The organism is Salinispora pacifica DSM 45544 (genome assembly GCF_000378845.1).
Taxonomy (GTDB): domain Bacteria; phylum Actinomycetota; class Actinomycetes; order Mycobacteriales; family Micromonosporaceae; genus Micromonospora; species Micromonospora pacifica.
This window is the reverse complement of sequence record NZ_KB905359.1, coordinates 3,651,086-3,707,572: the sequence shown is the minus strand read 5'-3', so window position 1 is coordinate 3,707,572 and position 56,487 is coordinate 3,651,086. Positions and strand designations below refer to the sequence as shown.

Here is a 56,487-nt window from a genome sequence, read left to right as displayed (position 1 = left end):
ATCGAGAAGCGCGGATACATTAGGGCTGCGGGGCGCCGACCTGCGGGGATCCGATGGGACATGGAGGGACTGGGCTGGATTCGGCCGGGAAGATTTCCTAATAGAGTAAAGATTAAAGGGGACTAATTCCACTCCGGACTACGGATCAGAAGGTTAGGGGTTCGAATCCCTTCGGGCGCGCAAGATCGTAAGGCGCTTGACCTGTAAGAACAGTGTCAGGCGCCTTTGCTTGTCGTCCCTAGTGGACGGATGGGTGCTCGGTGGGTGCTCGCGCGACGCACACCCCCTCCGTCCCGCTCCGTCCCGGTGGTAGCCAGTCCTGTATCAGTGGGTTTTGATCATGGGTCCCCCTCACTTTACGAGCCCAGAACGAGACGGCGAGGTGGGCCCGCACCCTGGTCGGATGTCGCGGCGCTGGCGGTACGTCTCCGTCAATCTCTCCGGCTCGCGGGCGCCGGCACGGCGGCGGTGACCAGCTCCCACACGTCGGCCTCGGCACAGTCCACGGTGGTCAGCGCCTCGGCCACCGACGGCGGGTCCAGCACCTCCTGCACGGGCCAGCCGCCGCGGACCCGGTACACGGCGCGCAGGATCTCGTGCCGGGTCACGACATCCGCCCGGCGCAGCGCGGCCACGTCGAGCTGACCGCGCACCCGGATCGCGATCGGGATGATGTACCGCGGGCCGGTGCCAATGCGCTGGTCGTGCAGCCAGACGTTGAGCTGCCCGTCGAAGACGATCGACTGGGAGCCGTGCGGGTAGGGGCGCAATTCGGGGCGAGTGGAGCCACCCGTCATCAGGCGCGCTCCTGCCAGACATACGTCATGTCGGGCTCGTTCTCCTCGTTGCGGCTGCCGTCGGTCTCGTCGACCTGACGGAAGCCGTGCCGCTCGTCGAAGGCCCGGGCGTCGGTGCTGCGGGTGAAGACCCGCAGGGTGAGGCCGGTCGGGCTGGCCTTGCGCACCTGCTCCAGCAGCTGCGTGCCGATGCCCTGCCGCCGGGCGTCGGGGCTCAGGTAGAGGTGTTCGAGCATGGCGCCCTCGAGGGCGGCGAAGCCGAGGATCTCGCCGGTCTCCGGGGACTCGACCACCCAGGTCTTGCACTGGGGCAGGACCACGTGGGTGATGAAGGCCCGGGTCTGCTCGTCGTCGTAGAGCCGCGGCAGGTAGGCATGGCCGCCGCCCGTGATGCCAGGAACGAGCACCTTGCCGCACTCTCGGACTCGCGTCCGGCATCCTCATGGGCGCAGGACCACCTTTCCGAAGACCTCACCCCGGGCGAGCGCCCGCAGTGCGTGGGCCGCATCCGCCAGGTCTAGGTGACGATCGATCGTCGGACGAACACCGGTCTCGGCGCAGAACCGGACCAGCCGGACTAGCTGCTCCCGCGTGCCCATGGTTGACCCGACCACCGACAATTGGCGATAGAAGAGACGGCCCAGGTCGAGTTGGATCGCCGTGCCGGTGGTCGCACCGGACACGACCACCCTGCCCCCCGGCCGCAGCGCCCGCAGCGAGTGCTCCCACGTCGCCGCACCGACGGTCTCCATGACCGCGTCGACCCGATCAGGCAGCCGGGCACCCGGCGGGTACACCCGGTCGGCACCGAGTGCCGCCGCTCGATCCCGCCGCCGCGCGTCGCGGCTGGTGACCCAAACCCGGTAACCGGCCGCCGCGCCGAGCGTGACCAACGCCGACGCCACCCCACCACCGGCACCCTGGACCAGCACCGTGGCCCCGGCCCGCAGCCCGGCCTTCTCAAACAGCATCCGGTACGCGGTCAGCCACGCCCCCGGCAGGCAGGCGGCCTCCTCCCAGCTCAACTCGGGAGGTTTGGGCACGAGACACTCCCGCGGCACCGCCACCCATTCGGCGAACGTGCCGTCGTGGTCGACCGACAGGTACCGACAGGCCGGATCTAGTGTCTCATCACCGAAGGTCGGGGTCCCGATCACCGGGTACACGAGCACCTCCCGGCCCTCGTCATCGATTCCTGCTGCCTCCGCACCGAGCACAACGGGCAACTGCTCGTGCGCGATGCCGATGCCGCGCAAGGTCCACAGGTCGTGGTGGTTGACCCCGGCCGCCCGCACCCGGACGGTCGTCCAGCCAGACGGCGGCTCGGGATCGGGCCAGTTCCCGACGCGCAGGCCCGACAGGACCGAGTCGAGGCCGGCGGACGGATCTGTCGTGGCACGCATCGCCGCAACCGCGCGCATCACTTCTCCTGATCCTATCGACGGAGGTCACTGCTGGCGCAGGACTATCGAACCCCAGAGGAAGCCGGCTCCGATCCCGGCGACGACGAGCAAATCGTCGCGGCGCACGCGCCTGGCCTGCATGGCCTCGTCGAGCACGGTGTAGACGGTGGCTGCACCGGTGTTGCCCAGCCGGTCGACGGTGATGCCGGCGCGTTCCAACGGCACATCGAGCGCCCGCATCACCTCGACGATGATGTTGCGGTTCGCCTGGTGCAGGAAGAAGTGTCGGATGTCGGCAACATCGACGCCGGCGGCCTCCGCCGCCCGCTGGATCGTCAGCGGCAGGGCGGCGGTGGCCTCACGCCACACCACTCGCCCGTCCATCTTGAGGTACTGCTGGCCCGCGGCCAGCGTGAAGTGGTCGTGCGGCAGTTGGCTGCCGCCGGCCGGCACCTGCACGCTGTCGGAGAGCAACGAGCCGCTGTCCCAGGCGAGCACGCCGTACCCTGCCTCCGTTGGGCCCAGCACCGCGGCGCCGGCGGCGTCACCGAAGAAGACTCGGGTAGTCCGGTCCTGCGGATCGGTCAGCCGCGATAGCGCCTCCGCGCCGATCGTCAGGACGGCTCGGGTGGTCCTGCTCTGCAGCAGGTGCGCGCCGAGCAGCATGGCGTAGACACCGCCCGCGCATGCTGCCTGGTTGAGGTCGATCGACAGGGCGTTGTGCGCCCCAAGACGTTCCTTCACGATCAGCGCCGTGGACGGCAACGGCTGGTCCGGGGTGATTGTGGACAAAATGATGGCGTCGATGTCCTCGGCACGTAGGCCGCTGCGGGCCAGCGCCCGCTCGGCAGCCTCCACACAAATGTCCGAGGTGGATCGGCCTATCTCAAGGAATCGACGCTGCTCGATTCCGGTCCGAGACACGATCCACTCGTCCGTAGTATCCAACGTTCGAGCGAGCTCCTCGTTGGTGACGACCCGCTCGGGAACGGCGATGCCGGTGCCGAGGACGCCGACCGGCCCTCGCAACGGCGGTTTTGCGGAAACTGGCGCTGGCTTCATCACGTCAAGCCGGCCGGATGCCATGGGCTGCCCTCCAGACTGGATGTATCGGGCTTCAGTGTCGTCACTGCCTGGGCACTTCGGAACCTAGTCGGTTGCCCTAGCCGGTCAGCACCCCGTCGGGATAGCCATCCGAACCGCTCAATAGAGGGGCTTCGCCGCGCCCTGCCGCCAACGGAAGAATTTGCCGCGTGGACCAGACACCTATCGCGGTTGCCGCACCGGACGCGGCGGGTTTCCGGCGCGCCATGGGCCTGTTCCCGACCGGTGTCTCCATCGTCACGACCGGCAGCGGGGACTCGACATCGGCCCTGACCATCAACGCCGTCACCGCCGTCTCCCTGGACCCGCTGCTGGTGCTGGTGAGCATCGGCGCCACCGGGCGCATGCGGTTCCGCATTGAGGCAGAGAGTGTGTTCGGGCTCAGCATGCTCACCGACCGGCAGGCGGGACTGTGCCGCACCTTCGCCCGGTCCGATCGTCCCGAGGGCACCGCCGCGACCCATCTGCTCGGGGCGACGGGTCCCGTCAGCGGAGTCACCCTCGTCGAGGACGCGCTGACGGCGTTGGAGTGCCGGGTCCACGACCGCGTGGACGGAGGCGACCACGTCCTGTTCCTCGGAAGGGTTGTCGCCATTCACGACGGCGAAAACAGTGCCCGGCCACTGGTGTTCCACCGCGGGCGGTACGTGCGAATCGGCCTTCCACTACGGACGGACCAATGACCCCTCCCAGACAACTGCTCAGATCGCTTTCGGAGAGGACCCTGCCATGACCAGCAGCACCGCCGCCCGCCACGGCCCGTCCAGGTTCGGTGCCGGCATCCGCGCCGTGGGCCGCGCCCTACCCGACCGCGTCGTTACCAACGCCGAGCTCGAGGAACGTCTCGACACCACTGACCAGTGGATTCGGGAAAACATCGGGGTGCAGACCCGGCGGGTCAGTGCTCCGAAGGAGGGCAGCGGCGATCTCGGTGCCCGGGCACTGCTCGACGCCTGCGAGCAGGCCGACGTCGACCTAGCCACGGTGGACCTGGTGATCTGTGGCACATACACGCCGGACAACATGATCCCGGCGAACTCCGTCTCGATCATGCGCAAGGCCGGCTTGACCGGGGCGACCGGTTTCGACGTCAACAGCGGCGGCTGCCCCGGCGGCGTGTTCGCCTTGGACGTCGGCGCGAAGTACGTCGCGTCCGGCGAGTACCAGCGGGTCGCCGTCGTGCTCGCCGACGTCAACAGCAAGGCGTTCGACCCGACCGACCGTACTGTAGGGGTGATCTTCGGCGACGGTGCCGCCTGCTACCTGTTGGAACGTACGCTGCCCGGCACCGGTATCGGTGCCACGATACTGCGCACGGACCCCGAGCGCTACCACATCGCCTACGTCTCGCGGGAACCACGAACGGCTGCGGACGGTACGCCGGTCAAGTCCCACTTCGGTGACAACTTCGCGGTGATGGTCGGGCGGGAGGTTCGCGACTTCGCGATGGAAGTCATGCCCGCGTTCGTCGCCGAGTTGGTGCAGAAGGAGGGCGCTACGCCGGACGACATCGACCTTTATCTGTTACACCAGGCCAACCTGCACATCATCCACGCCATCCTGGACCGACTGGGTCAGCCGGTGAGTAAAACCGTGACCAACGTGCAGCGCAATGGGAACACCTCCGGGGCCGGGCTGGCGCTGGCCATGCGCGACGCGCTGGACGAGGGACGCCTGCGGCCCGGGGACCGGGTCGTGCTGGCGGCATTCGGCGCTGGCATGAGTTACGGCGGCACAATCATCCGCTGGTGTGGCCCGGACGACTTCCAGGGGACGTTGTGAGCGGCCGTCGAGGCATAGTCGCGGTCGTGGGTACCGGCGTGATGGGTGCCGGGATCGCCCAGGTCGCGGCTATGGCGAGACACGAGGTGATTGTCTGCACGCGGTCAGCCCGCTCGGCCGGGCGGGCCCGGCAGGCTCTCGACGCCGCGCTGCGCCGCGCGGCGGACCGGGGCTTTTTGAAGGAGGACCCGGAGCGGGTACTGGCGCGGGTCAGCTGGCACAACGATCTGTCTGCCGCGGGCCCGGCGGCCATCGTCGTCGAGTCCGCGCCAGAGGACCTGGCCCTCAAGCAGGAGATCTTCGAGACCCTCGGCCGGGTGTGCTCGCCGACGGCGGTGCTGGCGTCCAATACCTCGCAGTTGCCGATCACGCAGATCGCCGCCGTGACCGCGGGCTCGGAACGGGTGGTGGGCACCCACTTCTTCTCGCCGGTGCCGGCGCGCCCGCTATGTGAGGTGGTACGCGGTGAGAAGACCAGCGCATCCACGGTCGAACGGGCGCGGGACTTCGTGGCCGGACTCGGCAAGACGTGCATCGTCATCGAACGCGACACGCCCGGCTTCGTCACGACCCGGCTGATGGCCGTGCTCGTGATGGAGGCTGCGCGCCTGGCAGACTCCGGGATCGCTTCGGCACGGGATATCGATCTGGCGTGCCGCCTTGGCTTCGGCCATCGGATGGGGCCGCTGGAGACCGCGGACCTGGCCGGCGTCGACACAATGGTCGACGTCGCGGACGGGCTCTACACCCACCATGGCGAGGCGGTCTTCATGGTGCCCGACGCCGTACGCGCTATGGTCGCCGCCGGGCGTCGCGGGCGTAAGTCCGGTGCCGGTTTTCACGACTACGGGGACGGCACGCGATGAGTGACCCGATCCGAGTCCGCAGGTTCGACGGTGTCACGCATCTGGAGCTGCACAGGCCGTGGCGGCGCAACACGATCGACCTGGGGCTGGCCCGGGAGATGCTCCGGGTGGCCCTCGACCCAGCCACCCGGTCGAGCAGTGCGCTGCTGCTCACCGGCGCGGGGGAGCACTTCTGCGCTGGGGGTGACCTCAAGAGCTTCCAGGTGCAGCGGGCATTGCCGGAGCATCTTTTGGCGGTCACCGCCGACTTGCACACAGCGATGCTACGGCTTCGCGAGCTCGACGCGCCGTTAGTGGTGGCCGCGCGGGGCAACGTGGCGGGTGCGGGCCTGGGTCTGGCCTGCTTCGGCGACGTGCTACTGACTACGCCCGAGTCGACCTTCCGATCGGGCTACACGGCGTTGGGGCTGACGCCGGACGCGGGAACCAGCCACGCCGTCACCCGGCTGATCGGTCCTCGCCGGGCCGAACGGCTACTGCTGCTCGGCGAGGTGGTGTCAGGTCGGCTGGCGCTGGACTGGGGGCTGTGCACCGCCCTCGTCACGGACGCCGACCTTGACCGACATGCGGTCGAGGTAGCCCGTACGCTGGCTGCCAACCCGCCGTTCGCGGTCGGTGAGACCCGACGGTTGATCGGCGCGGCGGCCACCCGGTCGTTGGCCGAGCACCTGGACGACGAGGCCCGCACGCTGGCCCGCGCCGCCGGACGGCCGGCGGCAGCGGCCCAGGTCGCGGCGTTCGGGGCCCGGCGGCGTCAACCCCAGGCGACTGGACCTTGACATTAGTGTCAAGGTTGTACAGTCCCGCCGTGGAGACACTCATGCGCATCGGCGAACTGGCGTCCCGCACCGGAGCCAGTGCGCGGTCCCTGCGCTACTACGAGCAGCACGATCTGCTGCACACGTTCCGCGAACCCAACGGCTACCGCGGCTATCCGGAGTCAGCCGTGCAGCGAGTTCGCAACATCCAGACGATGCTGTCGGTCGGGTTCGGCGTCGAGGAGATCCGGGACTTCACCGACTGCCTCGACCACGACATGCGGAGCAAGCCCATCTCGCCACTGGCCCTGCGGATCCTCGAGGAACGCGTGCGCGTTCTCGACGAGCGCATCGGCCAGATGGCCAGCCTCCGGGACCGCATCCAGGAGCAGCTATACCAGCTCCGCCATCACATGGAATCCGACATCCGGCAGTTCGCCGGACACGAGGAGGCAGTCTGACATGGGCCCGTGGTTGGTACCTTTGGTCCTCGCCATGTTCGCCTTCGGTACGGGCGACTTCATTGTCGCCGGCATCCTGCGGGAGCTAGCCGCCGAGTTCAGTGTCAGCGAGGCGCTGGCCGGCCAGTTGGTAACGGTCTACTCCGTGGTCTACGCGGTGACCGCACCGGTGGCCGCGGTGGTGGCGGCCCGCTGGTCGCGTCGCGTTCTGATGATCGGTGCGATGTCGCTCTTCGCGCTCAGCAACGTGGTCGCGGCGATGAGCGAGTCCTACTCCATCCTCATGGGTACGCGTGTGACGAGCGCGATCGCGGCGGCGGCCGTCACACCGCTGTGCTTCAGCGCAGCCGGCACCATCCCACCCGAGGACAAGCGCGGCAAGGCGCTGGGCTTCATCGGCGGTGGCCTCATGCTCGCCATGGTCCTCGGTGTGCCGCTCGGCACCTGGGTCGGAGGCCAGTACGGCTGGCGGGCTGCGTTCTGGTTCGTCGCCGCGAGCGGACTGCTGGTGCTCGTCGGCATGGTAACCATGCTGCCGGCGCTGCCGGTCAGTGCCGGAGGCACGCTGCGCGAGCGGCTCACGCCGCTGGCCAACGGGTCGATCGTCCGCGGGCTGGCCTGCATGCTGATCGTTTCGGCGGGGGGCATGATGATGCTCACGTACATCGCTCCTGTCATGTTCGCCGCCGGTGGTGTCACCACGGACGGAATCGCCGTGCTGTTCCTCGCTGCAGGTCTGGCGGGGGTGGTGGCCACCGTGATTGGCGGTGCCGGTGCCGACCGCCTCGGCCCCCCGCGGATGATCACCCTCGGTGCGACGCTGCTGGCGGCCTCGATGCTCACGCTCAGCGCTATGATCGGCTGGGGTGACACCCCGTTGGCCCTGCTGGTGCTACTCGCGGTGGTGTGGTCGCTGGCCATCGGCACCCTCAACCCGCCGTTGCAGGTCTGGCTGATCAGCCGCTCAGGCCCGTCGGCCAACGAGGTTATGGCGCTCAACAGCAGCGCCATCTACCTCGGTACCTCCGCTGGCGGGCTACTCGGCGGCCTACTCCTCGCCCAGTGGGGGCCGATCCTCCTGCCCCTGGTCGCCGCCGCCGAAGTCGTGCTCGTGGTCATTCTCCTCATGACGGCGTCGGACCGACACGTGGCCTCGTCCAACGAGAAGCCCGCCACGGAGACGGCAACGAGCCCCGCCTAGATTCCGTCGCAGGTACGGATCCGTCCGCAGCCGCATGGCGGGGTGCGGTCCGGTCATCCGGAGGCGGCGGGGACACACACTGGCCAGCAACGCCCTGCGGTGTGCTCCCCGCCGCCTCCGTCTGTACCTAATCAAACAGACTCGTCTGACCCAGTTCCTGCGCACGCTGCAGGTTGCGGCGATCCCGAAGCTGCGGCAGGGCTCATACTTCCCGGACTGGCTGCTGATGCACCGCCGGTGGGCCGAACAAGCCCTCGTCTCGGTGGTGGGCACGTCCTATCTGCTCGGGGTGTCGACCCGAGCGGCTACGAAGAAGGGCGGCAAGGTCCGCCGGCTCGGGATCCCCACCGTTGCCGACCGGGTGGTGCAGATGGCGCTCAAGCTCATGCTGGAACCGATCTTCGAGCCGGACCAGTACCGATCCAGCTACGCCTACCGACCAGGACGCCGTGCGCAGGACGCGGCAGCCGAGATAGTGCACTACATCAACAACGGCTACGCGTGGGTGGTCGAGGGCGACATCGAAGGCTGCTTCGACTGTGAGACTTTGAGGCGCCGTCAGGCGGCCTGACTCTTGCTTACGACTGACCCCGCGGTTTGGGTGTCCTTGCTGTTGATCTGTCGTCCGCCTGGCGGTGCAGCACCCAGTGGTGCTGGCCGGGCGGGCAGTGACCTCATAGGAGCCTGATCGCAGCAGGTCCCGTCACAGTCCCGTCCACCCGGCCGGCCAGCGTCACGAACCCCTGTCGCCCTGGTCTGAGCTGGAGCCCGCGATGTCAAGCATGAGCCCCGACCCGCGTCGACGTCGAGTCGTCATCGGCGTCGACACCCACAAGCACGTCCACGTCGCCGTCGCCCCGGGACGACATCGGTGGTCGCCTCGACGCCCGCTCTTTCCCCGCCGACAGGGGCGGCTATGAGCAGCTGCTCGACTGGGCCGCCGGCTTCGGCACCAAGAGGTTGATCTTCGCGATCGAGGGCACCGGCTCCTACGGAGCTGGACTGACCTCCGCCGTCCGCCGGCGGGGTCTCGGGGTGATTGAGGTCCTGCGCACTGACCGCCGGGATCGGCGGCTGCGCGGCAAGAGTGACACCCTCGACGCCGAGAACGCCGCCCGCTCGGTGCTGGCCGGCAACTCCACCAGCGTCCCGAAAACCAACGACGGCATCGTAGAGATGATCCGCCAGATCAAGGTCGCCAAAGACGTCGCGGTCAAGGCACGCACCGCCGCGATGATCACCCTCAAAGCGGTGCTGGTCACCACCAGCCCCGAGCTGCGTGAACCTCTGCAGCCCTTGTCGAAGATAGCCCTGACCGAACGGTGCGCCGGCCTGCGTCCCGGTCCGGTCACCAGCGTTCTCGCCGCGACGAAGCACACCCTGCGCTCGATCGCCCGCCGGTGGCAGCAGCTCAACGACGAGATTAAGACCCACGAGGCGCTGCTCACTGAGCTGACCGGCCAGCTCGTGCCGCAGCTGGTCGCCGCGTTCGGCGTCGGCGCCGACACGGCTGCGGAGATGCTCATCGTCGCCGGCGACAACATCGACCGAGTCCGCTCAGAACCAGCCTGGGCCCGGCTCTGCGGAGTCGCAGCGATTCCCGCCTCCTCCGGCATGACCAACCGGCACAGGCTCAACCGCGGCGGGCACCGCCAGGCCAACGCCGCGCTCTACCGCGCCGTCATCGTTCGCATCCAGCACCACGAACCCACCCGCGCCTACGTCGCCCGCCGCACCGCCGACGGCAAGACCAAAGCCGAAATCATCCGCTGTCTGAAGCGCCTGCTCGCCCGCGAGATCTGGGCTCTGCTCCGCCCTCTCTGCACGATCGCGATCGCTACTTGACAGCTATAGGAGCGTCAACATCCGGCTCAACGCCGTGATCGAACGCATCCGTCGACGCGTCACCGATCGTAGAGTGATCAACCTGTGCAAGGTGGTCCTCAACCGGCTCAACCTAATCCTGTTGGAGATCCTGGAGGCCAGCAATCCGATCCTGTCGGGTGTGGCCTACTACTTCCGGCACGCTGCGGTGAAGCGGACGCCGCACTACCTCACCTGGTTTCCCGGTTGCGGGTGATCCGGTGGATCCGCGCGAAACATCCCAAGACGAACTGGACATGGCTCAGGAGACGCTACTTCGGCAAGGATCGGACCAGCCAAACAGGCGTGACCTTCTACCGCCCCGACTCGGTGCCGGTCATCCGGTACCGATACCGCGGGTCGAAGATCCCCACGCCGTGTGACACGGCAACTGCAACGGTGTAGCACGCCCATCCGTACACCTGCGGAGAGCCCGGTGCCGGGACAACCGGCACGCCGGTTTGGGGAGCGGCCCGGAGAAACAGACCGCCTGAAGAGGTGGCGCTGCGCCCCGGTCCGACTCCATCCAGCCGTGCTCCTACGGCTTCCGCGTGAACCGGGTGGGCATGGCGTGGTTGCGCAGACCCTTCACCTCACCTCCCAACCCGCACAACTACAAATGGGTGGTGGAGGGCGACATCACCGCCTGCTTCGATGAGGTCGACCGCACGGCCTTGATGGACCGTTGAACAAAAAGATCCGCCGCCGCACCGACGCCGTCGGGATCTTCCCCAACCGGCCCGCGGTCATCCGCCTCGCCGGCGCGGTCCTGGCCGAGCAAACCGACGAGTGGCCCCAAGGACGCCGCTACATGAGCTTGGAACTGCTCGCCAAAGCATGAGCACGACCGAAACTGACCAAACACGACGCCGACCAGGACCAGCCCACCGATTGCCGCATAACATCAAACCGGATCTCGCAATGGCCGTCTCCTACACCACCAACGCGGACATGACCCACTCGCCACCTCCTGCCTCACATGCTGCCCCCGCCACACGCCTCCCCACGCCGGTGCTGTCCCGGCCCGCCTAACCCCACCGACGGACTGCTGGGTAGGGGCACGACGTCGTTGGCACACCGATGCTCCGCGGCCGGCTCCACCCGGCACTGCCGCACACTGGGTAGCCAAGGCCGGCGGCATGTGGGAGGAGTGGTGATGAGTGCCAGGGACGAGTGGTGGCGTTCCTGGTCGGACGTCATCATCAGGCCGACCGGACGAATCCGTGGTCCGTACCGAATCTACCCACGACCTGACCGGACCTGCCAGCCGCGTACACACGGGCACCAGACCTCCGTCCGCACCGCACCCACGGATCCAACCGCGCCACCACACCCGGTCATCCTCGTCCACCGGCCTGGACCGGAACCACCTCCCGGGCGTCGGGGGCGGCGATCGCGGTCGCGGGCGCGCGCCGCCTCGGTGCCAGCACCCGCATCATCGGCAGCTCCACGCTCCGGTGTAGCAACCAGGCGGCCAACACGCAGACGACGAGGTAAACGAAGAACAAAGCGGCATTGAGCCACCAGGCCACACCGGACGTCGGGGAGTCCGTCAGACCCGCATGCCACAGCCAGTCCCGCAGGTAGGTACCGGTCGCGACGATAACGAGAAGTTGGATAGCGTAGAGCGCGAAGGAAACCTCCCCAAGGAACTGCCACCGCCGCGACCGCATCGGCGACCAGGCGTAGGTGAGGTCCGCCGTCGCGAGCGCGGTGATCAGCAGCAGGAACGGGATAAACATTCCTGCCTCGCGCTGAAGGTGCCCGGGTAGGTGGAGATTTACCACGAATCCGGCAGCGACGATACACAGGGCCGCTGGTACCCCGGGGCCGATCCATCGGCCCCGCCGCAGCAATACCGCGGCCGCCACGCCGGCGACGAACTCTGCCAACCGGGTCACTGGGAAGACATAGGTGAACCAGTAGAGGAACGAGCCACCGGCTTCCGCGGTGTCAACCACCTCGGTCGTCGGTCCCCGCAACTGGAACGCCCGGCTGGCCAACCAGGGCACGACCGCGGTGTACACAACGCAACCGATGACCACGGCCCGTAGGATCCGGGTCCGGGCCCCCAGGAGGATCGCCAGGACCGTGGGGAAACACAGGTAGAAGAACGCCTCGGCGCTCAGCGACCAGGTGACCGGATTGAGTCCGAAGGAGTATGCCTGGTCCGGCACCCACGCCTGCAGCAGTACGGACTGCACCAAAAGAAGGTCCAGAGCCGGCGGGTTGCCGGAGGCCGTCAAGAGCAGTACCGCCAGGAAGGTCGTCATCGCGAAAACCGGATAGATCTTGGCGAAGCGGCGCCGCCAGAAAGCGGTGGCGCGGTCACCAGGCCGGGCGGACCAGGCCAGGACGAAGCCACTCAGGATGAAGAAGCAGCTGACGCCGATGTAGCCCGTACCGAAAAGCGTCGTCAGAATCCGGTCGGACCAGGAGAGTTCCGTCGTTCCCGCGCCGAGGTCCGAGCCCAGACGCATTGCCCGGTAGTGCTCGCCGAATACCAACAGCGCCGCCCACCAGCGCAATCCGGTCAGTGACGGCAGCCGACAAGAGGTGCCGTTGACGGGCACGACGCCGCCGGCTCGTGGCTGTGACATGTCTCCCCTCACCAGGTCACCGGCATGGCTTCCAGACCCCGCACGATCAGGCCGTTCTTCCACCGCAGCTCATCCTCCGGCACAGCCAGCCGCAAGCCGGTGAAGCGGGTCAGCAGCGAGCTGAGTGCGATCTCGAGCTCGACCACGGCCAACGGTGCGCCGAGACAGTGGTGCGGACCGTTACCGAAAGCAACGTGGGGGTTACTACCCCGGGTTATGTCCAGCCGGTCCGGGTCCGCGAAAGCCCGCTCGTCGTGGTTGGCCGAACCCATCGAGGGCAACACGGCGTCACCCTTGCGGATCAGCACACCCTGCAGTTGCAGATCCTCCGTGGCCACCCGGGGCATCCCGTCGACCGCGCCGATAGGAACGAACCGCAGCAGTTCCTGTACCGCGTCGGGGATAAGCGCTGGCTCCCCGCGCAGCTTCTCCAGCGCCTCTGGATGCCGCAGCAGTGTGTAGACGAAGTTCGGGATGTGGCTGGCCGTCGTCTCGTGCCCGGCAATGAGGATGCTCTCGCCCAGCCGCAGCAGCTCGGATTCGCTGAGGACGTCCTCGTCCTGGTTGCTGGCCAACTGGCCGAGCAGGTTGTCGCCCGGCTTGGCCCGGTGCCGCGCCACCAGCTCGCCGAGGTACGTGTGTAGCTCCGCCTGATACCGCGCAGCCTGCTCCGGTGTGAAGGCCGTGGTCGACAGCACCGCGTTGGACCACACCCGGAAGCGGTCCCGGTCCTCGGTGGGCACGCCCAGGAGTTCACAAATCACCGTCACCGACAGCGGGATGGAGAAATCCTCGACCAGGTCCACCACCGGGTGCCGCCGTTCCATCTCCGCCAGCAGTTCGTCGGTGATCTGCTGCACGCGGGGACGCAGCTGCTCCATCCGCTTGGGACCGAACGCTTTGCCGACCAGCCGACGTAGCCGGGTGTGGTCCGGCGGGTCCATGCTGAGGATCGCGTCCGGCGGGGGCTGCTGGGAAAAGAATCGGGGTGCGCCTTCGGCCACCGCCGCGGCTCGCGAGAACCGCCGGTCGGCGAAGACCGTACGGACGTCCTTATACCTCGTCGCCAGCCACGCCTCTCCACCGAACGGGAGCGTCACCCGCGACACCGGCTCGTGCTCGCGCAGGCGCGCCCAGTGCGGGTCGGGCTCCAACTTGTCTGGCGGGCCGAACGGGTAGGCGGGGGCCCCGGAAGGCGCAGGAGCCGCCTCCGGCCGGGTCTCCGGAGTCGGCGGCTCGGGTGCCAGCACCGCCTGCAGCGCGGTGACGGCCTTCGGCACCAATACGCCACGCTGCTGCGTCACCCACCGTCGGCTGTCCTCGATCCGGCGCAGCGAGCCCCGGAAGTGGGGCACGACCTCGGAGGCGAGCAGCTCGAAGCTGTTGCGCACCTGCTGCGGCCCAGCCCAGTCCTGCACCGTGACCAGCAGCGTGCCGAATCCGCCCGTCACCTCCTGGAGACGCTCGATGGCTTCGATGCAGTCGCGAGGGCTGCCCACAATGGCACCGCCCGACTCGACCATCGCCTCGAGTTCCTCGCCCGGCTCCACGCCTTCAGGGGTGACGGGCAGGCCGATCAGGTCACCGAAGTAGCCCTGTAACCAGTGGCGGTGACCGGAACGCACCTCGGCGTACGCCTGCTCGGTAGTAGGTGCCACGTGCACCGACACGACCAGTCGCCAGTCGTCGCGGGACACGACACGGCCGGCCCCGGTGGCGGTCTCCTCCGCGTGTGCCCACTGCCGGGGCAGGTTCGCCACCCCGACGCCGGGCAGCCCGGCGCTGAAGGAGAGCGGGCTGAGACCATGGCGGCCGGCGAGCCGCATGCTGAAGGGTGAGGCGGCACTGGAGATGGCCACCTCGAGATCGTGTTGGTACGGCCGGAGCTGCAGGCGGGCGTCGCGCAGGTCGAACCAGTCGGTGCTCATGGTCAGTGGTTCGTCGCTCCGCAGCAGGTGCAGGACGGCGTCCAGCGCCTCGGCGGTCCGTGGCCGCTGCTGGCCGGGCTCCACCCCGATCATGTGGGCGTCCGAGGGCAGGGAGCCCGCGCCCACCCCGAGCATGACCCGGCCGCGCGTCATGTGGTCGAGCTGGACGATGCGGGACGCGACCATGAATGGGTTATGGTACGGCAGGCTGACCACGCCGGTACCAAGCCGCAGGTGCCGGGTCCGCTCGGCCGCCGCGGCGAGGAATACCTCGGGCGAGCTGACGATGCCCCAGCCGCCCGAGTGGTGCTCCCCGATCCAAAACTCGTCGAACCCGAGCCGGTCGACGTGCTCGACGAGCGCTAGGTCGTTGGCGATCAGCCAGGTGGGGTCGCTTCCCGGCGGGTGCAGGGGGGACAGGAAGGCGCCGAAACGCAGGTCCCTGGTGGTCATTGATTCCTCTCCTCATTACTCGACACGGCCGGTGTGGGTCCGATGGGGTCCATCTGGTCGGGGAACAACCGTCGCCACACCCGCAGAGCCCGGACGACGAGATGCTCGTGGTCCCGGAAGATCTCGGCGAGCACGGCGGCGGCCTGCGCCTCGTCACCAACGGGCATCACCGACTCGACCCCCCGGTCGGCGGTGACCAACCGGTCGTTGATCAGGGTGAGTCGACGGCCCGCACTCCAGCGGGCGCACATGAGGGTGCGCGACATTCGGGTACTTCGACGCAGGTAGTGGTCCCGGATGTCCTCGAACGCCTCGGCAGGTTGGGGATCGTCGCGGAACCGGTACAGCGGCCGCCAGACACCGTCGGTGCCCGCCCGTTCGGCCACGATTAGGTCGTCCGTTGGCCGCATCCGGAACCACCAGCCCCGCTCGCGCCACGGCTGGCTATCGAGGGGTACCGGCAGGACGGGGGTCAATGTAGCGAAGCCCACGTCCACGACCCAGGTCGTACCGTCCAAGCGGACAAGCAGGACCATGTGGTCGAGAAGTCCGGTGTAGCGGCGTTCGAGGACCCGCCACGCCTCGCCGAGCACCGTGTCCACGGCGAAGCCGATCCGCCGCAGCGCCGCCGCGAGCAGGGCGTTCACCTCTAAGCAAGCACCGCCGCCCCGGCGGGGCACAACCTTGGTGAAGACGCTCTCCTGGTCCAGCGACGGCACCACGCCCTCGGGCGCGTCCAGCGTCTCGAAGGGCACCGATTCGGCGTGGGCCCGGCAAATATCCTGTAGTGCCGACAGCGTCGGCTCGCGGGGCCCTCGGTAGCCGATGCGGTCAAGGTAGGCGTCCAGCGGCCAGGTTGCTTCGGTCGAGCTCGCCATCACGTCCACTGCCGGGTCGCCGCCTGGCCCAGCACGGCTGCCGCCGCATCCAGGGCGTCACGCAGTTCGGGCTGGCCGAGTGCCAGCATGTCCAGGTCGAATACGGGTACGCCTTGGTGCCCTCCGGCGACCCGGTGCCGTTGCTGCTCCTGAAACTGCTCGATGAAGGGCCGCCGCACGGCGTGGAACTCGCGTAGGGCGGACTCGTCACCGGTACGCAATCTCTCGTCGAGCGCGGCGGCCGTGCACAGCGCGTCCTGCAGGGCGGTGTTGAGCCCCTGTCCACCCATGGCGTGCAGGCCGTGGGCGCTATCGCCGACCAGCACCAGGTTGTGCCGCGCCCACTGCCGCGGTCGCACGATGTGGTGTGGCACGGTCCGGCTGGCGAGGTCGCCGGAGGCGGCGGCCAGGATGCCCGAAAGCTGCGGGGCCTGTGCGGCGAGCGCCTCGGCCAGGGCTCCTGGACCGGCCGAAACGGACTCGTTGATCCGTTGCGGTTCAGCGATCCACACCAGCAGGAGTTCCGGCCCCGCGACCGGGGTGGCGAGCAGATATCCGCGTTCCGTGATGTGGGCGCGCATCCGGTTGCCCCAGCCCGCCGGCATGGGCAGCGGCACCTCCAGATAGCCGTTCTCGAAGGCGAAGGTTTCGGCGGTAATGCCCGCCATCTCGCGCGCCGTAGAGTGTTTGCCGTCACAAGCGACCACGACGCGGGGTGCAACGAGGAACTGCCGGTCTCCCTGGGTTGCCTGCACGACGAAACCCTCGCCCAGCCGCTCCCTGAGGCGGACGCTCGTACCCGTCTCGATGCGGATAAGCGACTCGTCGCGGACGCGACGCTCCAGGGCACCGGTGAGGGCGGTGACCGGTACCGACATCGCGTAGGGCACCGCCACGCCGGGCACCTGGTGGTAATCGCGGGCGGCGAGCAGTTCGCCGTCGACCTGAATTTCGGCTCCATCGATCTGCGTCGACACCGGCCGCACCGCGTCGAGTACGCCGGCCGCGTCGAGCAGGCCGAGGGTGACCGGCTGCAGGTTCGGCGCGCCGCCGGGTCCCGGTCCCGAGGTACGGGTGCTGGCGGGCTCCAGAGTCGCCCTCTTTTCCAGCACAACCACGTGTTGGCCGCGGCGGGCTAGCGCCAACGCCAGGAGCAGCCCGGCGGGCCCGGCACCGACGACGCAGACGTCGGGACGGTCATCTTCCAACATCGTTCGAATCCCTTCGCTGTGCCTCGTTTCGCCTGATCAGGCAGGTCAATCGCGCGGAGGCGGTCCGCCGGCTGGCCTCGTCGGTGATCTCGATCTCGTGGGTGGTGACCGTCTGCCCGAGGTGCACTGGAATACAGGTGGCGGTGACCAGCCCGGCAGTCACTGCCCGGTGATGGGTGCAGGACAGCTCCAAGCCGACGACCGCGGCACCGGGCCCGGCGTGCGCCGCCGCCGCCAGCGAGCCGAGCGTCTCGGCGAGGACCGCGTTCGCCCCACCGTGTAGCAGGCCCGTCGGTTGCCGGTTGCCCGCGACCGGCAACGTCGCGACGATCAGCTCCGGCTCCCATCGGGTTATCTCAATGCCCAGCTTCAGCGCCAACTGCTCGGCGGCGAGTGCGGGCGGCAGGTCCGCGACGTCCGGTCGGCGGGGCGCACCGTTCCTCCGAGCACTCACCACCGCACCGCCGGCCGTGCGTCCGTCATCCAGATCGCGAGGTCGAGCAACCGTTCCAGTCCACGGCGATCCGCCATACCGAGCGCTTCACCAGAGGCCTGCGCCACCCTCGTCGCCCACCCGGGGTCCACCATCTCGAACACCGGATGGTCCGGCTCCGCGACGATGTTCTTCGCCTGCTGTTGCAGGGCGACCAGGTAGGCCGGGTCCTGGGTGGTCGGGTACTGGCTCTTGCGGCGTCGCACGACGTTGTCCGGCAGCAGAGGGCTGCCGGCCGCGCGGAGTAGGCTCTTCTCCCTGCCATCGAAGGTGCGCTGGGCCCATGAGGTGGCGAAGACGTACTCGACCAGTCCGTGGTCGCAGAACGGCACCCGCACCTCCAGACCGTTGGCCATGCTCATCCGGTCCTTGCGTTCGAGCAGGTACGGCAGCCAGTGCGTCAGGTTGAGATAGGTGTCGCGCAGCATGCGGCGCTCCAGCGGGTCGGTCGTCATCGGCTCGGGGACCTGCGCGACGGCGTCCCGGTAGCACTGCCGGACGTACTCGGTGAGCTGCATCCGTTTGGCGAGTTCGGGCCGCAGGAGCGCGACCGACACCTCGGGATCCGGTTGCATTGCCGTGTACCACGGAAACATTTCGACCTGGCGAACCGCCGGATCATGGAACCAGGTGTAGCCGCCGAACACCTCGTCGGCGGACTCGCCGGAAAGCGCCACGGTGGAGTGTTCGCGGATCGCCTGTGACAGCAGATAGAGCGAGGAGTCGAGATCGCCTAGGCCCATCGGGAGGTCCCGGGCGGCCACTACCGCACGGCGCAGGTCGGGATCGGACAAACGCCGACTATCCAGGACCACGTCCTGGTGCCGGGTGCCGACGTGTCGGGCCACCCCGTGGACAAAGTCTGCGTCCCGGGTACCACGCAACTCGTCTGGGACGAAGTGACTCGCGTCGCCGACGAAGTCGACCGCGATACTGCGCAGCGAAGCGTCGGACGCCCGAGCGGCCAGCGCAGTGACCACGCTGGAGTCCAGTCCGCCGGAAAGTAGCACGCACAACGGCACGTCGGATACAAGCTGGCGGGTGACCGCCGAGGAAAGCAACTCCTCCACCCGGGCGACGGTGCCTTGGAGGTCGTCAACGCACTGGCTGCCGTCGAGACGCCAGTAGGTGCGGGTACGCAGTCCGGCAGCGTCCACCACCAACATCGTCCCGGGCCGCACCTGCCGCATTCCCCTCCAGACGGCTGTTTCCGGCGGTCGGGTGTACATGAACAGCTGGCGCAGGCCGTCGATGTCCACCCTGTGGTCCACCGATGGATGGGCGAGTAGCGCCTTGTGCTCGGAGCCGAACAGCACCCCGTCGGGGGTGGCCGCGTACAGCAGTGGCTTGACCCCCAGACGGTCGCGGACAAGGAGTAACCGCTCGCTGCGACCGTCCCACAGCGCGAACGCGAACATGCCGTTGAGCCGCTTGACGGAGTCATCGCCCCACTCCAGGTATGCGCGGAGGACCACCTCGGTGTCGCTGGAGGTGTCGAACTCCTGGCCCCGTGCCCGTAATTCGGCGCGGAGTTCGCGGTAGTTGTAGACCTCGCCGCTGAAGGTCAGCACGACTGGTCCCGCAGCGGTCTCAGCGCGCATCGGTTGCACGCCGCCCTCGACGTCGATGACGGCAAGCCGTCGATGACCTAGCCCGACCCGGCGGTCGGTCCAGACACCGCCCGCGTCCGGTCCCCGCAACTGCATCGTGGCGGTCATCGCCTCGATGGCGTCGCGCTCGACGGTCAGGTCACGCGTGAATGACACCCAGCCGGCGATGCCGCACATCAGATTGCCTCCTCGGCAGTGGTCGGACAAAGCGCCGCCAGCGACGCCAGGTATCCCAGTTCGGCCGGGCCTCCATCGGCCGTAGGCTGCCGCACCCCTCTGGTGAGCAGCAGGGCGACCGCGAAGTCGCCTCGTGGCGCGCGGACCGTGGAGCCGTCTCCAGCCAGTTCGGCGAAGACCTGCCGCGCACGTGCCTGTGGCGTCAGCTCGACGGCGATCACCAGCACGCGCTCGACCTGCCCGTCGGCCAGCAGCACGGCCGCGGTCTCCAACAGGTGCCGGGGTAGGTCCTCCCGCGCCGACAGGCAGGTCATCGGACCAGTGATGTTGTACTCCTTGGCCAGCGCGCCCAGTACGGAGCTGGGGACCGACTGGAAGAACAGCAGGGGGTTGTGGACGTCGCCGCACGCTAGGTCGCGTGCGGCGGTGTCAGCAGTGGTCGCGTCGGCGGCGATCGAACCGAGCAGGACGGCCGTCCGCGGGCCGGCCACGTCGTGGCCGGCCAAACAGCGCCGTGCGACCTCAGCCACCAACGGACTGAAGCGACTGACGACGAATCCGGCCAGCGGCGGCAGCTCGGTCGCGGCGGCACCGGGCAGACCGCTCGCGGACTCCCCCCACGGCGCGAGGCAGGCCCCGGAGAGAATTCCCTGGCCAAGCCGGGTCGCCGTTGTGGTCCTAGTCTCCATCGTAGGCCTCCAGCACGATCGCAGAGTTGAGGCCGCCGAACCCCGCGTTTGTGGTCAGCGCCCGTCGCAGTCGCGCCGGACGTGCCCTTACCGGCACGTAGTCGAGGTCGCAACGGGGGTCCGGACTGGTCAGACCGACCGTCGGCGGCAGCTGCCCGTCCCGCAGGGCCAGCGTCGTGATGATCAGCTCAACGATGCCGGTTGCCTCCAACATGTGGCCGGTGGCGCCCTTGGTCGAGCTGACCGGCACAGCGTCGGCGTGCCCGCCGAGGGCCCGACGCAGGGCGGCCGTCTCGGCCGGGTCGTTCGCGGGTGTGCCGGTACCGTGGGCGTTGACATACTCGATCGCCGCTGGCTCGAGCCGCGCCCGGGCCAGTGCGCCCCTGATCGCCGCCGCGAGACCGGCACCCTCGGGGTGCGGACGCACCACGTGGTAGGCGTCCCCAGCCAGTGCCCAGCCGGCTACCGCCACCAGCGGTTCGGCACCACGGGCGCGGGCGTGTCGAGCCGATTCGAGCACCGCCACACCCGCCCCATCGCCGAGCAGCAGGCCCGAGCGCGACCGGTCGAAGGGGCGGACCCGCCCGTCCCTGGCGCAGGCCCGTCCGGAGTCGAATTTGGCGAAGAACTCCTGTTCCACGAGGTAGACCCCGCCGCAGACGACAACGTCGGCGTGCCCCTGCTCGATGAGTCGGCAACCGTGCAGCACCGCGTCGGACGAGGCCACGCAGGCGTTCTGGAAGGCCAGGCGCGGCTTCCCGAGGCCCAGTTCCTCGCCGAGGCGGTAGGGCAGTTCAGCGGCGAGGCCCGGCAGGGCCCGCCCGGGCACCGCGCCGGACGTCTTGGAGCGCCACCAGTTGGACAGCACGGTGTGGTCGCCCTGCGTGCCGATCAGGACCGGCGCCCCGGGGGCCGTCCGCAGGCCGGCCATCTCCAGGGCCGCCTCAGCACAGCGGCGCAGCACCGGGTACTGCCGCAGCTCACAGGCCTGCAGGTCTGGCGGGTGCGCGGCTGCGATCCGGCCCCTGAATCCCGTCGTGTCGAACCTTGTCAGCGGGCCGAACCCGCTGCGTCCGCCGAAGACCCCGTGGCGCAGTGCGTCGGCCCCGAAGCCAAACACGTTGAAGACCCCGTAGCCGGTGACAACCACGCTCTCGGTCATCGGGCACCGTCCTGGACGGATTGGGCGGCCGTCAGGTAGGCGTGCACCGCCCATAGGCTGTCGAAGGTAGCCACCTCATCGTCGCTGGGGTCCAGCACGATGTCGTGGCGCTCCTGCAACATCTGGATGAGCCACACCAGCGCGAACGAATCGATGATGATCGGTGTTTTGTCACCGAGTTCGTCCGTACTGAATGGGACGATCTCGCACTCAACGAGCAACGCGCGCAGTTCGTCGCGGCTGATCGTCACCGCTTGACTCCCGCTGCGGCCCCTACCTTGGCCTCGATCAGGTCGACCAGCCCACGGACCGTCATGCCGCCCAGCGCGTCCAGTTCGTCCTCGTCGAACGTGACGTCGTAGTGCCGTTCCACGTGGACCGACAGCTCTAGCAGCGATAGCGATTCCAGGTCCAGGCCGTCGCGACCCAGCGGAATCCGGTTGACGTCGCCGGGGCCGATAGGTGCGCTCAGCACATCTTCGATAACCTGCACGACGTAGGCCACGATCTCGACACGCACGTCAGTTCTCCTCCGTTGATGGGGATGTCCCGTTGATCAGAGCGGGGTCGGCGGCAAACCGCCGGGGGTCAACCGGCCGGTCGTAGTCGATGCCGGTGACACCGAAGCCGTGGATGGCGAGCAGGCGGGCTCGGTACTCGGCACCGCCCAGCCCCGCCACGTTGTCCGAGTTGACGTGGTTCCACCGCGTACGCACCGTCGCCTGCACCGCGGGGTCGAGGTCGGCGCTGTCGAGCCGTATCCGCCCGGCGTTGTCGAGGGGCGGCTGACCGGCCAGGGCATCGAACAGGTCACGCGCTTGGTCGAGCGGGTCGCGGACTGGGCCGTGCTCGGCGAACGCTCCGGTCAGCAGCGCGGTGTAGAGCGACTGGATGGGCATGACCGCGCTGGCTGGTGTGATCAGCGCGCCCGCGGCCACGGCGTGCGCGGCTCCACCCCGGCGAGCGAGCCGGGCGTGCAGGCCGGCCGCTGTCCGTTCCAGGTGACGTTTGGCGATCCCGAGGGTGCCGAGGCGGTAGCTGCGGTTAAGGAAGGTCGGGCCGACGTAGGTAAAAGCGACCGTGCGTGCGTTGGGGGCGAGCACGTCGCCGGCGTCGAGGGTGTCGATCCAACGCGCCCAGTCGTCACCGCCCATCACCGACACCGTTTCGGCTATCTGCTCCGGGGTCGCGCGGGGGAGGGTAGCCGGACGGACACTGCCGTCCGCGACGTCGTAGGAGAGCTCGGTGTACGGCTCCCCTACCGCGGCAATGGTGGAGTGGCGGGTCCGCCCGGACATCGGATCCGTGCGGCGCGGCGCGGCCAGCGAGTACACGACCAGGTCCACCGACCCGGGCGCGGCGCGCAGGGCGTGTACGGTGCGCCGTTTGGTGTCGTCGGCGTACGCGTCGCCGGCCACGTCGCGTGTCCACAGTCCGGTCGCGGCAAGCTCCGCGCGGAGGGCGGCCGAGCTATACCAGCCCGCGGTACCGGTGCGCCGCTCGGTGGCCGGACGGTCGAGGTGCACGCCGACGGTTGCCGCACCGCCCGCGAAGGCCGCCCAGGTCCGCGCCGCGAGACCCAGCCCGGACGAGCAGCCCACCACTAGCACGACGGAGGGTGCTGTTGATGCCGGGTGTGCGGTCGCCCGGTCGACGTCCCGGCGGACCCGTTCGGCACAGCCGTCGGGATGGGCGGTCAGGCACAAGCCCTGGCGCAACAGCGGTTCTACGAGCATCACGGCCCCGCCTCCTTCGCGATCGCGGCCCGCAGCAGGTTGGCGGTGCGGACGAGCTTGCCGTTGACCGTGCGAGGCAGCGCCTCATGCACGTACAGTCGACGTGGTGCCTTGAAGGTGCTCAGCGACTGTCGGCACCAGCCGATCAGGTCGGCCGGCTCGACCCCGCCCGCCGCGCTCACGTGAGCCTCGATAACGTCGCCGAAGACCACCACCGCCTCGGTGACCTGGTCGTGCCCGAGCAGTGCCGACTCGACCTCGGCAAGGTCGACCTTGAGCCCACCGACGGTGACCACGCTGTCGGCCCGGCCGCCGAGACTGATCACCCCTGTGCGGAGGTCGACGGTGGCAAGGTCAAAGGTGCGCAGCCAGCCGTCAACGACCCGGCCGGGCTGGTCCGCGACTAGGTAGGGCGTCGCGCCGACATGGACATGCAACTCGGCGTCGCGGACCTCGGCGCGGATGCCGTACGCGGGCGAGCCCACCACGGGCGGGCCGTGGCGGCCGTCGAGGTCGACCGCGATGATACCGACCTCGGTCATGCCGTAGGCGGTTCCCAGCGGCACCCTGAACCCCGCTCGGAAGCCCTCCGCGGTGCCTTGCCGCAGCGCCTCTCCGCCGGAAACCGCTAGCCTCAGCCGAGTCAGTCGGGTCGGTGCCCGGTTGAGTAGATCGAAGTGCACCGGGACTCCGAAGACCACCGTAGCCTCGGTCTGCGCGGCGACATCAACGAGATTCGCAGCGGTGGGTCGACCGGCGAAAACCAGGGTCGCCCCAGCCGACAACGCGTGCAGCACGCCGCCGATCAATCCGAAGGAGTGGGTCAGCGAGTTAAGCAGCAAAACCCGGTCACTCGGTCCAGGCATCAGAGGCATCCGGGCGAACCGGTCGAGTTCAGCGTGCAGCGAGTCCGCGGTCCGAGCGACGACCTTGGGGGAACCGGTGGAGCCCGAGCTGAACTGCACCAGACATTGTTCTCCGGTGGCTGGCGAGCCGGCGAGATGCTTGACGACGATCTCGCACTCGGCGGTGAACTGGCTGACAATGGTGCCGAAACCACCGCTCCGGATGTGGTACTGCGGCCGGCACAGGTCGATGATGCGTTCACCCTCGGCGGTACTCAGCCGAGGATCGGCGAGCATGACCTGCGCGCCGAGTCGCCACAGCGCCAGCACGGTCCAGAGCAGGGTGCAGCTGGGCCGCATCCGCACCATGACGGTGGACCCCTCGCGGATCCCGTGCATGCCGAGCCGACGTTCAAGGTCGGCCACCTCAGTCCGCAGCGTCGTCCAACTCACCTCGCCGGCGGCCAGCGCCCACGAGCCGTGCCGCGGTGCGCTGGCCAGCAGTTCGGTGACAAGGTCTCGGGCGTTCACGTCACGCTCCCGCTTCCGCTAGGTCGGATGGGAATCGGAGGTTGGTGGCTGGCCCCGGCAGTGACGGGGTCGCCGCTGCTGCCGGGGCCAGCGGCACCCGCAGCGGTCGTGCCACGCGGGTGCCAGGTCTCACTTTTCGATGCAGAACTCACCAACGGGCCAGCCCACATGCCGTTGGTCGGTGCTGACGTAGCCGAGCAGCTTGCTGCCGGGCCGCAGCTCGGTCACGTTAAGCACGGACGTGCCGGGGCCGAGTACCCGTACGTGCCAGTCGTCCTGCACGGTCAGACTGACGTGCACGCCGTCCCCCGAGGTGGCCTTAATCGTCAGCAGGGGACGGGACTCGAGCTTGACGCGGCCGACCGTGACGGGTCGGGTCTGGCCGGTCGCTGAGACCGCCAGCACTGTGCTGCCGGCGGTTAGCTCGGATAGGTAGTTGGTGCGGTTGTCAGGACCCAGCACGTAGGAGTGCAGGGCACCGGCGTTGACCCGAAACGGCCGGGTCGGCATGTAGGGCAGCGGGTGGGTCTCGCTAACGCACAGAACGAACCCGTGCGCGTACGAGCCGACGAGTATCCCCTCGTCCTGCCGGAAGTGGGTGCAGGTGTCGACACACACCCGGTCACCCAGGCCGTTGTGTTCGATCGAATCCACGATCAGGGTGGTGAGCTCCAGCTCGGGGGTCTTTCCATGCAGGAGTTCAGCCAGTCGGAAGACGTCCGACGGGCCCTGTGGTGCCATCAGCAGGCCCTCAGATCCCTTTTCGAGTACATCGAGTACAATTGCGGCCTCCTCAATCGAGGAGACCTCGCACACGAGTTCGCCGTCGCTGTGGTCCGCCGCGGCAATGACGATCTCCAGGGGGATCTTCGTGGGATCGCGGAACTTGACGATCGTGCAGGGCAGGACCGTCCCCGAGGTGCAGGCGAGTCGCAGGGTGGGCTCGTCGACCACCTCGACTAAGGCGGCACCGCCGGTACCGCGGATCCGGTCGATGCCGGCGGCGTCGTTCACGGCGCGCACGACGAGGTCCGCCTGCCCAGGGTCCGGCTCAGTGCCGTCCGTGCTCAGCAGCACCCGGCGGATGGTGGGAGGCAGGGTGGTCAGCACATCGGGCGTGTCGTCGAACACCCCATCGATCCGGGCGTGTATGGCGGCGTCGATGATGGCCTCGCGCTGTTCGTGCGGAACAGTACGAAGATCGATCCAGGCGAACTTCATGATGAACCTGCCAATGCGGGAGCGCGGGTGATCTTTGGGGCTACCTCGGAATGCAGCAGTCGGGCTACGCATCGGACGGCGGCGGCCGGATCGGTATGCTGGAAGAACCGCCTGCCGACCGCCACTCCCCGGCATCCGGCTTGGAGGGCGCTCGTGACGAACTCGTTGAGGTCACCGCCACCGCCGCCGCCAGCGACGAGGACTGGCACCGGACTGGTCGCCACTACGTCGGCCATCTCGGCGGCACTGCGGGCCATCGTCGTCTTAACGAGGTCGGCACCGAGGTCGGCGGCGATGTTCACCGCGTGGGCCAGCAGTTCGGGGTCCTGGGGATCCCGAACCCGCGGTCCACGTGGGTACACCATCGCCAGTAGCGGCATCTCCCAGCGGTCGCAGGCGGCCGCGACGGCACCGAGATCGGCCAGCTGGCTCGACTCGGTGTCAGCACCGATGTTGACGTGGACGCTGACGCCATCGGCACCCATCCGTACCGCCTCTTCCACCCGGCCGACGAGGATCTTGCTATGAACGTCCGGGGCATGCCCGGTACCGGCACTGAGGTGAATGACCAGGGCGGCCTCGCTAAAGCGGGCGGGTTGGACGAACCGAGCTCGTCCTTTATGAACAATCACGGCGTCGGCACCACCGGCCACTATGTCCGCCACCAGGTTGTCGAACCTGTCGGCGGCCGTAACCGGCCCGACCGACACCGAATGATCGAGAGGTACGAACAGATGTCGCCCGTCTCCGTGCCGTGACAGACGCTCCAGCCTGAGCGCCTTGGCGCGGTGCGGCCAGCTCGACATGGCATGCTCCCTTCTCTGCTCTGCGCAGCCACCGGAGAGTCTTCGCGTGGTGGGAACCGCGCCCAAGACCCGATGTGCCTGCTCGTCAGGTGGCAGCGGACGGCTGACTGGGTGCACCAGGCGGCTAGGTCAGGCGATCGGACGCAGCATGGCACCGCGCCCGACGAATTCGTCGAGTGTTCAAGATCAGCTAATTGGCACGACAGCTGGTGCGTCCAGTCATCCGGAGGTATTCCTTCAACCAACATGGCTCTGTCGCCGATCTTGTGATGTGGACACTGCCGGCGCCCATGCGGTGGTTTCGGTGATCATGTCCGGCGTGTGCGCTTGTGGAGCAACTACTGCCGTATCTCTCACTTCTATCTATCGACACGGTTGAGCCGCGTGGCGGCGTCGTGGTGCTGTCCGCGCGGGTCCAGGCGATTCCCGGTTAGCGTCGGTGATCGGGTCGCTGCCGGTCGCGACACCTTGTTGCGGCTGGTCAAGGCGTTGCCTGAACCGCCGAAGACGCCGATCACCGTCCTCGGCGTCGACGACTTCGCGTTCCGCCGGGGCCGTCATTACGGCACTGTGCTGATCGACATGGACAGCCACCGCCCGGTCGGCATGTTCGACGGACGCGACGGTGACAGCCTCGCCGAGTGGCTGCGGCAGCACCCCCGAGATCGAGGTGACTGCCGGGACCGGGCCGGCGGCTATGGCGAAGGCGCCCGCTGCGCAGCCCCGCAGGCGGTTCAGGTCGCGGACCGGTTCCATCTCTGGCAGAACCTGGGCCAAGCGGTCGAGAAGACCATCAACGCCTATCGGTCCCTGCTCGTCTCTGCGGCACCCCCGCCAGAGGACGACACCATGCCCGCCGAGGTACAGCCGCTACCCGAAAAGAAGATCGTGACCCGCCTTCGTGAACACCACACCGCCGTTCACCAACTGGCTGCCCAAGGACTGAACAAGTCGGCGATCGGCCGCAAACTCGGCCTGCACCAGGCCACGGTCCGCAAATACTTGAACGCCGTCAGTGTCGCCGAGTTGGCGATGACCGGCCGCCACGGCGACCGCCTCGAGATGTGGATCACCACGGTCGAAGTCGACACCCTCACGCCGTTGGCTGGGTTCGCCCGTCACCTGCGCCGCGATTTCGACGCCGTCCGCAACCGCCTGACCCTGCCACACAGCTCCGGCGCGGTCGAAGGCAACATCAACCGCCTCAAGATGATCAAACGGCAGATGTTCGGCCGCGCCGGCCTCGACCTGCTCCGCAAACGCGTCGTCCTCGCGCACTGACCTCCTTCACACAACCGGCGACAGAGCCCGGACCTTGACCACGATGGCGTCGATGAACACCGCGGCGGTCACGACCGTCTTCGACCGGCTGCCGTTGCGGATGTTGCCCGACCCGACACCGGCTTGGTCGTGCTTTTCGTAGCCGAGGTGCTCGGTCATCTCCTCGTTCAACGCGGTCTCCAGGACCGTCTTGGTCAGCTGCTTGAGCAGCCCGTCCGGGCCCGTCAACGACAGCCCTTGTTCCTTAGCGGCTCGGACCAACTCGACGGCGGCTTTCGCCTCCGTCATCGACTCGGGCCGCTTCTTACGTCCGGTCTGATCATTCAGTGTCGCGGTCATCACGGCACCCTCCTCACCAGGCACAACGCCTGGCAGGCCAGGCCGGAAACACCGTTAGACCCACACTCCCGCACACGATCACGCGGTGGCCGCCCCGCGTCCACCCCGGTTCACCAGCAAAATCTCAAACGGCGGCTGCCGTACCAGAGCACAAATTGCAGCGCTCTCTATTCTCGGCGAAAAGCAGCCATACCCCATCCGACATGGCGAACCGCCATTCAGTCTTCCCAGGAAGCGAAATGTCCCTATTTAAGGGTAAATGACGAGGCCCGCTGGACGTGAACCTTCCGTAACACACTTGCTCAAATCGGCCGGCGCTGGTTAGGGTTGCCCACCGTGAGTGGCCGGCTACAGCTGTGCCGCCCTACAACTGGAGACGGAATGAAGACTGACGGGGGTCCGATGTCCAGTATTTCCATAGAGCCTCAGGACGGTTCTCTCCAAGTCGTGCTTGGAATACGCTACCACCTCGCCCGACTCGGCCTCGAGGGGCTACTCCTATCGATTCCTGAGGTCGGCGAAGTGTGCGACCGAAGCACAGTTCAGGAAGCCCTCGAGGTGGTCGCCGCAACTAAGGCTGAGCTGCTGGTCGCCGCTCTCGACGAACTCAGCGAAAGCGACTGCCGACTCCTCAATTCCCGTCCATGTGATGTCAAGCTGCTACTACTGATCAACGATATGGAAAGATCCCAGGTGGCCTTGGCATCGACTATTTCCGACGCCGGCTACCTTTATTCACAGGATCTCGACGCGAAGGTGCTCGGCGATGCGATCACGCAACTTCGCCGCAACCGGGTTCCGCTACCTCAGGCTTTGGCCCGCTATCTCCTCAACCACGCGAGAGACCACCGCAAAACGAATTACTCGCCCGCCAGCGATATGATCCGCCTGACCCCTCGGGAGCACGAGGTACTCGCTCTGCTCGTCGAGGGTCTCAGCAACAAGGAAATAGCCACGAAGCTTTCCATCTCCCAGCATGGCGTCAAGCGAATCGTGGCGAACGTCTTGGCCAAGCTGAACTGCCCCAACCGGACCTCGGCCGTGGCACGGGCTCTGACTGAAGGGCTTTCTGGGCACCGACTCCTCTGAGCCGGGACGGTGCCCGGCCAGCGCGGTCGGCGGCTGCTGGGCTGCAGCGGCCACGATGGGAGCGGGACGCGGGCGTACCGCCGGGCGAGGCCACGTGAGGCGGCGTCGCGCGGCGGACCGCGCCTCGGCCTCAGGGATGGACGGCGACGCGCGAAGGGCAGAGCCCGTCACGGAGCGCTCGGGCCGCCACCATCGTCCTGTTGGGACAGTTCAGCTTCGCCATGATGCTGGCGACCGCGCGCTTCGTTGCGTGGCCTGATGCCCCAATCCGCCGTGCGATCTGCTTGTTGCTGTATCCGGCGACGAGCAGTGCGATGACCTCGGACTCACGCCCGGTCAGCGCTGGCGGTGCCGACTCACTGCCATCCGCGTGGTCACTGATGCAGGAAAAGAGCATCTGGACCATGTGCGCCGGCATCGGAACCTGGCCGTGCTGCAGCTGACCGACGGCGTCCGCGAGCGTCCCCGCGTCCAAGCTGCTCTCGTCGAGATAGCCGTCACAGTCGAGCTCGATCGCGCGTGTGATGTCGTGTTCCTGCCCACCGACGATCAGCAGCACCTGACCGCCCTCCCGGCGGTGGTCGGCGACCGTCGCCGTAATCTCCGGGTCATCGAGGTCGAGCATGTCCATAATCACTACCTGGGGAACCTCGGCAGACCGGGGCAACCGGGCACCGGGCAACTGGATGGACACGGGCTGCCCCAGCCCCGCGACCGCGCACATCCGTTCCAGACCGAACCTCTTGAACTCGTTTTTCAGCACCAGGATGATCTCGACTTGCGGGGTGTCCACGGTTTGGCCAGTTGGTGACATGGCTTGCTGCCTTTCGGTCGGCCGGCAGCGCACGGTGGCGCGCAAGCCGGTCACGGTAAGGTCTCAGGCACCGATCCGGGTGGTGACCCGGGCCACGGCCTGCGCATACTCCGGAGATGGCGACAACGCCATGGCGACCCGGAAGTGGCGTAGTGCCTCCGAACGGTCATTGACACGCTCCATCGTGCGACCGAGCAGGAAGCGAGCGTAGTCGTCGGTGGGGTTCCGGTCGACGAGGTGCTCCAGCACCTCACGGGCCTGCCCAAGTTGGCAGGAGCCGAAGTAGGACCGGGCCGCCAATAGCTGCAGGCTGCTCTCGTCACCGTGCTCTTCTAGCGCGGGTTCAAGGATGTGCAACGCCCCGAGCGGGTCGTTCACCGCCAGCAGCCCTTCGGCCAGGCGGTACGCGCGGACCGGCGATCCCTCGGTGTCGTCACCGTCGCGGGCAGACCCAAGCAGGGAGATCAATGCCGCCACCGGCTGAGCCCCGGGCAGGGCATGGTTGGCCGCGACGAACGTCGGCGCGACCTTGACGCCGGAAAGCGCACCGATCGTCAGCCATGTCCGCACCCGGCCGATGTAGCGGCCCGAGCCGAGCACCTGGGCCGCCCCGGACAGCCCGGCCTCGGCCGCGGCCGCCTCGAGAACGGCGTGCCTGCTGACATCCTCGCCGCGCAGGAAGTGGGCGCGCAGCAGCCCCTCCTTGAGTCTGCCCTGGCAGCGCCAGCCGCCCTCCTCGAGGGCATATGCGAGCAGACGATGGGCGTCGAAGGTGTTGGGCTTCCAGGATGGACGCCAGGTGAACTCATCCCCGGAGTCGGCAGCGACCTCGGCGATGTAGCCGCCCACCTGGTCGGCGCTGTGCACGCCGTACGACCGACGCTCCTCTTCTGACAGCGGCAGGGTGTGCCGCGGGGCGTCCGGCACGAGTTGGATCGGCCGATAGACAACCTCGACCGGCTCCCCCCCTTCCGCCTCCCACTGCTTGATTGCCCTCACCAGCCGTCGCTTGCCGAGGTAACACCACGGGCAGATGACGTCCGACCAGACCTGGACGCGCATCTGACACCTCCCTGCTGCCGTTTGGACGTTTCCTGTAGCCGTCAACGTCGGTAGCCTATGCGACAAGTGTCTTTTAGTCGACAGGTGTCGCCAAATCTGGAGGCCTCAAATGGTCAGGAAGAGTACTACACGGAGCAAGCCAGACCCTCGGGCGGAAAGCACGCGTCGGCAGTTGACGGCGGCCGTACTCGACCTCGCCAGCCAACGGGACCTCAGCTCGATCACTGTGTCTGACGTCGCCAACCGGGCGGGAGTCAACCGGGCCACCGTCTATCTGCACTGTACCGATCGGGATAGTCTCTTGGTGGCAGCACTGGAGTCGTGGATGTCGAGGATCGCGGAGTTAGCCGCCCAATGCTGCCCGTCACGCCCTGGCATGAAGGTGACCGCCCCGCCCGACCAACTGGTCAGCCTGTTCCGCGAGTTCGAGGAGCACGCCGCGCTGTTCAGGCGAATTCTCGGCCCCAACGGCAGCGGCAAACTGGTGTACCACCTCCAGAGCGTCGTTGGGGAGCATGTCCGCCGCCACCTGCCCGAGCAGGAGGACCCAGTCGGCGCCCCACACGACCTACGTGCCGCCTTTCTCAGCGGTGCCCTGCTCGGCGTGGTCAGTCACTGGCTGAACCAGAACATGAGCCCACCCGCAGCCAAGGTCGCCAGTTCCACCTGGAAGGTGATCAACAGCATGTCTTAGGCAGTGGGAGCAGTCGGTCAAGCCCTCCGGACAAGGCGCTACGACACCGCCGGCCCTTGCCGCCGGACCGCAACTCCGGAAAGCGCTCGTACCGAGTACAGTGAGCCACCTCGCGGCGGGAAGTTACGGTGTCGGATTCCTGGCGGTACCCCCAGTTGGTGTTTTCGCGGGCCAGGCGTAGCACCATCCGGCGGATTGACCGCACGGTTCGTGGCCGGCCGGCCCGCTGAGGTCGGGAGATCTTGGCGTGCCGGCGGGCGATCTGGTCACGGTGCCAGCGCAGCACGGTCTCCGGGCGGACCAGCAGCCGCAGGTCACGCAGGACGTTGCGTGGGGCAGCCAGTGCAGCCCAGCGGCCAGCCAGGCCCGGTCAGCCCGGGTGAACCGCACCCGTTCGCCGTGCAGCTGACGTTCGAGGACCATGACCTGGTGGCATAGCGCGAGGATCTCGGCATCCTTGTCCCGGTCGCTCATCGGCAGCATCCGCAGGCACGAGTGCGTCGGTCACACCAAGATAGACCAGTCGAAGCAACACAACAGGACACCTTTCGCGCACCGTTGAACGTCGATTCCCCCGCCACGTTCAATCGAGCGTGTTCGCGGCTACAGCCGAATTCTGAACTCAGTGATCAAGAACGGGGTCGTGACCAGGACGGACGAGGTTTTCGGCACCCGCAAGGTCGTCGCCGGCGTTTCCCTGCTCACCTACAGCATCACCCGGAGGCTGGTCCAAGAAGCCGGCGGAGCCGGTGCGACGCCCCACCTCCCAGCGCATTCCGACCGTCATCGGACTCGCCCTCAGTGTGACCCTGGCCGAGTTCCTCACCGCCCTGCCCTACTTCGGTGCCGTCAGCATCCTCGCGGGTGGTGACTTCACGACGCCGCAGTGGCTGTCCCTGCTGATCGCCTACAACATCGGCGCCGTCCTGCCCACAGTCGCGATCGTCTTCGTCGCGATCATCCTCCGCGAACGGCAACGTGAGCGTCTTCAATGCTGGCTCGACAAGCTGTCAAACTCCCGCAGATCATGGCTGACACTGGTCGGTATCGCCGGATTCCTGCTGGCGCGAAACGGCGCTGCATATCTGGTGGTGGACTTCGGCCTGGGTGACATCGGCGGCGGCACACCGCCGAAGTGACATGGGACGGTTCGATCCAGCCAGCTCACGCCACTGTGGCGAAACCGCGACTATGCCGGCTGGTGGACCGCCTCGCTGGTGTCGGCAGTGTTTTCCGGCTCACCGTCATTTCGCTACCGCTCCTGCTTCTCCACAGCACAGGTTCCCTCACCCACATCGGGGCCGTCGCCGTGACCGAGGCGGGGCGCGCGCCAAAGTCATCCACATCACAGTGGCCTTGGTGGCGCTAGTGACGCAGACCAACGTCTTCCGGTACTTTAAGGCACTCTGCCAGCAGGTCCACGATGTCGAGCCAGGCCCGCTGCGCGTGCCGCTGGTGGTAGCCGACGCCGGGGAGCACGCTCTGGTCAGCCCCCATCGGTGGGTGGTGGAAGGCGTGCAGGGCGCCGCCGTAGACAACAAGGCGCCAATCGACGTCCGCGGCCTGCATCTCGGCGGTGAACGCATCCCGTTGGGCCGGCGATACAATCGGGTCTTCTGACCCGACCCCGACCCAGACCGGGCAGCGAATGTGTGCCGCCTCGCCCGGCCGGCCTGTGGTCATTGCGTTAATCGTTCCGATCCCGCGCAGGTTGGCCGCGTCGCGACCGAGTTCCAGCACGATTGCTCCCCCGATGCCGTAGCCGATGGCGGCGATCCGGTCCGGGTCGGTCCGTGGTTCGGCGCACAGCACGTCAAGCGCAGCGTGGCCGATGCCCCGCATCCGGTCGGAGTGAGCGAGCAGCGGCGTCAGGCGCGCCAGCATCTCCTGGGGGTCGGTGAACCAACGTCCGCCGTGAATGTCGAAGGCCAGCGCCACGTACCCCAACTCCGCGAGGGCGTCGGCCCGGCGACGCTGAAAGTCGTTGAGCCCCGGCCCCTCGGGTCCGACCAGGACCGCTGGCCGGCGGTCGACGCCGGCGGGCAGGGCGAGGTGCCCGATCATCGTCAGGTCGTCGGCCAGGTACTCCACCGTTCTCGTCGTGATGGACGTCATGAAGCCGGACTATAGCGATCGTCGCGCCCGGCCAGGCGGATGTTTCGCCGCTGGCAGATCAGCCGACGGCGTAGGCTGTCGCGGTTCATGCCAGCACCTGCAGTCAGGGCTACCCACCGACCTACTCGCTCACACCGGACTGACCCTCGCACAACCTGATCGTTCAAGATCTGTAGCGCCAGCCTCCCCGGCATGCCTCGAGTGACAGCACCCCGCCGGTCTGGACACACTCCTCGACGGCCCATCGGGCACCGGCCACGCGGATGATTTCCTCGTCGCTGGGGTAAGGCCGGTCGATAGCACAGGTGGCAGGCATGCTCGGTGGGGTCGGTGGTCGACCGGCGAGTGAGCAGCCAGCGGGGGTGCATCCGTGGTCGGTGGTGTCGGTATCGGTGTCGGTGTCGGTGTCGGTGTCGGGCAGGGTGGCCACGGCCCAGTCGAACAGGCGGGGCTCCTTGGCGCCGTCGCCGCAACTGCGCCGTTTCCAGGCCGGACCAGGGACCGCGGTGGCCGCACGCCCTAATCACATCGCGATGGCTTGGTCACTGTGCGCACTGCCGACATTTTCGGGAACCCGGTCTACGTAGTGATCGAAGCCTAAGGGTCACACACTATACCCGGAGCGTCCACTCCCGACCCTGCTACGCTGGACGCTTGGCCGGCCCTACCACTTGGGCTATCATTACGCTGCTTTGCCAAGTGATGGCGGACTATCGAAGTTGACGCCCTGACACACTCCGAACTAGTCTTTAATCATAATTCTTCATAGCGATGGATGTTACATTAGTGGCTCATGTGCTGGTAATCGAGGACGATCGGAATATCCGAGAGGCGATCGACAACTCACTTTCGGCAACAGGCCACGTCGTACGGCCGTGTGGGACCGCTCTTGACGGGCTTCGGGAACTGGCGAGCAGGCAGTCCGATGTCGTGATCTTGGACCTCCACCTGCCGGACCTCGATGGCGCGACGGTACTGAGCCTCATCCGGGCCGATTCCGCGGTGCCGGTTGTCGTCGCAACTGCGCGCGACACAGAGAGCGAAATCATCCGCCTGCTTCGCGCGGGCGCCGACGACTACGTGGTCAAACCGTACTCCGTCGAGCAGTTGGAGGCACGGATCGCGGCGGTGCTACGCCGTGGAGCCGGGCAGGCTGCGACCGTACTGACGATCGGTGGCCTTCACCTAGACGCCGAGGCGCGGATCGCATCGCTCGACGGAGTACGCCTGCAGCTCTCCCGCCTCGAGTTCGACCTGCTCACGTACCTCGCGCAACGGGCAGGGAAGGTGGTCACCCGGCGCCAACTGTTCGACCACGTCTGGCGCTCGGAGGGCCGCTCGCTCGAAACCGTCGATGTGCACGTCACCTGGCTCCGCCGCAAGCTCGGCGAAAGTGCGTCTATGCCACGCTATCTACACACGGTGCGCGGAGTGGGAATCCGCCTGTGCGCACCGGAGGATGCCGGTTGAGTTACCGCGCACCGCGCGGGGCCCGCACGCCCCCACCGGTGACGGTGCCGCGACCTACTCGCTCGTCATCGCACTGGCTGTAGTCAAAACCGAACCATCCCGACTGGTCTGGGAGTGGGACTACCCGTGGGAGTGGGCGACAGCCAAGGCTGTCTCATCGCGGCTGGAGATGGAGATACATCCGCCCCGGCCGAGGTCGATCAACAAGGTGGCTCCTATCCGTTGGCTGGTCCACGTCAATAGCAACCCCGCAAGGGGGCTGTTAATGAATGGGGGCGGCTCCGTACGGAACCGCCCCCATCGAGCCAACCTCTCGATCCGGACCTAGAAGATCAGGCTCCAGGAACGGAGGGTGCCAGTGCCGCCATTGTGCAGGTCGCGTACCCGCAGCCTCCAGGTTCCATCGGTCATCTCCGCCGACGAGTCGATCGACTTTGTCAGCTTGACATCATCCGCCCTGTCGAGACGACTCGGACGCTTGATGAGGTATTCGGTGCCGTCAGGTGCCAGCAGATGGATCTCCAGGTTCCCGCGGTAGGAGTGCTCGATATCGATTTTCACCTCACGAACGGCCCGCGCAGGTCCGTCGCTCTGCACCGTAATTGGGGACTCGATAACCGACCGGTCACGGATGGGGAAGTGGGTATCGTTGGCGGCCTCCGTAGAGCCCCCTGATCCGCCAGCCGCCTTTACGCCGGTCAACTTCCACGCGGCGTACGCGGCCACATCTGTGTGCCTGTCCAGGGCAACGGTGCTGATGTTCTCCACCGTGTCACAGTTTTTGTGGTAGCAGGGGTCGAACGGCTGCCCGGCCTTGCCGTTCCACTTCGCGGCCTGGGCTTGGCTCATCACCGGCGCGAGGCTCAGCGTGGCGGTGCCGCCGCTGGGGATGTCCGCCGCCATGAAGGGGGCATGATCCGAGCGGCCGCGAAGGCTGACGCCCTCGGACGGAACATCCTCGGCAGCGAAGCCCTCCTCGAGTACCTCGGTGATGAAATCACCCTTGGCGTCGTCGTTGTAGACAAAGTACCCCGGATTCGGTGAACCAATCATGTCGAAGTTCAAATATGCTGTAATCGACTCTCTTTCGGCGACCGACAACGACCGCACGTACTCTATGGACCCGACCAGTCCGTCCTCCTCTGCCCCCCACCAGCCGAAGCGAATCGCCTTGTCACCCTTCGCACCGCTGGCGGCATAGGTGAGCGCGACCTCGAGGATGCCGGCAGAGCCACTGCCGTTATCGTTAATGCCCGGCCCATTGTCGACGCTGTCCAGGTGCGCGCCGAGCATGACCACCTTGTCCTGGTCTCCTTGGTCGGGTAGGTCGGCGATCAGGTTGAACCCGGTCTTGCCGTTGATCAGGAACTGCTGGATCCGGGTTTCGTAGCCCGCGGCGTCCAGTTCGCCCTTCACATAGTCGAGCGAAGCCCGGTACCCCGCGGTGCCGTGTGCCCGACTACCGCCATTCGCCGCGGCGATCCGGCTGAACTCTTCGAGGTGCGCCTCGACCTTAGCGCCATCAATGTCCGGCGCTTCCGCCGGTTCTCCGGTAGGCGGCGATGTCGGCGAAGATGAGGGGCCGGGCGTAGACGGCGAGGCCGTCGGCGTTGGCGTGCCGATGGTGCAGGTGGGGTCACCCTGCGCCGGGACGCTCACCGCGTTCCAGGCTGCCTTGATCGCGTCGAACTCGGTGCAGCTGTTCGGGTACAGCTCCCGAGTGGCGTCCAGGGTCGCCTTCCGTGCCTGCGTGTACGTCCAGCCCGAGGTCTTGCGCAGCAGCGCGTGGTAGTAGATCTCACCGGCCTGCCACAGCCCGATGCCAGTAACGTCAGTGCCGTTGCAGGTGGGGCTGGCCGGCTTGCCCGAGGGCTTGGAGCCTTCTGCCGCAAGGTAGAACCAGTGGTTGAGCGGTCCAGCTGCCGCGTGCACCGGAGTTCGTGGAATGGCGGTCGACCAACAGTTCGGGTGACCGTTCTTGGATGGATCGTACATTGTACGAATTGGGCCACGCCCGTTGAGCTTGACTTCCTCACCGACCAGGTAGTCGGGTGGGTCGTTCGGGTTGGCAACGAAGTGTTCGGCGAGCGCGCCGAAGATGTCGCCCGTACCCTCGTTGAGCCCGCCGGTCTCGTTCGTGATGCCACGGCTACCGCCGGGAGTATGGCAGAAGATACCGTGGCCCAGCTCGTGCGCGACCACGTCTACTGAGTTGACCTGGCGGGCCCCGTCGCTGGTGCGGCCGTACTTGGTCTGGTCACGGCTCGCATCGCCGGTGCCGCGGCAGGCGTAGTAGGCGTTGGCAGCAGGAAGGCCGACGAACATGGTCGCGGTCCTTCCCGCGTCATCGATGCCATTGCGCGAGAACTTCTCCTCGAGCATGTCCCACACCGCCGCGCCCGCATACTGGGTGTCGACTGCTCCGGTGACCAGGTCAGAGCCGGCACCGTTGCCCCACACGTCGTCGGCGTCAGTGAATGGACTGCCGGACGCGGTATCGTTCAGCGTTTGCATATTGCCACGGGTCGGATCACGCAGTTCGAACCGACCGGCGCTGCCGGTGGTGTCGAGGTGAACCTCCCCGTTGTAGTGTCCGTTGCCCGTTCCTTGTGCGACCTCGTCCCAGGAGCCAACGTAGGCGCCGGTCTGCCCATCCACGAATGCGTGGGCCACACTCGGCCCGTGCTCGCCGTCGCCGCTCACGACGACCTCCCAGACGAGCCGGCCATCACCTTCGGCGATCACTCCCAGCTTCGGCTCGCCCTGTACGGTGCCCGGGTGCTTGTCCAACGCCACCGCCTTGGCCTTCTTGGCGCTCACCTTCGCCGACGTGGAGACCTGCAGCGGTCCGGAGCCTGCGGTGCTGCTCCGGACGGTGCTTTTGCTGTCGGTCACCACCACGGCCTCGCCCCCGACGAATACCGGCAGGCCCTTGTAGGTCCGGGAATAGGTGACGTACGTCAGGCCGCGAGAGGCTGGGGTCGCCTGCTGACGGCTGTACTCCTCGTCCTCACCTTTCACAAACCCGGTGGAGGTACCGGAGACATACTGATCGGCGGCGGCAGTGCTGACCGCCAGGCGTTCGATCGCGTCCAGCTCCGGCAGCTCGCTGACAGACGTGTACCCGAGGGCCGTGATCGCCGCAGCAGCCTGCACCGTCACGATAGCGCCAGCGATCAGCGCTTTTTTCCGCGTGTTTTTGCGTTTCTTCGCATGCTTCACGAGTGTTTTCGCCCTCCAAGATTCCGTTCTATTGTTGGACCGAGCAGAGTCTGGTCCGGAGGAGCTTAAGGGCACCGGAAGCTCCGATAACGAATCGGTAACGACCACATCCATGGGTAACGGATCCGGATGGTAGGATTCCTAACTGTTTACTGGATCTATTCCTGTGTAGCCCCCGAAATAATCCCGGCCCTGGTATTTCCGGGTGGACTGACGGGCGGCCTCGCGGTCACGATCGATTCACCACCCAGGAGGACGACACCAGACGACACCACCGGTCACGAGGGTCGCTGCCCTCCGCCAACTGACCTGCACCACCAGCCACATCCATCGGAGAACAGTTGGTTGGCCAGCAGTCCCGAAACAGAGCGCGCCCGCCGCCGCAGTGCGGCCGCCGAGATGAGTGGGTCGTCCCGGCGTTCCAGCGCCCCTCCCCTAGGCGCCACCGGGCACGGCCCCGACCAGTAGCCACTGACGTGGTTACGTAATTGCAAACCCGCGCCGGCCGTCGAGTTCGTCCGGCTGCCCTTCTACGGCCTCGGGCGGCTCAGCCCTTGCTGAACGCCTTCGGACTCACGCCGAGGATCCGCTTGAAGTGGCGGCTCAGGTGCGGCTGGTCGTAGAAGCCGCTCGCCTCGGCGACCGACCCCGGCGGCTCCCCGGCCAGAATCAGCCGGCGGGCCAGGTCGACCCGGCGGGAGATCAGGTACCGGTGCGGCGACATGCCGAACTCGCGGGTGAACGACCGCACCAGATAGGCGGGGTGGAAGTGCAGCACGCGGGACGCTTCGTCGAGCGAGATGCCCGACACGACGTGCGCCTCCAACAGGTCCCGCAGCCGGTACGCCGGGGTCCGGTCGAGTCGCTCGGGCAGGCCCGCGTTGCCGAGCTGGGCGCGCAGCCGCTCGGTGATCTCAGCGAGATGGGTCTCGGCCTCGAATTCTTCGCCGGCCTGCCCGATCACCGCGTGCAGGGCTGAGATCCGGCAACGCAGCACGCGATCGATAAACGCCGAATTGTCCACAGCAGCCCCGATCAGGCTGGTGGGCAGCCGATCCGGCTCCAGGTAGAACACACGCTTGCGCAAGCCGTGCGGGTGGGCGGCGGCACCGTTGTGCGGTACGTACGGCGGGAGCAGTGTGACCAGGTCGCCGAACGCGCCGCGCTCGTGCTTGTCGAGGTCGTACCGCACGGCGCCGTCGTCGACGATCAGCACGGTCCAGGTGTCGTGCGCGTGCATCGGATAGGCGTGACCGGTGAGATGGGCATGCAGCACCTCCACCACACCGCCCAGTCGCGGACGCCACGCAGAGATCGCCATGCCCGCCGCGCCAGCGCTGGTCACCGACACGTCAAAATCGTACAAGACCGCAGGCCCGGCACGACCGATCATCGGATCATGCGATCTGACACCACACCCGTACGCTTCGACACCAAGATCGCCGTTCTCCTGCGCGACGACCTGCTCACGTGGCAGCGCCTGAACATCACGGCGTTCCTGGTCAGTGGCATCGCCACGGCGGCGCCCGAGGTGATCGGCCAGCCGTACGAGGACGCCGGCGACGTGCAGTACCTGTCGATGTTCCGGCAGCCCGTACTGGTGTTCATGGGTGGCAGGGAACTGCTCCAGGCGGCACGTTCCCGGGCGATCGGCCGTAACCTGCCGGTGTCGATCTTCACCTCCGACCTGATCGCCACGAACAACGACCGGGACAACCGGGCCGCTGTCCGCGCTGTCAGGACCGAGCAACTGGACCTGGTCGGGATGGCCACCTACGGCCCTCGCAAGGCGGTGGACAAGGTAGTCAAGGGGGCAAGCATGCATCACTGAGCGGCCGGCCGAACCTCGACGAACTCGCATGCGGAACGACCCCCGCCGGTCCCTGTCCCGGAACCTTCCCAGAAATGGCCGAGGGTGCTTCCTCCCACGCGTTCAACCTGCTGGTGATGGCGGACCCGGCTGGTCCTTGTCGCGGAGTCCGACGGCAGCCGCGATTGCTGGGCGAGGGTGGCGCCTCCGAGTGGGCGAGGGCGACCAGGCCGTGGTAGCAGCCGTCCGTGTCCACCAGCGACACACTCGATTTGATCACACCCCGCCTACCCTCCACATCACATCGACGACTCTCCGCGCGAGCCGGCTCGAACCCTATTGGGAAGTCCTCCGGGTACGCGCGGCCATCAGCGTGACGGCCAAGACCGTCAGCGAGATGACCCCGATGGCTCGACCAATCCGGTCAATGCGTGTCGAGTTGCAGGCCCGAAACGCTCGTTCCCCTAGTCACCGTCCAGGGTGGGCGACACCCAGGGGTAAAGGTTGGTTTCAACACGTTCCCGCAACTCACCTTTTCATGGTCAACCTGGCGCGATAATGTGGATTGGTAAAACCATCCCGTCACGAACATAACTGCGATGATCCAGGCTCGCGTGGTCTTCCGGGCGGGAAAGCGCGTACGCTGAATGTCTGTTCAACGAGCCAGATCTTCTTACCTCTTCCGGTGATGTCGGACTGGCTGGCCGGCAGGGTCGTACCGGATGCAGCGTTTGTTGCCGCCGCTGGCGGCCTTACTGGTCGAAGAAATCCGCCACGCGAGCGAGTAACTCGCGCAGGTTCGGCTCGGTGGTCTTGGCATGTGCCTCGGGCAGGCTCAGCCAACGCAGCGTGGCGGTCGGCCTCTCCGGTCGGGCTTGCTCAGGTGTCTCGGTAGCCAGCACGAAACGCAGGTCGGCGTGCTCGTGAGCGGGCTCGTTCAGGCTGGCTGGCACCGGCAGGACCGCGACCTGGCGTACCGCGGCATCCGGCCAGCACACCAGGTCGTCGAGGTGGGTCTCCTCCCGTCCCTCGCGCAGCACGACGTCGATCGGGTCGTACTCACCGGGATCGCCGTGCCCGCCGATCTGCAGCCAGGACTGCATCCGGGCGTGCCAGCGCAGCAGGACCCGCCGCGTCGGCGGGTGGACCACCAACGCCGAGGCGGTGACATGCAGCGGCAGGTCGCGCGACCACGGGTCACCAGAGGTCAGGAGATCCAGAAGCCGCACCACGTCGGAGGCCTCCGTGGCGTTCCGGGGCCGATACCCGGCGAGGAGCGCCGCGATCGGCGCGGTTGTGGAGTGGCGCATGTATTACCCCCGCAAAAAAACCAGTGTGTCAGAGAGCCCTGACTGGGCCCGGGAAGTGGTCCACCTGTTGTGCAGCCCTCAGCACCCGGCGAGGCTGGTTCTGTTCAACAAGTAGGTCGTCGAGGGTGTCGCCGATCGTGGCGAGGGCTTGTCGGTAATTGACGATCGCAGATTCGTTCGGTCTGGGGGTGACGGTGGCGAGCTTGTCCCTGGCGTCGGCGACCATGGCCGCCCAGGCGGCGTTGTCGAGCGCGCCGGTGGTGTCGAGGAAGGCCAGGATCCGGGCGCCGTCGGCGAAGCGTGCCACTGCCGGCATCATCGTGACGAAGCCGACCAGGACAGCGCAGGAGGCGTGCATGTTGTCCGCGTCGAGCAGTTCTTGGACGTGGGCACGGAGTAGCTGGTAGGCGGCTCTGCGGTCGCCGCGCCGGAACAGCGCCTGGGCACGCACGGACTGGTTCGGTGAGTGGGTGCGTGCCGGCAGCGGCACATCGATCGCCTGGTCGAACAACGTGTCCGCGGCGGCCCGTCGACCTTGGAAGGCGGCGGAGAAGCCGAGTAGCGTCAGCGTCCAGTGCAGCAGGGTGGGTGGGCCGTGGCTGCGGAACCGGTCGACGAGCGGGGTGAGCTGGGCCTCTCCGCGTGCGTACTGTCCCTGAAAGACCAACGCTACGCCGAGGTCGACCTCGACCTGCGCGGCGAGATCATCGGCGCCGAGCCGGCGCAGCTCGGCCAGCGCTGGCGGCGCCGTGTGTATCTGCGCGGCGTAGTCGTCGTGGACGTTGGCCCGCAGGTGCCGGGCTACCGGGTCGGCCGGTTCGCAGTGCTGCCGGACCAGGGCGTCGAACCCGGCTGGATCCTGACGGACGTGATAGCGGGACGCGGCAGCGATCAGGCTGGCCACGTCCCGCGGCCGGTCCTCGGGCGGTGCCTGTTCGAGGAGGCGTTGCGCCCACTGCCCGATTTCGTGCCGGTGCCGTCGGGCGGCCTCGGTGCAGATCGGCCGGAACAGGTCATGGGCGAGGCGGTAGTCGCCGCGGGCAAAGGCCCGGTCCACCGCTACGCGAAGGTTGGGCCACAGCTCGTCCAGCCGGGCGACCCCCTGGACTTCCGCCGGTCCGGTGAGCTGGTCGTGCAGCGAGGTCACCCGTTCCCGCACGTACCGGATGTGCGCGGCCTGGGCGGGTGCCTCCGCCGGTCCCGCGGCGAGGTGTTCGGCGGCGAACTGGCGGATTGGTTCCAGCAACCTGAACTGCTGGCCGAACGGGCCGGGTTCGGCGGAGACCATCGAGCGCTGCACGAGGCGGTGCAGCACATCGTTGACGTCCAAGCCGCTGCCGGCGGCAACGGCCGCAGCTCCGGCCCGGTCGACGGGGCCGGAGCACACCGACAGCCGTTGCAGCAGGTCCTGTTCGGCCACGGTGAGCAGCCGGTAAGACCACTGGATCGTGGCGCGCATGGTGCGGTGCCGGTCTGCCCCGGTCCGCCGCCTGCCGACCAGTAAACCGAGCTGATCGTCGAGACGCTCGCGGATCTCCTGCGGGGTGTGACTGACGGTGTGGGCGGCGGCCAGCTCGATGGCGAGGGGAAGCCCGTCGAGGCAGCGGCAGATCTCCTCGATCACCTCCCGTACGGCATCGGTCGTGACCGCGGCGGTCAACGCGTGCGCACGTTCGGCGAACAGGTCGGCGCCGGCCCCCGCCGCAGGCAAGGGTGGCACGGCGAACAGCCGTTCGAGTCCGTGGCTGAGACCGAGCGGTTCCCGTGCGGTGGCCAGCACCCGCACCTGCGGGCAGCCGTCGGCGACGGCCTGGGCCAGGCGGGCCGCGCCGTCCACGACGTGTTCGCAGTTGTCGAGCACGAGCAGCGCCCGGAGTGAGCCCAGAGCCAGCACAATGGACTCACTCAGCGATCGGCCTGGGCCCTCCTCGACGCGCACCGCCGCGGCGACGGCTTGGGGAACGTCCTGATCGGTCGTGATCTCGGTCAGGTCGACCAGCCAGGCACCGTGCTCGAACCGGGCCCGTTGGGCGGCCGCAACAGCGAGCGCGGTCTTGCCGATGCCACCCGGCCCGACCAGGGTGACCACCGGGCTCTCGGCTAACGCCTGGCCGATTCGGTCAAGGTCATCGTCGCGGCCGAGCAGTCGCACGGCGCGCCGGGGCAGCCGGTCGACCGGCTCGGACCGCTGCTCGCCGCCGATGCGGTGGTCCTGGCCGAGAATCGCCACCTCCAGGCGGCGCAGTCGCGGCCCGGGCTCCACACCCAGATGCTCGATCAGCCGTTGCCGGGCAGTGCGGTACGCGGCCAGCGCGTCGGCCTGCCGGCCCACCCGGTACAGCGCCGTCATCAGCAGCGCCCAGATGCCCTCCCGGAACGGATACCGCGCGCTCAGCTCAGTCAACGGCCCCACGGTCGCTGCGGCGTCCGCGTCCACCCGGGCGGCGAGATCGGCCTCGACGGCGCCGAGCCACCGCTCGACCAGGCCGTCCACGGCCGCAGCCAGGCCGGGCACCGGCACCCCGGCCAGCGGATCGCCGGTCCACTCGGCGAGCGCACCGGCGAGGTCGCCGGCCTCGACCCGCCGGCCGAACCGGATCACATCGACCGCATCGGCGGGCACATCGAGACGGTACGCGGCACCCGAGCGCACAATCCTCGTGGCGCCCAGACCGCCCCGTAGCCGAGCGATGTACGACTGCAGGGTTCGGACGGCTGTCCGGGGTGGTTGCTCGCCCCACAGCAGATCGATCAGCCGCCAGTCCGGAACCGCCACGCCGGGCTGCAACGCCAGGGCCGCCAGCAGCGCACGGCACTTACCCGCCCCGATGTCGACGGCGACGCCGTTCCCGTCCACCACCTCGACCCCACCGAGCAACCGTATGCGTACCGCCGGCCCTGCCATAGCCACTCCCGCGTCCGATACCCCGCCCCGACCCGCAGCTCAACATTTGCGCAACGCCTGCACAACGCCGGCCCAACGTCTACCCGGCACGATCGGTCCACCTCGATCGCGGGACGCAGGTCGCCGCCCGCCGCTCGAACCCGCCGCAGCCCGACCCGGGGTTGCCACGATACTGCTGGAGGAACGATGTCCGAACGGTCCGCTGCCCGCCTCGCCGGTGCCCTTTTCCTACTGGTCATCGCGGTCGTCCTGGCAAGTTCGGCTGCTGCCGGCAGCGGCGCCGGCATCGCGGAGCGGCTCGACGACATTGCCACAGACCCGTCCGGGCTACGGCTGAGCATCGTGCTGCTGGCCGTCGCCGGCACCGCCACGCTGGGCCTGGCCGCCATGCTGCACGCCATCACCCGGCGACAGGACCCGTCTCTGGCCGCCTTCGCCCTGGCCTGCCGGGCGGTGGAGTCGGGACTCTACGCGGTACAGATCCTCGGTGCCATGCTGCTCCTGTCGCTCAGCCGGCAACGTACGGACAGCGCCCGGGACCTGGGCGCGGCGACGGTCGACATCGCTGCGTGGAGCACGAACGTCGGCGCCTGCTTCTTCGCCGTCGGCAGTGCCGTGTTCGCCTACCTGCTGCTGCGGTCCCGCGCGATCCCCCGACCGCTGGCCAGCCTCGGCCTGCTCGCATCGCTGCTGCTCGCCGTCAGCGTCCCCGTGCAAAGTGCCGCCGGCGCCGTCACCGCCGAAGGCGCCGGGATACTGCTGTGGCTGCCGATGCTCGCCTTCGAAGTCATTGCCGGTGGCTGGCTCCTCATCAAGGGCCTACGGTCCACGAACCCCGTCCGCTCGCCTTTCGTTGGCGCGCAGGAGAGCGACGAAGTGAGAACAGCATGACCATGCAGCTCAACTCAATCATGATCGCAGGGGTTGGCCGAATTTGATTCGGTCCAGCCAGCGCCCCCCGGGAGGGGTGACTGGTGGATACTCCAGCGCGGGATCCACCCCAGTAACACTGGATTCAGTCTGCGCTTTAGCTTCACCACCGGCTCTCTGCAGATAGGCTGAGCAGGCCAGCCTCGCCAGATCTTGGAGGATGCAGCTATGCCCGTTCTGGTCGCGTTCTCGGTCACTCCACTCGGCGTCGGCGAAGACATCGGTGAACTTGTGGCTGAAGCCGTACGCGTGGTCCGCGAGTCGGGTCTACCGAACCACACCGATGCGATGTTCACCCTGATCGAGGGCGAAACCTGGGATCAGGTGTTCGAGGTGATCAAAAACGCGGTCGATGCGGTAGCAGTGCGATCGCCGAGGGTCAGCACAGTAATCAAGATGGACTATCACCAATATAAATCAAGCGCCATAACGGCCAGGATGGAAGCCGTCGAACGGTATCTTGCATCTGGTCACGAAGAAAAGTCCTCAGCTTGATGTAGAGCTTCCGACTCGACGCCGCACCCGTACCTTCTCGCAGCCGACGCAACACCGGCGGACTATTTCGTCGTGACCCGCCCGGTGCGGAATCCGCGCCGGGCAGGTCACGGGCGATCAGTACTGTGGAACGAAGTGGATACGGTAGCGGCCACGACCGGGCCGGCGCCGGGGACCGGAGCTGACCGGGGCCGGAGGCGATGGCGCCCGAGCACAGCCGCGAGCGCCCCGATGAAGCCACCAACCACCGCGAGCAGGAACGCGGTGGTGCTGTCGGTCGCGTCCACCGCCTGGCCGCCGACGGCAGCTCCGGCGGCCAGGCCGACCGCCACCGCGCTGGACAGCCAGGCGAACCCCTCAGTCAGCGCGGCGCGGGGCACCAGTGATGCGGCCAGCGAACTTCCGGAGATCAGGATCGGCGACACGGCGACACCCGCGAGCACGACGCCGACGGCCAACACCGGCACGGTGTCCGCGAACACCATCGGCACGGCGACGACGCACAGCGCGGCGGCCGACCCCACGAGGCGTTGCAGGGACGTGATCCGGCCGATCGGCACCGACCCGTACACCAGCCCGGCGACGAGGCTGCCGACCGCAAACAGCGCGAGCAGCACGCCCGCGGCACCGGTGGCGCCGCGCTCGGAACTGAACGACACCACAGCGACGTCGACCGCACCGAGAAACACCCCGAGGCCGGCGTAGATGGTGAGCAGGACCCCCATGCCCCGGGCCCGGACCGCACTCGCCCGCCGTTGCTGAGGCGCCCGCGGTGGTTCGGTACGCCGCTGGACGGCGAGCGCAAGCGAGCCGAGCACGGTGAGCGCCAGGGAGCACAGCAGCCCGGCCGCCGGGAACCAGCCCACCGCCAAGGCGGTGACCAGCATCGGACCGGCCACGTAGACGACCTCGTCGAGGATGGATTCGAAAGCATACGCCGTCGGCAGCCGGGCCGAATCGACGAGTACCGTCCACCGGGCCCGGACCAACGGGCCGAGCGGCAGGGCCGACGCCCCCACGAGCACGGCGGAGCCGATCAACGTCCACGCCGGGGCCAATCGGCTGGCCAGGAGGACGAGCGCCACCATCCCGAAGGCGTGTACGAACACCGAGACGGCGATGACGATCCGCTGCCCGACCTGGTCGGCGGCCCGCCCCAACGCCGGGGCGGCAACCGCCTGCGCCAACGTGAGCGCCGCGGTGACCACGCCGGCGAGGCCGTACGAGTCGGTTTGAATGGAGATCATGAGCAGGCAGCCGAGGCTGCGCATCGACATGGGCAGCCGACCGACGAAGCCGGCGGACACGAAGCGGACAGCACCCGGCGTGCCGAGCAGCTCGCGGTACGCGCGCAAAGCCACCTACCCTTTCCCCGGTATCGCCGGTAGCCCCATCAGGTAGTCTTCACTCACTCGACTCAGGCACCGACCACATCGGCGTCTACGCCCACCACCGCAGGCTTCGAGGCAACGACCAATACCTCCCCCGAGGCGAGCGCACAGACGCGCGAGTTTAGACGCGATGGGTTGATACGCGCCATCATGTTTCGCGCCCCAAGGTTTGTCGTGCCGTGAACGGCCCGGAGCAAGACCGCGGCATCCGGTTTGCACGACCGGTGCAACCCTTACCTCGACCGGTCGCCGCGACCGGCGAGGAGCACGAATGTCACCACCCCAACCACCGAGTTGACCCCCCCCGGGGTGGGATCATGACGGCCGGTGCGCCGCTGGTCAAAGCAGCCAGTCCGGTAGACCGACGCGGCGCAGTGCGGCTGGGACGAGCGCCGCTCCCGCCAGGAGCACGACGGCCGCGCCGACGCAGGCCCCGCGCCAGCCGCCGCTCTGGTAGAGCGCGCCGGCACTCAGCGGGCCGAGGACCGCGCCGAACAGGGCCGCGCTCTGGTAGCTGCCCATTTCGCACCCGAGGCTGCCGTCGGAGGCCTCCGCGGCGACGACCTGCTCCACCGGGATCGCTGCCGCCAGGCAGGCAGCGGAGATTGCCCACAGTGCTCCGATGACGACCGAGTTGGCCACGAGGGCCAACCCGACGGCGACGACGGCGCTGGCAACCAGCGAGGAGGTCAGGGTTGCCGCGCGTCCGATCCGCCGTACGACTGCGTACAGGCGCAGCGGCAGCGCGGTGAGGATGACGAAACCGGGCAGAAATACCAGTGCCAACTGACCGACGGTGAGACCAAAGCCCCGCTGTAGGTGCAGCAAGAGCAGCAAGGACACTCCGAACTCGACGGTGGCGGTGACCGCCACCACCACGAGCAGTGGGCGCAGCCGGCGGGTGACCTGTCGCAGGTCGGCCTGGGTGCGCGACCGCCCGCCGGTCTGCGTCGGGCTGGACAGGAGCAGCACCGCGGCCAGTAGGCAGGCGGCCCCGGCGGTGGCAAAGACCAGCTGGCACCGGTCGTTGTCGAGGAGTGTCAGCGCGATGAGGAAGCCGGTCCCGATGCCGGTCCCCTCGGCCGCCAACAGCCGACTGAAGACCGCCGCATCGTCGCGCAAGTGCTCACCGACGCGCGCCCGCAGCGCCACCCAGAACAGCCCGCCACCGATTCCGTTGCAGACAGCAGCGCCGAACGCCACGCCAGGGTTGTTTGCAAGCGCGTACCCGAAGAGTGAAAGCCCGAAGAGGATCGCACCGACCGCGGCCACCCGCGCCCGGTCGAAGCGATCGGCCAGGACCCCGGCGGCCGGCCGGCACAACAGGGACAGCAGCGCCTCGGTCGCGGCCAGGACACTCACCCACGCCGAATTCGATTCGTGAAGTCGAACGACTCAACCCGCCTCCCGCCGACCGGCGTTAGACAGGTAGCGGATGCGGGTCAGGGGGCGGAGATGTCGGGTCAGGAGCAGTACGCGGGATTTCGGGAGTTTGTTCTGTCGCGGGGACAGGCTCTCTCCCGGGCCGCCTACCTACTGACCGGTGACCACCAGGCAGCCGAGGACCTCCTGCAGGAGGCCCTGGCCAGGACTGCGCGGCACTGGCGCCGAATCGAGCGGGACGGCCACCCCGAGGCCTACGTCCGGACGGCGATGGTGAACCAGCTCCGTTCGTGGTATCGACGGCGACGCCCGATCGAGCTACCAAGCGCCAGCGTGCCGGACCGGTCGGGCGGGGCCGATGTCGCCGACCACGTGACCCAACAGGCCGCGCTCGCTCGCCTCCTGGCCTGGCTCCCGCCCCGTCAACGGGCAGTGCTGTACCTGCGGTACTACGAAGATCTGTCGGAGGTCGAAACCGCTCGACTACTGCGGTGTTCGGTGGGCACGGTCAAACGACACGCGCACGACGCACTCGTACGCCTCCGGAAACAGCCTGCGCACCTGTTGGATTCGCACCCCTCATCGGAGGCGAGGAAATGACCGAGGACTTCCGTAGCGCCTACCGTACGCTCGCCGAAGAGGCCGGTAGCTACGCCGACCCGGAACGGGCGATCGCTGTCGCGCGTCGCCGCCGGCGAAACAGCGCCCTGGTGCTGCCGGCGGTGCTGACGGTCGCGATCACCATCGGCACCGTCCTCGCGGTACGCCCAGATTCGGGCCCAGCACCCACGCAGCCCCTCGGACCCGGTGTCACCGCGTCAGCCCAAGCACCGGCGGCCGCAACGCCCCTACCCGCGACCGCAGTCGGTGCCGCCACATTGGTGTACGCGCCGTGTCGGGACTGCTCGACCCAGATCGTGCTGGCCACCGGCGCCCACCACCTCGTGCCCTCAGACGATGTCGGCATGACCGCGATCGGCGCATCGCTCTCCCCGGACGGCCGGTGGCTCAGCTACCCGGCGGGCCGAGACATGAAGATCCGCGACCTGACCGGCGACCACGTCTGGACGGTCGCTTCGTCCGGACCGCAGCGCCGGGTTGGCGTCTGGGCCTGGTCGGTGGACTCGTCCCGGATACTGCTCGGCGACTACCACGATGGGCAGGACAACACGTACACGGTGCTGCAACTCGGCACCGGCACCCGCACAGCGGTGGACGTCGCCGAGGAGGACCTCATCGTCGGGCTACTGCCGACCGGTGAGGTGCTCACGACTCCGGACCTACTCGGCCCGAGCCGGCAACGTAGCACTCGAATCACCCTCACTGCCGGCACCGGGACGGCAGCACGCACGATTGACGTCGACGCGACCCGATGGCTCGACACCGCCGAGACGTTGGGGTGGCACGATGCCGTGCACCCCGCCGTTGACGGCGGATACTCGCTGGTCGTCGCCACCTATCCCGGCGAGGGGCCCGACCCCACGGCAGTGCTGCGGGTCAACGCCGCCGGAGAGATTACCGACCGCCAGGACATCCCGTCCCGGGACAACCGGTTCCAATACTGGTACGTGGTCGGATCGGATGGATCCGATGTCCTATTCGGCAAGGTGGAGACCCTGACAGGTCAGCAGGCAACCACGCTCATAGCCGTCCAGCCGGACGGACAGTTGCGGGAGGTCACCACGCTGCCCCAAGAGGCGGTCATCAGGGCACCCAGCACTCAAAAATGAATCCGTTCCCACACCTGACCGACGGCAATACGGGATGCACTTCTACTGGTGATTACCCACTGCCAATCTTGGGGGTATTATTGCTGGGTGACTGCACTTTCGCTAACTGAGGAACTGGCATTACTTGCCTTGTGCGAAGACGGCACATTTCGTGGTCCACCAGAGTATCTTGATCTTGGCTTGGCAGCCGGGCTGCTGGCAGACCTGTCCGTCGCCGAAAAACTCGACCACGTCCAGGGCAACGTCGTGGTCAGGAGCGCGGAGCCAACCAGTAACCCTCTGAACGATGCGGCACTTCGCGAGGTCGAGCAAGACCGGAAACCTCACGCCCCGCGGCATTGGGTTGTTCGCTTGACCAAGGATATCCAAACCCGCGTGATTGCTAAGCTGACACGAGATGAACAACTGATTCAAGCGAGCCGAAAGAGGTTTTCCCTACTTCCTGGTGGCCGATATCGAGTGACCTCCCTGGGTGAATCCTCCTTGACCGAGGCTCGGCAAAGCCTCAGACTCGCAGCACTTGACACCGGAAATGTCGATCAAAGAACTGGGAGCCTCTGTGCACTGGTCGGCGCGCTGGGCTGGGGCGCGGGCCTGGTTCCTGACTTACCCGCTCAAGACGTGGACCGCCAGTTCACCACTATGCGTCGTTCATTCTGGTCAGCCAGCGCACTGTCGGAACTGATCAGCGAGAAGCGTGCCGGGCCTTGGGGCCCGACGGTTGCCAAGATCGCCACGAACCTAAATGATTAGCCAACCCAAAGCAGCTCACTTCCCGCCGGAAGGCCGCACGGCTGTCGCCGTGGAAAAACGACCAGGCGATCATCAGGTCGCACGCCGGGTCCCCGACTCCACAGACGCCGAAGTCGATCACCGCATTCAACCAGCCGCCCTGCACCAGCAGGTTGGCGGCATTCATGTCGCCGTGATACCAGACCGGTGAACCGGTCCAACTGCTCTCCTGAGCGGTCTTCCACACCTCCGTCGCGCCGGGCGCATCGATGACGTCAACGAGCGTCGATCGCTGTCCGCGCCGACTCGTCCCAAGTCCTGTTTGGAGTTACGTCGTCGGAAGTTTGGTTGCCGACTCTGACGTGCGGCTTTGTCCGCTACTGAATCGTTGGTTGGCCTCCTGCTTCCGGTCACCGTCTCGATGTTCCCGGCGCAGCAGGATGCCGACGGCGACCGCCAGGGAGATCAGCACCACGCTACTGATCACCGATGTCACCGCCATCCCGGTGGTGAACGCCTCCCGAGCAGCGGCGAGCAGGGCATCGCCAAGCCCGCCGGGAAGCTCGGCCGCCACACTGACCGCCCCACCCAGCGTCTCCGTCGCGACCTCCATCGACTCGGGCGGGGTCGTTACGGGCGCGGACCCGGTCAGGTCCTGGCGGTAGATGACACCGCCGACGCTCCCCAGCACCGCGATGCCCAGGGCGAGACCGAGTTCGCTTCCGGTCTCGGAAATGGCCGACGCCGAACCGGCGCGTTCCTCGGGAGCCGCCCCGACGACCAGGTCCGTGCTGAGGGTCATCGCACCGGAGATGCCGAGGGATGCGGTTACCATGCCGACCACCAGCAAGGTGAACCCTACGGTCGAGCCGATTCCGGCCAGAGCGCCGAACCCCACCGCACCGAGCGCCAGGCCAGCCGCCAGCACTGCCGCACGCGGCAGGCGGCGGACGGCGAGCGGCGCCAGCATCGCCCCGGTGACGCCCACCAGCGTCCACGGCAGGGACCAGAGTCCGGCTCGTAGCGGGGACATACCGAGGACGAGTTGGAGGTACTGGCCCGCGAAGAACTGCACGCCCGCCATCGCGAATACTGCCAGGGTCTGCACGGCGACGGCCACCCCGAACGTACGGCGGGTGAACAGAGCCAGGTCGAGCAAAGGATCCCGCAGAGTCCGCTGCCGGCGAACGAAGATCCAGCCGAGACCGGCCCCCAGGGCCATGCACGCCCACGGCAGTAGACCGCTCGACCCCTCGGCGAACTGCTTGAACCCGAACACCACCGCCAGCATGGTGACCAGCGAGACAAGGGCGCTGAGCAAATCCGGGCGGCCGGCTCCGGGATCCGCCACCTCCGGGAGCAGCACCGGACCGATGATCAGCAACAGCACCATCACCGGCACGCCGAGCAGGAACACCGAACCCCACCAGTAGGACTCAAGGAGAATCCCACCGACCAGCGGCCCGATCGCGGTCCCGGTGACAAAGCTGGTCATCCAGACACCGACCGCCACTCCGCGCTGCGCCGGGATCTGAAACATGCTGCGGATCAACGACAGGGTTGAGGGCATCAGCGTGGCCCCGGCGACACCGAGTAGCGCCCGGGTGAGGATCAGCATCTCCGGAGTGGTGGAGAACGACGCCAGCAACGACGCGATGCCGAACCCGAACGCGCCGATCAACAACAACCGTCGACGACCGATCCGATCGCCGAGCGACCCCATCGTGATCAGGAATCCGGCGATGAGGAAACCGTAGACGTCAGTGATCCAGAGCAACTCCGAACTGCTCGGCTTGAGCGCTTCACTGAGCGCCGGCACCGCCAGGTGCAGCACCGTGAGGTCCATCGCCACCAACAGCGTCGGCAGAGCCAGGGCAGCCAGACCCCACCACTCTCGCCGCCCCGCTCGCTGCGACTCCTGAGCCGTCATGACCCACCTTCCATTGAGGTAACGGGGATTTGTCATCGATGTACGACTCCGTCGATCACCACCACCGAACCTAGAAGTTAAAGAGGTCTTCAAGTCAAGGTGGCTGACCGGGCAAGGGCGGCCGCCGGTGCGCCGGTACGGCCGCGGGCATGCTCAGCACCGTGCGCGGTGCCGAGCGACAGCCGCGAACCGGCGCGCTGGTGGCCTTCGCGGGGTGGGGTCCTGGAGTAGGTTCGGTGCCTTGACGGTCGATGGCGGGGAGGGCCAGCGGGATGGACACCGGTACCGAGGAGCTACGGGACGCACATGACGTGTTGTCGGAGTGGTATGCGAAGAACCTGGTCGGGGTCCTGGAGAGCATGCCGGTCGAGCGGGCGATGCTCGACCTGTTCGCCGAGCTGACCTTGTCCCTGGGTACGGAGGTCGCGGACGTCGGTTGCGGTACCGGACGACTTCTTCCGTACCTCGCGGGTCGGGGCCTGTCGCCGTCTGGGGTGGACCTGTCGCCGGGAATGGTGGCGGTGGCGCGGCGGGAGCATCCGGGTTTCAGGTACGAGGTCGCCGATCTACGGGAACTACCGTTCGCCGACGCGTCGCTGGCCGGGGCGGTGTGCTGGTATTCGTTGATCTTCCTGGCACCGGACTCCCGGGCGAAGGCCTTCGCCGAGCTCGCCCGGGTCGTACGGTCGGGCGGCTACCTGGTGGCGGCGTTCAAGTGCGGCGACGGGACCGGGCATCGTAACGCTCCCGGTAGCCCCGTCGAGCGCCTCGGGGTCGACTTCGATCGGTACTGGCTCTCGGCCCGGGAGATGGAAGAGCGCTTCACCACCGCCGGATTCACCCTGGTGTTCCAGGGCATCGCCCCGCCCGAAGAGGCAGAGCCCGCATACGGGTACCTGCTGGTTCGCAGGAGCAGTTCCACGAACACGTAGGGCGCGGAGCCCAGGCCTCCGAACACCGCCTCCCCGCGAGGCCCCTTCCGGGTGGCGCGGAAGGTGCCTCGGCCTTGGGGTCGGGCTCAGAGGTTCAACGTCCAGGTGTTGATGTAGCCGATGTCGTTGATCCAGGCGTCACGTATCCGCAGTAGCCAGGTGCCGTCCGCGGCCTCGTCGGACAGGTCGACCGCGTAGGTCTCGTTGATGTGGTCGACCCGGTCGAAGAAGTTCCAGTTCTTCAGCCGGTAGGCGGAGCCGTCCGGAGCGACCAGGTCGATCTCCACGTCGCCGCGGAAGGTGTGCCGGATGTTCACCGCGACGGTCGAGGTGGCCGAGGCGGCCCGGCCACAGTCCGAGAGGGTGATCGAGCTGCTGACCATCCCCAGGTCTGGAATCGCGACGTCGGTGTCGTTGGTGCCGGTACAGCCCGACGGTGGAGGCGGGGACGGGGTACCGTCGTCGACAAAGAGCAGCCGGTTCGGCGATCCGCTGCCCGGGTTGCCGACGACGCCGCTGGTCGCGTTCGCCACCAGGGTGTCCCGGACCTGCTGCGGGGTGTACGCGGGATTCTCGGCGAGCAGCAGCGCGGCGGCGCCGGCCACGTGTGGCGCGGCCATCGACGTACCGCTGGTCGTGGCGGTCGAGGTGTCGCTGCTGGCCCAGGCCGAGGTGATCGACGAGCCCGGCGCGAAGATGTCCAGACAGCTGCCGTGGTTCGAAAGGATGTAACGGGTGTCGGTGCTGTTGGTCCAGCCGACGGTGATCGCTGCCGGGGTCCGGGCCGGGGAGACGAGGCAGGCGTCGATGCCGTAGTTGCCCGCCGACACCGTGTACGTCACGCCGGAGTCGATCGAGTTGGTGACGGCGCCCTCGATGGCGCTGCTCGACAGCGGGAAGGTGAGACTCATGTTCGCCACGGCCGGCTGGACCGCGTTCGCGGTGATCCAGTCGACGCCGGCGACCACGCTCGCGACCGTGCCATAGCCGGCACAGTCGAGCGCCTTGACCGCGACCAGTTTGGTCGCCTTTGCCACGCCGTGCACGGTGCCGCCGACCGTGCCGGCGACATGCGTGCCGTGACCGTTGCAGTCGGTGTCGTTGTCGTCCACCGTGTTGGTGCCCCAGGTTGCCCGCCCACCGAAGTCGGTGTGCGTCGTACGGACACCAGTGTCGAGGATGTACGCCGTCACATCACCAGCCGTGTTCGGGTACGTGTACGAGCCGTCCTGCGGCCGGTACCGCTGGTCGATGCGGTCCAGACCCCAGGACGGTGGGTCCGGTTGGATGCCCGCGATCGACACGGTGTGGTTCTGTTCGACGTACGCCACCGCCGGGTCGGCGGCGACCCGGGCCGCCGCCGCGGAGCTGAGCCGCAGCTCACCACCCCGCACGGCCGTGGTGTACGTACGCGCCACCGTGCCACCGTGCCGGCTGCGTAGTCGGGTCAGCGACGACCCGACGGCTGACCGGCTGACCTCGCTGTCCTTGAAGACCACGAGGTAGCTTCCCAATATGGCCGTGGCCCCACCGGCGTTGCGGACCGTACCGGCCGGCTCGGCGGCCTGAGCTTGGGCCTGGGCTTGGGCCGCGTTCGGGGTCGCGGTCGCGACCATGGCCAGGGCGACGACACCGACCAGGACGGATCTGCGGTGCTTACCCATCTCCTACCTCCCGGTGGACGGCCGGCGGCCGTCCACCCGTTCGTAGCGGTTAGCTCGTTCGCTGGTTCGACGTGGTGGACGCGGGGGTTCTCGTCCGGGTCAGCCGGCTCGGCGGAGACGGCCCAGCATGCCGTTGAGGTCGTCCCTGAAGATCTCGTGCCGGAAGATGTGCCCGCCTCGCTCTTCGAGTCCCTCGTGGGGAATACCGGCCTGACTGAGAGCCGCGCGGAACTCGCGTTGTCCGGCGAGCACCTGGGTCTCGTTGATGACATCCCACCAGTCGACCGGCTCTGGTGAGGTGCCGGCGACCAGAAAGACACGTTTGTGGTGGAAGCTCGGAACGCGTTCCATGGGGTTGTCCGCGGTGACCCGAGCCTGGTCGAAGAACGGCGCGCCATAGATGGTGCCGCCACCCAGTTCCACCGCGGCGGAACTGAGGTTGGCCCAGTGCGCGACGAGGTGACCGTCGCGACGCAGGCTGGCGGGCCCGGAGTGGGAACTGACAGAGCAGAAATCTCCGAAATACTTGGCGGCGTACTTCAGCGCGCCGAAGCCGCCCATCGAGAAGCCGGCCACCGCGCGTCCGTCGTACTCGGCGAAGGTGCGGAAGTTCG

General features: G+C 67.7%; 53 protein-coding genes and 3 pseudogenes (1 of these 56 running past the window's edge). 24 read left to right on the top strand and 32 right to left on the bottom strand.

Annotated features, from left to right (window positions below; all coding sequences use genetic code 11):
- Positions 1–431 precede the first annotated feature (431 nt).
- From SALPAC3_RS25980 to SALPAC3_RS0116910, 4 genes are read right to left on the bottom strand one after another with little or no spacing between them, the layout of a single operon-like run.
- Positions 432–797: a hypothetical protein gene (locus SALPAC3_RS25980; protein ID WP_018222396.1), complete on the bottom strand. Its 366-nt coding sequence runs from the start codon at positions 795–797 to the stop codon at positions 432–434.
- On the bottom strand, positions 797–1,204 hold the full coding sequence (locus tag SALPAC3_RS25975) for a GNAT family N-acetyltransferase (RefSeq protein ID WP_232430522.1): 408 nt from the start codon (positions 1,202–1,204) through the stop codon (positions 797–799). Before SALPAC3_RS25975 ends, SALPAC3_RS25980 begins: the two co-directional genes overlap by 1 nt.
- Positions 1,205–1,237: 33 nt before the next feature.
- On the bottom strand, positions 1,238–2,218 hold the full coding sequence (locus SALPAC3_RS0116915; RefSeq protein ID WP_018222395.1) for a zinc-binding dehydrogenase: 981 nt from the start codon (positions 2,216–2,218) through the stop codon (positions 1,238–1,240).
- A 27-nt stretch (positions 2,219–2,245) separates the two neighbouring features.
- Entirely contained in the window at positions 2,246–3,286 is a 1,041-nt protein-coding gene (locus tag SALPAC3_RS0116910) for a 3-oxoacyl-ACP synthase III family protein (protein ID WP_018222394.1), read from the bottom strand.
- A gap of 167 nt (positions 3,287–3,453) precedes the next feature.
- Between SALPAC3_RS0116910 and SALPAC3_RS0116905 the strand changes: the two genes are divergently transcribed.
- The 11 genes and pseudogenes from SALPAC3_RS0116905 to SALPAC3_RS25955 all read left to right on the top strand — a co-directional run bounded on the left by SALPAC3_RS0116905 (position 3,454) and on the right by SALPAC3_RS25955 (position 11,076).
- On the top strand, positions 3,454–3,987 hold the full coding sequence (locus SALPAC3_RS0116905) for a flavin reductase family protein (protein ID WP_018222393.1): 534 nt from the start codon (positions 3,454–3,456) through the stop codon (positions 3,985–3,987).
- 46 nt (positions 3,988–4,033) lie between these two features.
- Complete coding sequence (locus SALPAC3_RS0116900) at positions 4,034–5,086, top strand: 3-oxoacyl-ACP synthase III family protein (RefSeq protein ID WP_018222392.1); 1,053 nt, start codon at positions 4,034–4,036, stop codon at positions 5,084–5,086.
- A gap of 26 nt (positions 5,087–5,112) precedes the next feature.
- Complete coding sequence (locus tag SALPAC3_RS0116895) at positions 5,113–5,952, top strand: 3-hydroxyacyl-CoA dehydrogenase family protein (RefSeq protein WP_018222391.1); 840 nt, start codon at positions 5,113–5,115, stop codon at positions 5,950–5,952.
- Positions 5,949–6,731 (top strand): enoyl-CoA hydratase/isomerase family protein, encoded by a 783-nt coding sequence (locus SALPAC3_RS25970; RefSeq protein WP_018222390.1) that lies wholly within the window; start codon positions 5,949–5,951, stop codon positions 6,729–6,731. Before SALPAC3_RS0116895 ends, SALPAC3_RS25970 begins: the two co-directional genes overlap by 4 nt.
- A gap of 29 nt (positions 6,732–6,760) precedes the next feature.
- On the top strand, positions 6,761–7,171 hold the full coding sequence (locus SALPAC3_RS0116885) for a MerR family transcriptional regulator (RefSeq protein WP_198290351.1): 411 nt from the start codon (positions 6,761–6,763) through the stop codon (positions 7,169–7,171).
- Position 7,172: 1 nt separating this feature from the next.
- Positions 7,173–8,372, top strand: coding sequence for an MFS transporter (locus SALPAC3_RS25965; RefSeq protein WP_018222388.1), 1,200 nt, complete (start codon positions 7,173–7,175; stop codon positions 8,370–8,372).
- Between the two features lie 178 nt (positions 8,373–8,550).
- Positions 8,551–8,910: pseudogene (locus tag SALPAC3_RS27335) on the top strand (reverse transcriptase domain-containing protein); the annotation flags it as partial.
- Positions 8,911–9,239: 329 nt separating this feature from the next.
- Positions 9,240–10,217, top strand: a complete 978-nt coding sequence (locus tag SALPAC3_RS25960; RefSeq protein ID WP_033774870.1) for an IS110 family transposase — start codon at positions 9,240–9,242, stop codon at positions 10,215–10,217.
- 34 nt (positions 10,218–10,251) lie between these two features.
- Complete coding sequence (locus SALPAC3_RS28405) at positions 10,252–10,452, top strand: hypothetical protein (RefSeq protein ID WP_232430521.1); 201 nt, start codon at positions 10,252–10,254, stop codon at positions 10,450–10,452.
- A gap of 334 nt (positions 10,453–10,786) precedes the next feature.
- Positions 10,787–10,924, top strand: coding sequence for a hypothetical protein (locus SALPAC3_RS28035; protein WP_018222384.1), 138 nt, complete (start codon positions 10,787–10,789; stop codon positions 10,922–10,924).
- The gene (locus SALPAC3_RS25955; RefSeq protein ID WP_018222383.1) at positions 10,921–11,076 is read left to right on the top strand and encodes a transposase; all 156 of its coding nucleotides are present in this window, start codon (positions 10,921–10,923) and stop codon (positions 11,074–11,076) included. Before SALPAC3_RS28035 ends, SALPAC3_RS25955 begins: the two co-directional genes overlap by 4 nt.
- A 496-nt stretch (positions 11,077–11,572) precedes the next feature.
- On the opposite strand, the gene SALPAC3_RS25950 is transcribed toward SALPAC3_RS25955, so the two are convergent.
- The 14 genes from SALPAC3_RS25950 to SALPAC3_RS0116785 all read right to left on the bottom strand — a co-directional run bounded on the left by SALPAC3_RS25950 (position 11,573) and on the right by SALPAC3_RS0116785 (position 26,575).
- Positions 11,573–12,835 carry an acyltransferase family protein gene (locus SALPAC3_RS25950; RefSeq protein WP_018222382.1) on the bottom strand — a complete coding sequence of 421 codons (1,263 nt, stop codon included), beginning with the start codon at positions 12,833–12,835 and terminating at the stop codon, positions 11,573–11,575.
- 8 nt (positions 12,836–12,843) lie between these two features.
- The gene (locus SALPAC3_RS28825; RefSeq protein WP_018222381.1) at positions 12,844–15,216 is read right to left on the bottom strand and encodes an LLM class flavin-dependent oxidoreductase; all 2,373 of its coding nucleotides are present in this window, start codon (positions 15,214–15,216) and stop codon (positions 12,844–12,846) included.
- Positions 15,213–16,094, bottom strand: coding sequence for an arylamine N-acetyltransferase family protein (locus SALPAC3_RS26430; RefSeq protein WP_018222380.1), 882 nt, complete (start codon positions 16,092–16,094; stop codon positions 15,213–15,215). Before SALPAC3_RS26430 ends, SALPAC3_RS28825 begins: the two co-directional genes overlap by 4 nt.
- Positions 16,094–17,305 carry an FAD-dependent oxidoreductase gene (locus SALPAC3_RS0116835; protein WP_018222379.1) on the bottom strand — a complete coding sequence of 404 codons (1,212 nt, stop codon included), beginning with the start codon at positions 17,303–17,305 and terminating at the stop codon, positions 16,094–16,096. The genes SALPAC3_RS26430 and SALPAC3_RS0116835 overlap by 1 nt, the downstream gene beginning before the upstream one ends.
- A complete protein-coding gene (locus SALPAC3_RS0116830; RefSeq protein ID WP_026185655.1) occupies positions 17,292–17,759 on the bottom strand; it encodes a hotdog fold thioesterase in 468 nt (155 codons plus the stop codon). Before SALPAC3_RS0116830 ends, SALPAC3_RS0116835 begins: the two co-directional genes overlap by 14 nt.
- Positions 17,756–19,585, bottom strand: coding sequence for an asparagine synthase (glutamine-hydrolyzing) (asnB, locus tag SALPAC3_RS0116825; RefSeq protein WP_018222377.1), 1,830 nt, complete (start codon positions 19,583–19,585; stop codon positions 17,756–17,758). The genes SALPAC3_RS0116830 and asnB overlap by 4 nt, the downstream gene beginning before the upstream one ends.
- Positions 19,585–20,274 carry a beta-ketoacyl synthase chain length factor gene (locus SALPAC3_RS26425; protein ID WP_018222376.1) on the bottom strand — a complete coding sequence of 230 codons (690 nt, stop codon included), beginning with the start codon at positions 20,272–20,274 and terminating at the stop codon, positions 19,585–19,587. The genes asnB and SALPAC3_RS26425 overlap by 1 nt, the downstream gene beginning before the upstream one ends.
- Positions 20,264–21,436, bottom strand: coding sequence for a beta-ketoacyl-[acyl-carrier-protein] synthase family protein (locus SALPAC3_RS0116815; protein ID WP_018222375.1), 1,173 nt, complete (start codon positions 21,434–21,436; stop codon positions 20,264–20,266). Before SALPAC3_RS0116815 ends, SALPAC3_RS26425 begins: the two co-directional genes overlap by 11 nt.
- Positions 21,433–21,687 (bottom strand): hypothetical protein, encoded by a 255-nt coding sequence (locus tag SALPAC3_RS0116810; RefSeq protein ID WP_018222374.1) that lies wholly within the window; start codon positions 21,685–21,687, stop codon positions 21,433–21,435. The genes SALPAC3_RS0116815 and SALPAC3_RS0116810 overlap by 4 nt, the downstream gene beginning before the upstream one ends.
- Entirely contained in the window at positions 21,684–21,956 is a 273-nt protein-coding gene (locus tag SALPAC3_RS25930; RefSeq protein ID WP_018222373.1) for a phosphopantetheine-binding protein, read from the bottom strand. The genes SALPAC3_RS0116810 and SALPAC3_RS25930 overlap by 4 nt, the downstream gene beginning before the upstream one ends.
- Before the next feature lies 1 nt (position 21,957).
- Positions 21,958–23,172: a hypothetical protein gene (locus SALPAC3_RS25925; protein ID WP_018222372.1), complete on the bottom strand. Its 1,215-nt coding sequence runs from the start codon at positions 23,170–23,172 to the stop codon at positions 21,958–21,960.
- Positions 23,172–24,548, bottom strand: coding sequence for a class I adenylate-forming enzyme family protein (locus tag SALPAC3_RS0116795; RefSeq protein ID WP_018222371.1), 1,377 nt, complete (start codon positions 24,546–24,548; stop codon positions 23,172–23,174). The genes SALPAC3_RS25925 and SALPAC3_RS0116795 overlap by 1 nt, the downstream gene beginning before the upstream one ends.
- A gap of 129 nt (positions 24,549–24,677) precedes the next feature.
- Positions 24,678–25,769, bottom strand: coding sequence for a 3-dehydroquinate synthase II family protein (locus SALPAC3_RS0116790; RefSeq protein WP_018222370.1), 1,092 nt, complete (start codon positions 25,767–25,769; stop codon positions 24,678–24,680).
- Positions 25,766–26,575, bottom strand: a complete 810-nt coding sequence (locus tag SALPAC3_RS0116785) for a 2-amino-3,7-dideoxy-D-threo-hept-6-ulosonate synthase (RefSeq protein ID WP_026185654.1) — start codon at positions 26,573–26,575, stop codon at positions 25,766–25,768. Before SALPAC3_RS0116785 ends, SALPAC3_RS0116790 begins: the two co-directional genes overlap by 4 nt.
- Before the next feature lie 321 nt (positions 26,576–26,896).
- Here SALPAC3_RS0116785 and SALPAC3_RS25920 point away from each other — a divergent pair, with 321 nt between their 5' ends.
- A complete protein-coding gene (locus tag SALPAC3_RS25920) occupies positions 26,897–27,856 on the top strand; it encodes an ISL3 family transposase (RefSeq protein WP_332308174.1) in 960 nt (319 codons plus the stop codon).
- 6 nt (positions 27,857–27,862) lie between these two features.
- Here the strand turns inward: SALPAC3_RS25920 and SALPAC3_RS0116775 are convergent, their stop codons facing one another.
- Entirely contained in the window at positions 27,863–28,195 is a 333-nt protein-coding gene (locus SALPAC3_RS0116775) for a transposase (protein ID WP_018222366.1), read from the bottom strand.
- 381 nt (positions 28,196–28,576) lie between these two features.
- Between SALPAC3_RS0116775 and SALPAC3_RS28400 the strand changes: the two genes are divergently transcribed.
- Complete coding sequence (locus SALPAC3_RS28400; protein ID WP_080635193.1) at positions 28,577–29,284, top strand: helix-turn-helix transcriptional regulator; 708 nt, start codon at positions 28,577–28,579, stop codon at positions 29,282–29,284.
- Positions 29,285–29,414: 130 nt separating this feature from the next.
- Here SALPAC3_RS28400 and SALPAC3_RS26420 read toward each other — a convergent pair whose 3' ends face one another.
- Both SALPAC3_RS26420 and SALPAC3_RS25905 read right to left on the bottom strand, forming a co-directional pair.
- Positions 29,415–30,143 carry a response regulator transcription factor gene (locus SALPAC3_RS26420; RefSeq protein WP_157632332.1) on the bottom strand — a complete coding sequence of 243 codons (729 nt, stop codon included), beginning with the start codon at positions 30,141–30,143 and terminating at the stop codon, positions 29,415–29,417.
- Between the two features lie 18 nt (positions 30,144–30,161).
- Positions 30,162–31,160 (bottom strand): DsbA family protein, encoded by a 999-nt coding sequence (locus SALPAC3_RS25905; protein ID WP_018222363.1) that lies wholly within the window; start codon positions 31,158–31,160, stop codon positions 30,162–30,164.
- Between the two features lie 109 nt (positions 31,161–31,269).
- Here SALPAC3_RS25905 and SALPAC3_RS29425 point away from each other — a divergent pair.
- The 3 genes and pseudogenes from SALPAC3_RS29425 to SALPAC3_RS0116745 all read left to right on the top strand — a co-directional run.
- A pseudogene (locus SALPAC3_RS29425) lies at positions 31,270–31,458 on the top strand (TetR/AcrR family transcriptional regulator); the annotation flags it as partial.
- Between the two features lie 78 nt (positions 31,459–31,536).
- Positions 31,537–31,854 carry a TetR-like C-terminal domain-containing protein gene (locus SALPAC3_RS28820; protein ID WP_018222362.1) on the top strand — a complete coding sequence of 106 codons (318 nt, stop codon included), beginning with the start codon at positions 31,537–31,539 and terminating at the stop codon, positions 31,852–31,854.
- Positions 31,855–32,603: 749 nt separating this feature from the next.
- The gene (locus SALPAC3_RS0116745) at positions 32,604–32,993 is read left to right on the top strand and encodes a GAP family protein (protein WP_018222360.1); all 390 of its coding nucleotides are present in this window, start codon (positions 32,604–32,606) and stop codon (positions 32,991–32,993) included.
- Between the two features lie 226 nt (positions 32,994–33,219).
- Here the strand turns inward: SALPAC3_RS0116745 and SALPAC3_RS0116740 are convergent, their stop codons facing one another.
- Positions 33,220–33,969, bottom strand: a complete 750-nt coding sequence (locus SALPAC3_RS0116740) for a dienelactone hydrolase family protein (RefSeq protein ID WP_026185652.1) — start codon at positions 33,967–33,969, stop codon at positions 33,220–33,222.
- 795 nt (positions 33,970–34,764) lie between these two features.
- On the opposite strand from SALPAC3_RS0116740, the gene SALPAC3_RS0116730 reads away from it, so the two are divergent.
- The gene (locus SALPAC3_RS0116730) at positions 34,765–35,439 is read left to right on the top strand and encodes a response regulator transcription factor (protein WP_018222357.1); all 675 of its coding nucleotides are present in this window, start codon (positions 34,765–34,767) and stop codon (positions 35,437–35,439) included.
- 324 nt (positions 35,440–35,763) lie between these two features.
- On the opposite strand, the gene SALPAC3_RS0116725 is transcribed toward SALPAC3_RS0116730, so the two are convergent.
- Complete coding sequence (locus tag SALPAC3_RS0116725) at positions 35,764–38,619, bottom strand: M28 family peptidase (protein WP_026185651.1); 2,856 nt, start codon at positions 38,617–38,619, stop codon at positions 35,764–35,766.
- Between the two features lie 589 nt (positions 38,620–39,208).
- Positions 39,209–40,054, bottom strand: a complete 846-nt coding sequence (locus SALPAC3_RS0116720; RefSeq protein WP_018222356.1) for a helix-turn-helix transcriptional regulator — start codon at positions 40,052–40,054, stop codon at positions 39,209–39,211.
- A 6-nt stretch (positions 40,055–40,060) separates the two neighbouring features.
- On the opposite strand from SALPAC3_RS0116720, the gene SALPAC3_RS0116715 reads away from it, so the two are divergent.
- Entirely contained in the window at positions 40,061–40,492 is a 432-nt protein-coding gene (locus SALPAC3_RS0116715; RefSeq protein ID WP_018222355.1) for a DUF2000 domain-containing protein, read from the top strand.
- Between the two features lie 731 nt (positions 40,493–41,223).
- Here the strand turns inward: SALPAC3_RS0116715 and SALPAC3_RS0116710 are convergent.
- Complete coding sequence (locus tag SALPAC3_RS0116710) at positions 41,224–41,781, bottom strand: NUDIX hydrolase (RefSeq protein WP_018222354.1); 558 nt, start codon at positions 41,779–41,781, stop codon at positions 41,224–41,226.
- 28 nt (positions 41,782–41,809) lie between these two features.
- Complete coding sequence (locus SALPAC3_RS0116705) at positions 41,810–44,686, bottom strand: ATP-binding protein (protein ID WP_018222353.1); 2,877 nt, start codon at positions 44,684–44,686, stop codon at positions 41,810–41,812.
- Positions 44,687–44,872: 186 nt separating this feature from the next.
- On the opposite strand from SALPAC3_RS0116705, the gene SALPAC3_RS0116700 reads away from it, so the two are divergent.
- Positions 44,873–45,577, top strand: a complete 705-nt coding sequence (locus SALPAC3_RS0116700) for a DUF4386 domain-containing protein (protein WP_018222352.1) — start codon at positions 44,873–44,875, stop codon at positions 45,575–45,577.
- 207 nt (positions 45,578–45,784) lie between these two features.
- Positions 45,785–46,111, top strand: a complete 327-nt coding sequence (locus SALPAC3_RS27310; RefSeq protein WP_018222351.1) for an MTH1187 family thiamine-binding protein — start codon at positions 45,785–45,787, stop codon at positions 46,109–46,111.
- Between the two features lie 107 nt (positions 46,112–46,218).
- On the opposite strand, the gene SALPAC3_RS0116695 is transcribed toward SALPAC3_RS27310, so the two are convergent.
- Positions 46,219–47,466: an MFS transporter gene (locus tag SALPAC3_RS0116695; protein ID WP_018222350.1), complete on the bottom strand. Its 1,248-nt coding sequence runs from the start codon at positions 47,464–47,466 to the stop codon at positions 46,219–46,221.
- 387 nt (positions 47,467–47,853) lie between these two features.
- Positions 47,854–48,864, bottom strand: a pseudogene (locus tag SALPAC3_RS25900) (MFS transporter); the annotation flags it as partial.
- A 93-nt stretch (positions 48,865–48,957) separates the two neighbouring features.
- Between SALPAC3_RS25900 and SALPAC3_RS0116685 the strand changes: the two are divergent.
- The 3 genes from SALPAC3_RS0116685 to SALPAC3_RS27305 all read left to right on the top strand — a co-directional run bounded on the left by SALPAC3_RS0116685 (position 48,958) and on the right by SALPAC3_RS27305 (position 51,368).
- Entirely contained in the window at positions 48,958–49,485 is a 528-nt protein-coding gene (locus SALPAC3_RS0116685; RefSeq protein ID WP_018222348.1) for a SigE family RNA polymerase sigma factor, read from the top strand.
- The gene (locus SALPAC3_RS0116680; RefSeq protein ID WP_018222347.1) at positions 49,482–50,615 is read left to right on the top strand and encodes a hypothetical protein; all 1,134 of its coding nucleotides are present in this window, start codon (positions 49,482–49,484) and stop codon (positions 50,613–50,615) included. The genes SALPAC3_RS0116685 and SALPAC3_RS0116680 overlap by 4 nt, the downstream gene beginning before the upstream one ends.
- Before the next feature lie 87 nt (positions 50,616–50,702).
- A complete protein-coding gene (locus SALPAC3_RS27305) occupies positions 50,703–51,368 on the top strand; it encodes a GOLPH3/VPS74 family protein (RefSeq protein WP_157632331.1) in 666 nt (221 codons plus the stop codon).
- Here SALPAC3_RS27305 and SALPAC3_RS27300 read toward each other — a convergent pair.
- Positions 51,301–51,594: a phosphotransferase gene (locus SALPAC3_RS27300; RefSeq protein WP_232430518.1), complete on the bottom strand. Its 294-nt coding sequence runs from the start codon at positions 51,592–51,594 to the stop codon at positions 51,301–51,303. The genes SALPAC3_RS27305 and SALPAC3_RS27300 overlap by 68 nt on opposite strands.
- 81 nt (positions 51,595–51,675) lie before the next feature.
- Positions 51,676–53,277: an MFS transporter gene (locus tag SALPAC3_RS0116670; RefSeq protein ID WP_018222345.1), complete on the bottom strand. Its 1,602-nt coding sequence runs from the start codon at positions 53,275–53,277 to the stop codon at positions 51,676–51,678.
- Positions 53,278–53,549: 272 nt separating this feature from the next.
- Here SALPAC3_RS0116670 and SALPAC3_RS0116665 point away from each other — a divergent pair, with 272 nt between their 5' ends.
- Positions 53,550–54,209, top strand: coding sequence for a class I SAM-dependent methyltransferase (locus tag SALPAC3_RS0116665; RefSeq protein ID WP_018222344.1), 660 nt, complete (start codon positions 53,550–53,552; stop codon positions 54,207–54,209).
- Between the two features lie 86 nt (positions 54,210–54,295).
- Here SALPAC3_RS0116665 and SALPAC3_RS0116660 read toward each other — a convergent pair whose 3' ends face one another.
- Both SALPAC3_RS0116660 and SALPAC3_RS0116655 read right to left on the bottom strand, forming a co-directional pair.
- The gene (locus SALPAC3_RS0116660; RefSeq protein ID WP_018222343.1) at positions 54,296–55,873 is read right to left on the bottom strand and encodes a S8 family serine peptidase; all 1,578 of its coding nucleotides are present in this window, start codon (positions 55,871–55,873) and stop codon (positions 54,296–54,298) included.
- A 99-nt stretch (positions 55,874–55,972) separates the two neighbouring features.
- On the bottom strand, positions 55,973–56,487 hold the 3' portion of the coding sequence (locus tag SALPAC3_RS0116655) for an alpha/beta hydrolase (protein WP_018222342.1). The gene runs 484 nt beyond the window's last position; 515 of the gene's 999 nt are visible here — the last part of the coding sequence; its start codon lies off the right edge, out of view; its stop codon occupies positions 55,973–55,975.

Excerpts from the sequence above, each read along its gene's own strand:
- SALPAC3_RS25980 (WP_018222396.1), bottom strand. The coding sequence starts at position 797 with ATGACGGGTGGCTCCACTCGCCCCGAATTGCGCCCCTACCCGCACGGC.
- SALPAC3_RS0116915 (WP_018222395.1), bottom strand. The coding sequence starts at position 2,218 with ATGCGCGCGGTTGCGGCGATGCGTGCCACGACAGATCCGTCCGCCGGC.
- SALPAC3_RS0116910 (WP_018222394.1), bottom strand. The coding sequence starts at position 3,286 with ATGGCATCCGGCCGGCTTGACGTGATGAAGCCAGCGCCAGTTTCCGCA.
- SALPAC3_RS0116900 (WP_018222392.1), top strand. The coding sequence starts at position 4,034 with ATGACCAGCAGCACCGCCGCCCGCCACGGCCCGTCCAGGTTCGGTGCC.
- SALPAC3_RS25970 (WP_018222390.1), top strand. The coding sequence starts at position 5,949 with ATGAGTGACCCGATCCGAGTCCGCAGGTTCGACGGTGTCACGCATCTG.
- SALPAC3_RS25965 (WP_018222388.1), top strand. The coding sequence starts at position 7,173 with ATGGGCCCGTGGTTGGTACCTTTGGTCCTCGCCATGTTCGCCTTCGGT.
- SALPAC3_RS25950 (WP_018222382.1), bottom strand. The coding sequence starts at position 12,835 with ATGTCACAGCCACGAGCCGGCGGCGTCGTGCCCGTCAACGGCACCTCT.
- SALPAC3_RS28825 (WP_018222381.1), bottom strand. The coding sequence starts at position 15,216 with ATGACCACCAGGGACCTGCGTTTCGGCGCCTTCCTGTCCCCCCTGCAC.
- SALPAC3_RS26430 (WP_018222380.1), bottom strand. The coding sequence starts at position 16,094 with ATGGCGAGCTCGACCGAAGCAACCTGGCCGCTGGACGCCTACCTTGAC.
- SALPAC3_RS0116835 (WP_018222379.1), bottom strand. The coding sequence starts at position 17,305 with ATGTTGGAAGATGACCGTCCCGACGTCTGCGTCGTCGGTGCCGGGCCC.
- asnB (WP_018222377.1), bottom strand. The coding sequence starts at position 19,585 with ATGTGCGGCATCGCCGGCTGGGTGTCATTCACGCGTGACCTGACCGTC.
- SALPAC3_RS26425 (WP_018222376.1), bottom strand. The coding sequence starts at position 20,274 with ATGGAGACTAGGACCACAACGGCGACCCGGCTTGGCCAGGGAATTCTC.
- SALPAC3_RS0116815 (WP_018222375.1), bottom strand. The coding sequence starts at position 21,436 with ATGACCGAGAGCGTGGTTGTCACCGGCTACGGGGTCTTCAACGTGTTT.
- SALPAC3_RS25925 (WP_018222372.1), bottom strand. The coding sequence starts at position 23,172 with ATGCTCGTAGAACCGCTGTTGCGCCAGGGCTTGTGCCTGACCGCCCAT.
- SALPAC3_RS0116790 (WP_018222370.1), bottom strand. The coding sequence starts at position 25,769 with ATGAAGTTCGCCTGGATCGATCTTCGTACTGTTCCGCACGAACAGCGC.
- SALPAC3_RS0116785 (WP_026185654.1), bottom strand. The coding sequence starts at position 26,575 with ATGTCGAGCTGGCCGCACCGCGCCAAGGCGCTCAGGCTGGAGCGTCTG.
- SALPAC3_RS0116775 (WP_018222366.1), bottom strand. The coding sequence starts at position 28,195 with ATGACCGCGACACTGAATGATCAGACCGGACGTAAGAAGCGGCCCGAG.
- SALPAC3_RS28400 (WP_080635193.1), top strand. The coding sequence starts at position 28,577 with ATGAAGACTGACGGGGGTCCGATGTCCAGTATTTCCATAGAGCCTCAG.
- SALPAC3_RS25905 (WP_018222363.1), bottom strand. The coding sequence starts at position 31,160 with ATGCGCGTCCAGGTCTGGTCGGACGTCATCTGCCCGTGGTGTTACCTC.
- SALPAC3_RS28820 (WP_018222362.1), top strand. The coding sequence starts at position 31,537 with ATGAAGGTGACCGCCCCGCCCGACCAACTGGTCAGCCTGTTCCGCGAG.
- SALPAC3_RS0116740 (WP_026185652.1), bottom strand. The coding sequence starts at position 33,969 with ATGACGTCCATCACGACGAGAACGGTGGAGTACCTGGCCGACGACCTG.
- SALPAC3_RS0116720 (WP_018222356.1), bottom strand. The coding sequence starts at position 40,054 with ATGATCGGTCGTGCCGGGCCTGCGGTCTTGTACGATTTTGACGTGTCG.
- SALPAC3_RS0116715 (WP_018222355.1), top strand. The coding sequence starts at position 40,061 with ATGCGATCTGACACCACACCCGTACGCTTCGACACCAAGATCGCCGTT.
- SALPAC3_RS0116710 (WP_018222354.1), bottom strand. The coding sequence starts at position 41,781 with ATGCGCCACTCCACAACCGCGCCGATCGCGGCGCTCCTCGCCGGGTAT.
- SALPAC3_RS0116705 (WP_018222353.1), bottom strand. The coding sequence starts at position 44,686 with ATGGCAGGGCCGGCGGTACGCATACGGTTGCTCGGTGGGGTCGAGGTG.
- SALPAC3_RS0116700 (WP_018222352.1), top strand. The coding sequence starts at position 44,873 with ATGTCCGAACGGTCCGCTGCCCGCCTCGCCGGTGCCCTTTTCCTACTG.
- SALPAC3_RS27310 (WP_018222351.1), top strand. The coding sequence starts at position 45,785 with ATGCCCGTTCTGGTCGCGTTCTCGGTCACTCCACTCGGCGTCGGCGAA.
- SALPAC3_RS0116685 (WP_018222348.1), top strand. The coding sequence starts at position 48,958 with ATGTCGGGTCAGGAGCAGTACGCGGGATTTCGGGAGTTTGTTCTGTCG.
- SALPAC3_RS0116680 (WP_018222347.1), top strand. The coding sequence starts at position 49,482 with ATGACCGAGGACTTCCGTAGCGCCTACCGTACGCTCGCCGAAGAGGCC.
- SALPAC3_RS0116670 (WP_018222345.1), bottom strand. The coding sequence starts at position 53,277 with ATGACGGCTCAGGAGTCGCAGCGAGCGGGGCGGCGAGAGTGGTGGGGT.
- SALPAC3_RS0116665 (WP_018222344.1), top strand. The coding sequence starts at position 53,550 with ATGGACACCGGTACCGAGGAGCTACGGGACGCACATGACGTGTTGTCG.
- SALPAC3_RS0116660 (WP_018222343.1), bottom strand. The coding sequence starts at position 55,873 with ATGGGTAAGCACCGCAGATCCGTCCTGGTCGGTGTCGTCGCCCTGGCC.